Source organism: Vibrio sp. 811 (assembly GCF_033339195.1).
Map to the genome: position 1 here is coordinate 173,014 of NZ_JAWOUB010000007.1, position 56,731 is coordinate 229,744.

Below are 56,731 nucleotides of genomic sequence, written 5' to 3' on the forward strand. Positions count from 1 at the left end.
CGCCGCCTCATAGTGCAGTTTGATCCTGACGAGCCCAGCATGTCTGCGCCCACCTTCGCGGAACCTGACCAGGGTCCGCTAGCGGGCGGCCGGAAGGTGAATGCTAGGCATGATCTAACCCTCGGTCTCTGGCGTCGCGACTGCGAAATTTCGCGAGGGTTTCCGAGAAGGTGATTGCGCTTCGCAGATCTCCAGGCGCGTGGGTGCGGACGTAGTCAGCGCCATTGCCGATCGCGTGAAGTTCCGCCGCAAGGCTCGCTGGACCCAGATCCTTTACAGGAAGGCCAACGGTGGCGCCCAAGAAGGATTTCCGCGACACCGAGACCAATAGCGGAAGCCCCAACGCCGACTTCAGCTTTTGAAGGTTCGACAGCACGTGCAGCGATGTTTCCGGTGCGGGGCTCAAGAAAAATCCCATCCCCGGATCGAGGATGAGCCGGTCGGCAGCGACCCCGCTCCGTCGCAAGGCGGAAACCCGCGCCTCGAAGAACCGCACAATCTCGTCGAGCGCGTCTTCGGGTCGAAGGTGACCGGTGCGGGTGGCGATGCCATCCCGCTGCGCTGAGTGCATAACCACCAGCCTGCAGTCCGCCTCAGCAATATCGGGATAGAGCGCAGGGTCAGGAAATCCTTGGATATCGTTCAGGTAGCTCACGCCGCGCTTGAGCGCATAGCGCTGGGTTTCCGGTTGGAAGCTGTCGATTGAAACACGGTGCATCTGATCGGACAGGGCGTCTAAGAGCGGCGCAATACGTCTGATCTCATCGGCCGGCGATACAGGCCTCGCGTCCGGATGGCTGGCGGCCGGTCCGACATCCACGACGTCTGATCCGACTCGCAGCATTTCGATCGCCGCGGTGACAGCGCCGGCGGGGTCTAGCCGCCGGCTCTCATCGAAGAAGGAGTCCTCGGTGAGATTCAGAATGCCGAACACCGTCACCATGGCGTCGGCCTCCGCAGCGACTTCCACGATGGGGATCGGGCGAGCAAAAAGGCAGCAATTATGAGCCCCATACCTACAAAGCCCCACGCATCAAGCTTTTGCCCATGAAGCAACCAGGCAATGGCTGTAATTATGACGACGCCGAGTCCCGACCAGACTGCATAAGCAACACCGACAGGGATGGATTTCAGAACCAGAGAAAGAAAATAAAATGCGATGCCATAACCGATTATGACAACGGCGGAAGGGGCAAGCTTAGTAAAGCCCTCGCTAGATTTTAATGCGGATGTTGCGATTACTTCGCCAACTATTGCGATAACAAGAAAAAGCCAGCCTTTCATGATATATCTCCCAATTTGTGTAGGGCTTATTATGCACGCTTAAAAATAATAAAAGCAGACTTGACCTGATAGTTTGGCTGTGAGCAATTATGTGCTTAGTGCATCTAACGCCTGAATTAAGCTGCGCCGCGAAGCGGCGTCGGCTTGAACGAATTGTTAGACATTATTTGCCGACTACCTTGGTGATCTCGCCTTTCACGTAGTGAACAAATTCTTCCAACTGATCTGCGCGGGAGGCCAAGCGATCTTCTTCTTGTCCAAGATAAGCCTGTCTAGCTTCAAGTATGACGGGCTGATACTGGGCCGGCAGGCGCTCCATTGCCCAGTCGGCAGCGACATCCTTCGGCGCGATTTTGCCGGTTACTGCGCTGTACCAAATGCGGGACAACGTAAGCACTACATTTCGCTCATCGCCAGCCCAGTCGGGCGGCGAGTTCCATAGCGTTAAGGTTTCATTTAGCGCCTCAAATAGATCCTGTTCAGGAACCGGATCAAAGAGTTCCTCCGCCGCTGGACCTACCAAGGCAACGCTATGTTCTCTTGCTTTTGTCAGCAAGATAGCCAGATCAATGTCGATCGTGGCTGGCTCGAAGATACCTGCAAGAATGTCATTGCGCTGCCATTCTCCAAATTGCAGTTCGCGCTTAGCTGGATAACGCCACGGAATGATGTCGTCGTGCACAACAATGGTGACTTCTACAGCGCGGAGAATCTCGCTCTCTCCAGGGGAAGCCGAAGTTTCCAAAAGGTCGTTGATCAAAGCTCGCCGCGTTGTTTCATCAAGCCTTACGGTCACCGTAACCAGCAAATCAATATCACTGTGTGGCTTCAGGCCGCCATCCACTGCGGAGCCGTACAAATGTACGGCCAGCAACGTCGGTTCGAGATGGCGCTCGATGACGCCAACTACCTCTGATAGTTGAGTCGATACTTCGGCGATCACCACTTCCCTCATGATGTTTAACTTTGTTTTAGCCACCAATGATGCCCTCACTTTCCATGATTTTGGTGGGAATGGATTTTCTTAGCGGCAACTTACTTTCGTTGTCTATATCCATGTTAAAGGCGAAAAAGTAAACCTCTGTCTCCTTCTCAACCCACCCAACCCACCATGCGACACCAGGATTTGACTCAGTTCCCACACCAGAAAAACCAGTTTTTGAATGCACTAGATATTCAGGTGCCGCCTCCGTTACCAAAGCCTCTTTTACTATTAGCTGGTTTTCTTTAGATGCTGACAATTTATTTAAATATAGAGACTCTAGAAACTCCACTTGATTAACTGCGGAAATTCTAAGCTGGCCTTCCAACCAGAATTTGTCAATGCCACCACTGATATTCTGGTTGCCATAGGAAAATTTTTTAAGGTATTTCTGCATTCTTACTTCGCCAACTTCTCTGGCGATTTGTTGAAATACGGGAACAGCTGAAACTTGTATTGCCCCTCTTAAGGTCAAGTCTCTTTCCCATTGCTTCATGGCTCTTGGCTTTCCGTCCCATTTGAAAACCTGATGCTCATTCTTTATGACACCAGTTTCTAGGCCGATAATTGCGTTGGGGATCTTAAATGTTGATGCTGGAAGATATTCCTTTGATGCACGAGCTAAGTCATTGGTAGCGCAGGATTTACTGCTACTTTTACAAAGCACGAAGACACCATTGACGGCTTCGGCAGAGAACTCTTTGTTCCAAGACGTATTTTCTGTAATTGAACCAGCTAATGCCGTACTCGAAAGACACGCGATAATTACATATGCGGCAAATGTTTTCATGGCACCTTCTTGGTGGCTAACGTTAATTCGACCTCAGAGGCGTTTAAGTCAAAATACCTCTGACGTCTAACATGATTAATCAAAGTCTGATTTTTTAACAAAATCAGAAAGATAGACGCGAAACTTTAAAACAAAGGCGTCAACACTTCAAGTAGCGATCTTTCGCTTCGGCGAGGCCTAACGCCTGAGCTCAGCCGACCGAAACCGCGTAGCGGTTTTGGGTCGGCTGCAGCGATTTGTTGGGCGATAGCTTGCCACATTCTCTCAACGATTGGGATTTGATGTACTTTCCGCACTTTGTAGCGCGACCACATCATGCTCCCCCTGGCCGCGAGAGCCCTTCACTCGGGAAACACAAGACAGACCGAGCACGACTGTTGCAAGGGTCAAACAGTACACGACAACCGGCCAAGCCGTGTTGCGCGGCAACAGCGAAATGATCAACGTTCCGATGCTTCCTAGCAGTACACCGCCCAAGCAGAAGTAGACTGCCGTGACCGTTCCAGCAACATGGTCGAATCCTCGAAGAGCGCCATTGGGCGACACAGATACCGCTGTGGCGACACCAATACCCACTAGCCACATTGGAGCAATAAAGCCTAACACGGACTGCGAAGCCCATATTTCGGTGATGGCAAGCAATACTGCTCCAGCTATCAGGCATCCCATTCCCATTCGCAAGACACTTGGGCTGCCCCACTTGGGTATCACACGCCCCATAAAACGAGCCGTAAACACCATGGCAATTGCCACTGTGGCGAACAGCAGGCTGAAGCCAAGCTGAGACACACCTTGCCTGCCCATCATTAGTCCGGGCGCAATGGAGAAAAAGACGAAGAAGCTACCCATTCCAGCGGCGTAACACAACGTGTACAACCAGAAGTTCAGGCACTTAACGGGGAGTAGCAGCTGCGACCATTGCAAGCCCGCAACTCGTTGCACCCGGGTTTCAGGCCAGAATCGCCACGCTGCTGCAGATGCAGCGATCATGCCCAAACCTAGAAACGCAAAGATAGCCCGCCACCCAAGCCACATGTCGACGAGCGCTCCGAGCAATGGGCCTACCGCCGGGACCATGGCCAGCATGGATCCGAGTATGCCGTAAATGACATTACTTTCCTCGCGACCTGCGTAAATGTCACGTACTGTTGCAAATGTGGAAACAAGGCACGCCGAGGCACCACAAGCCTGAAGAATCCGAAGCCCCAGAAAGACTTCAGCCGATGACGTAAGAGCGAGGCCCATTGACGCCACAACGTAGGCGAGGCCACCTCCCAGTAGAACGGGGCGGCGCCCCAGTCGGTCCGATAGCGGTCCAAACAAGAGCTGACCGGCACCAATCATGACCAAGTACGTTGTCAGCGTAAGCTGAATTGTGCTCGCTGTCGTACCAAGCGCGTTTGGCATAAACGGCACTGCTGGCAAGTACATGTCCATGCCGAGTGATGCCAATAAATCGAACGGTGATAACAACAACACCGTGGCGGCAAGGGAGTACCGCCAACTAAAGTTTTTTGAGCGCACGAAACCATCTCCTTGAACAAAGGATTTGGCGGCGCTCCCGTAGAGCAAAAGGATTCATGAGAACGCCGCAACAACCGAAAAATGAAGGTTGCTGCGGCTTACTTGTCTGCGTTCTTGGAAGTGCTCATCTGCTGACTATCTCATGATTGAATTTGAATCGTAACAACTTTCAAGCAACTCTGCGAGGAGCCTTATTGTGCGGGCGACAGGGTGGCGCGCCTATTGCGCATAAAATGGCGAAGCCATGCGCAACAGGCGCGGAATCTCTGGCGTCCGGTTTGATGGCTTTGTTATGCAAAGGACTAGTCTTCAATGACGTGTAAACCACGGCGCTTTAAGTCCTCTAACGAATCCAACATTCCCCTTATTAATTCAACAGGATGCCCCTCCCAGTCTTCAACAACGCCAACAATTCTCAAGGGTTCGCAGGTTCTATAGGACTGTGTTGGATTACCGGGAAATTTTTTGTTCGTAAGATTCGGATCGTCTTCGAACGGTCCTGTTGGCTCAACTATGTATATGTAGCCGCGACCCTCGAGGCCAGACAGTGACATAGCAAGTTCAGCTCCCCAAACTGCTGGCTCCATCAAGGCTGAAAAGTAGATGTGCTTAAGAATACGACCGTCCTCGAAATGAGAGATGAACCCTGTGGTTAGCAAGTCACCAATCGCCAAATTGGCTTTGGTTCCATGATAGAACGGTCCTTGCACCTGCTTGTAATTATCATGAGAGATGGGAATCCAATCTTTTACCATTTTAAGACCCTTAATTGTTGGGATTTGGCTGCATAACACCTGAGTTAAGCCGCGCCGCGAAGCGGCGTCGGCTTGGACGAATTGTTAGGCCGCATATCGCGACCTGAAAGCGGCACGCAAGACCTCAACCTTTTCCGCCCCGAGTGAGGTGCATGCGAGCCTGTAGGACTCTATGTGCTTTGTAGGCCAGTCCACTGGTGGTACTTCATCGGCATAGTAAAAGTAATCCCAGATGATCGCCTCCCAGCTGTTACAACGGACTGGCCGCCCGGCGATGACGCCCTCAGCCGCCTCTGGGCACGAGCCCTGCGGAGCCTCCGCGATTTCATACGCTTCGTCTGCCCACCAAGCAGGTTCGCAGTCAAGTAACTCATCCCCGATCTCCGCTAAGAATCCATAGTCCAACTCCTCCATGACGCGCCCGCCGAGCATTTCAACTATTGCCTCGAGCTCGCCGCGCCTCTCGCCGGGAAACGTCAGATCAATATCATCGTGCTTGCGTGTTACACGCCCTAGCCGTGCATCGATCGCCCAGCCCCCACCGATCCAGAGCGGCAGATTTCGCTCATCTGCCGCAGCTAGAATTTTGTGTATCAATGTGACCTGCGTTGTGTCCATGCGGCCTAACGGTTTGGGCTATGGGCAGTGGCGGTTTGCGTGAGCCTTTCCTGTCAAACCGAGAAAACGCTCGGGCGGGCTACCGACTTTGCAAATTGCACTTCAACCCGCCATTGCCTATGAGCCAGTGTTAGCGGTAGTTTTTTATTTATTCAAATAGTAATTCCACGTTATTTTTGCAATGTCTGAAATAATCTTTTCATTAATTTCCGAAGTTTCTTTGGACTCTGCAACAAATACGCTTATAAAAATTAATTGTCCATTCGGTAAAGTAATTACCCCAACATCATTAGTGGCTGCTGCAATTCCATTATTTATTCCGGAAGTCCCTGTTTTATGAGCAACAATTGTATTCTTTGGTAATTGTCCTTTTAATCGGTTACTTCCTGTTGTTGTTTCTCTCATAATTTTCCAAATAAAATCATAACTTTTTTTAGAAAGTAATTGGTTCTTATTATTATAAGTATCTATTAACAGTTTGTTCATCGCTGTTGGGGTTGCCCAATTTTGATATTGGGTATTCCAATCCTTGTGCATTTGTTCTTCGTTTGCTTTGATTGAAATATCAGTGAAATGATTAGCATTCAAGAATTTTTGAACAGAATCAGTTCCTCCGATTAATTTTAGCAAAATATCACAACCAATATTGTCGCTCTCTGATACTGTATAATTTAGTATTTGTTCAATCGTCAAAGTTGTTCCATTAGGGAATTCCTCTTTAATCGGACTCCACGTTTTAGGCAAAAGGTCTTGAGGGGTAATCTCTATTTTTTGTTCAAAAGAAAGATTCCCTTTATCTATCTCAGACAAAACGGCTAAAGCAATCGGAAATTTCATAACGCTTTGCATCGGGAAATGGAAGTCGTTATTAATCTTCAAAGTATCCTTCTCATTGCTGTTGAATATTGCTACTCCTATTCTGGCATTTTTTGCCTTTAAAACATTCTCAATTTTCAAAGTTAAGTTGTCAGTTTGAGCATTTGAATACACAATTGTAAAAAATAAACTTAACAATACTAATAATATCCTTTTTACGATTTTCATATGTCTGTACTCCTATCTGGTTAAATTACCGCTAACACCTGAATTAAGCCGCGCCGCGAAGCGGCGTCGGCTTGAATGAGTTGTTAGGCAACACCGCGCTTTCTCTCGAAGGCTTGTCGTGTTTGAACCATGTAAACCGCCGGCCCGTCAGGCGTGGTGATGATCTTCTCCCGCACGAATCCTGCCTTCTCATAGCAGCGTATGGCTCGATGGTTGTTCGGAGTCGGGTCGGTCTGAATCTTCGTCACGGTGGGGTCCGAGAACAGTAGTTCAACGAGAGCGCGGACAAGCCTTGTTCCTAGGCCTTTGTTCAACTGTGTCGGGTCAGCCAGAGACTGGTCTATTCCTCGCACTCCTGGATCAGTTTCATCTTCCCACCAGCCATCACCGCTTCCGAGCGCGACGTACGACTGAGCATAGCCGATCGGTTCCTCGCCCAGCATTGCGATGTACGGTGTTACGGACTCTTCCGCCATCGCTCTGGGCAGGTAGTGTTCCAGCACTTCATCAAGAGTCGGTCGCTCTTCGTCACCACCCCACCACTCAACGATGTGCGGCCGGTTGAGCCAATCATGGAGCATCGGCAGGTCGCGCTCGGTCATGAGGCGAAGAGTTATGGGGGGGGTGCTCGCGGCCTTGCGGCCCATGGCTCGCTGCTGTTCGGCAAAGCGGGCCTGTCGTATAGCGTTAGGGGTGGCCAGCAGGTTGCCGGTACGCTTGTCGTGTTGGTCTTTCATCTCAAACCCTCCATTAGAGCTAACAGTATACCACCAGTTAGCGCTAACGCAAGCATTACATACTTAAATCTGGCCCCCGACTGCGCTGCTTCTGGGTCTGCTTCGCCAGCTCGGCGCGGGCCTCCTGCACCTGCGGCAGCTCCATCACTTTCTGTACCGTGCGCTTGATGTAATCGGCCTCATGGCCTGCCTTGCGCTCCATGATCGCGGGGCTGGCCTCGGCCATGGCCTTGGCGATCTCGTCCGGCTCCCGGCCCTTGCTGGCCAGCTTCATAGCCGCAATGAAGTCGCACTTGCTGAGGTCGTCACCGAAGCGTTTGACCAACCCGGCCATTTCGCTGCGGTAGTCGTCCACGGCGCTGCGGCGATACCGGCGCACACTCCGCGGGGCGGTGATCTCGGCCAGTCGTGCCGTCCGTTCCTGTTGGCGCTTAATGCTGTCCAGCACCTGCCCGGCCTGCTGCATCAGCTCCGGCCCTGCGGTGGCGGTCTTGCCCTTGGATTCACGCAGCAGCACCCACGGCTGATAACCGGTGCGGGTGGTGTGCTTGTCCTTGCGGTTGGTGAAGCCCGCCAAGCGACCATAGTGGCGGCTGTCGGCGCTGGCCGGGTCGGCGTCGTACTCGCGGGCCAGCTTCCGGGCGATTACGCCCCTGTGACCTGCTGGGGCGTCCTGAGCCACTTTTACCCATGCCTGATAGTTCTTGGGGCTGGTCTCCACGATCAGCGCCGGCTCCCGGCCCTCGGCTTTCATGTCATCCAAGTCGAACTCACTGAGATCGTCCACCAGCACCAAACCATGCCGCTCCTGCTCGGCGGGCCTGATATACACGTCATTGCCCTGGGCATTCATCCGCTTGAGCCATGGCGTGTTCTGGAGCACTTCGGCGGCTGACCATTCCCGGTTCATCATCTTGCCGCTGGCGGCATCCCGTATGCCGATGTCGTACCGGTCGCAGCCCATGGCCTTGAGCTGCCGGGCGATGGCTTGCGCGGTGCGGTCACCCTTTACTTGAGCTTGAAAACCAGCCATATACCCCCCTGTTGTTCGATGATTTGCGGCTCCAGCCAAAGCCATGATGCGATCAGCAGCGCCAGAATAGGCGTCACGGAAGCGATCAAGACCCCGGCCCACAACTTCCATGTCCAGCCACGGGCGGCGCTCCGGGCGCTCTGCGCGGCGCTGCTCACCTCGGCGGCTACCTCCCGCAACTCCTTGGCCAGCTCCACCCATGCCGCCCCTGTCTGGCGTTGGGCTTTCAGCCACTCCGCTGCCTGCGCCTCGCTGGCCTGCTGAGTCTGGCTCATGACCTGCCGGGCCTCGTCGGCCAGTGTCGCCATGCTCTGGGCCAGCGGTTCGATCTGCTCCGCTAACTCGTTGATGCCTCTGGACTTCTTCACTCTGTCTATCGCGCTCATGCTCGATAACCTCCCGGTATTCTTGTAAGTCGATGATCTGGCCGTTGGCCGTGTCGATGGCTAGGGCGGTGTCGGCCCGCTCGGTGCGGATGCCCCGGCCCTCCATCTCCACCACGTTGGGGCCAAGATGGATGCCCGGCAGGCGCTCGATGCCCTGCGCCTCAAGTGTTCTATGGTCAATGCGGGCGTCGTGACCAGCCCGCTCTAATGCCCGGTTGGCATGGTCGGCCCATGCCTCGCGGGTCTGCTCAAGCCATGCCTTGGGCTTCAGGCTCTCGGACTTCTGCGCCCCGCCCCGCTCTGGCTGTTTGGCGTTGTACCGCTTGAACCACTGGTCAGCCGGGCGCTCGATACCGTCGTTCTTCCGCTCAGAGATCATCAAGTGGCAATGGGGGTTCTCACCTTTACCGGCATGAATGGCCAGCGTATACGGCAGGCGCTCGCCCTCGGTCAGATGCCGGGCGAATTCGTCCACCAGCTCCCGCTGCTGATCTAGGGTCAGTTCGACCGGCAGGGCAAACTCAACCTCTTTGAACAGCCGCCCATTGGCGCGTTCATACAGGTCGGCAGCATCCCAGTAGTCGGCGGGGCGCTCGGCCCACTCGGGCAGGTGGCCGGACTGAGTGTGCAGCACCTCGTCACGGTCGCGGGAGTAACGGCCCTCCCGCTGGATGTAATCGGCTTTCGCCTTGGCCGACTGGCCGCCGTTCCGGCTGCCGGTCTTGGCCGTAAGGTGATAGATGGCCATAGGGGTTTAGCTCCATGCAATGGCCCTCGGAGAGCGCACAGCCCCAAAGGGGTGCCCGCAGGGCAGTTTCTCGAAGAGAAACCGGTAAGTGCGCCCTCCCGTTAGAATGACGGTCGGGGTTTGCGGTGTCTGTGCTCCGATGATAGCATGATGGCAAGCACATAACCAAGGGGAATGTCAACATGGCAAAAGCAGCGGAACGGCTCGCCAAGCTGGAAGAGCAACGGGCACGGATCAACGCCAAGATCCAGCGGGTCAGGGCACGGGAGCAGCAGCAAAAGCGCAAGGAGGACACCCGGCGCAAGGTGCTGGTAGGCGCGTGGATACTCGGCAAAGTCGAAAGCGGCGAGTGGCCAGAACAGCGCTTGCTCGATGGGCTGGACAGCTACCTAGAGCGCGACCATGACCGGGCGCTGTTCGGACTGCCACCCAAGCAGGAATAGCAGCCACAGGAGCATGGCCAGCCGGAGCCGCAAGAGGGGCAAGGGTGAGCTTCTACCGGCTGACACCTGCCGAGATCGAAGCCCTGCAGCAAGAGATGCGAGAGGCGGGCGCGACCATCAAGGCGGAGATAGCCAAGCGCAAGGTGGCCAGCATGGCCCCTGCGGGGCTTCACACGCGCCCCCGCCCTGCGGGCAGGGGTAAAGGCCGCTAAAGCGGCTAAAGGCGTCTGCGGCTTCCTGTGGCGTCTGTGCATGGGGTTTGGGTTTGCGGGCCTTGGCCCGCCTTTTCCCTACCGCGGAGCGGTGGGGGCGGTGTGTAGCCTAGCGCAGCGGATAGATCAGTTATCCGGCCTCTGGCCGGGCATTTTGGGCAAGGGCAAACAGCGCCCCACTAGGGCGCTGTTAACCGCGCCTAGTGGATTATTCTTAGATAATCATGGATGGATTTTTTCAGCACCCCGCCAGCCCCCGCCCCTGCTGGGTTTGCAGGTTTGGGGGCGTGACAGTTAACGGGGGGGTTCGTGACAGTTAACGGGGGGGGGCGTGACAGTTAACGGGGGGGGCGTGACAGTTATTGCAGGGGTCAGCCTGCCGCCTTGGGCCGTGCGATGTCGTACTTACCCGCCGCATACTCGTTCACCGTCCAGCCCAGCGCGATCAGCTCCGGCAGCGCCTCGCGCACCCGCTGGCGTCTCTTGCGCATGGCGGCCCCACTGGCCTCTGACGGCCAGACGTAGCCGCACAGGGTATCTATGGCCGCCTTGCCGGTCTTGCCGGGGTCGATCCAGCCACACAGCCGCTGGTGCAGCAGGCGGGCGGTTTCGCTGTCCAGCGCCCGCACCTCGTCCATGCTGATGCGCACATGCTGGCCGCCACCCATGACGGCCTGCGCGATCAAGGGGTTCAGGGCCACATACAGGCGCCCGTCTGCCTCGTCGCTGGCGTACTCGGCAAGCAGCCGGAAGCCCTGCCGCTTGCGGCCATTCTGGGCGATGATGGACACCTTCCAAAGCCGTTCAATGCAGTCCCTGATGGGCTTTGAGTCCTCGATATTGGCATAGCCTATTTCACGAGCCAGCGCCCGATAGCTACCCTTGACCACCATGGCGTCAGCGGTAACGGCTTCCCATTTGGGTTCCAGGAACAGCCGGAGCTGCTGCCCGCCGGGGGTCTCCGGTTCTGGCTCTAGCACCAGACCACTAGGCCCGGCCATGGCCACCAGCCCCTGCAGGATGCGCAAATCATCAGCGCCCAGCGGCTCCGGGCCGCTGAACTCGATCCGCTTGCCGTCGCCGTAGTCATACGTCACGTCCAGCTTGCCGCGCTTGCGCTCGCCCCGCTTGAGGGCACGGAACAGGCCGGGGGCCAGACAGTGCGCCGGGTCGTGCCGGACGTGGCTGAGGCTGTGTTTGTTCTTAGGCTTTGCCACGAGGCACCCCCTTGCTCTTGTGCTGCTTTTCCAGCACGGCGGGCTTGAGTACCCCGCCGTCATGCCGCCTGAACCAGCGGTCTTTGAACGGTGCCCCATAGTTGGCCTTGCTGACTCCAAAGCGGACGAAATAGGGCCGCTGCGTGTCGTCTACGCCCCATTCCTCGGCCTCACCGGTGGTCATGCCGGACAGGTACGATTGCCAGCGGATGTTATCCACCAGCACGGACGATCCCCGGCTGGCCTGCTGCTGGTCGCCTGCGCCCATCATGGCCGCGCCCTTGCTGGCATGGTGCAGGAACACGATAGAGCACCCGGTATCGGCGGCGATGGCCTCCATGCGGCCAATCACTTGCGCCATGGGGCCGCTGGCGTTCTCTTCCTCGATGTGGAACCGGCGCAAGGTATCCAGCACCATCAAGCGGCGTCCCTCAGCGGCTCGCTTGAGGCCGTCGAACCACTCCGGGGCCATGATGTTGGGTAGGCTGCCGATCAGCGGCTGGATTAGCAGACCGTCAGCCACGGCTTGCCGTTGCTCGTCGGTCAGGCGTTCCCCCAATGCGTGCAGGCGGTGATGTATGGCGGTGGGCGGGTCTTCGGCGGGCAGGTAGATCACCGGGCCGGTGCGCAACTCGCCCACGTCCAGCAGGTCGGGGCCGCCTGCGATCTGTGCGGCCAGTTGCAGGGCCAGCATGGACTTGCCGGCCCCACCGGGGGACACCAGCGCCCCCACGGTGCCGGCCACCATGTTGGGCAGTACGTAGTCAATCGGTGGCGGTAGCTCTGTGAAGCTCGCCAGAATGTCGATAGGCTTATGGGTAGCCATTGATTTGCCTCCTGTGTAGGCGGTTGGTGGTTAGGCGCTGGCGGGGTCACTACCCCCGCCCTGCGCCGCCCTGAGTTCTTCCAGATACAGCCGCAGCGCCTCGGCCTCTGCGTCTGTGGCCCATATCTTCCGGGCCTTGCGGCCCATGGCTCGCTGCTGCTCGGCAAAGCGGGCCTGTCGTATAGCGTTGGGGGTGGCCAGCAGGTTGCCGGTACGCTTGTCGTGTTGGTCTTTCATATTTCCTCCGCATTAGAGCTAACACCATAACAGGCATTAGCTCTAATGCAAGTGTTTTATCCTAATGTCGGCCCTCGGTACTGCTGTTTCTCGGCCTGCTTCGCCAGCTCGGCGCGGGCCTCCTGCACCTGCGGCAGCTCCATCACCTTCTGCACCGTACGCTTGATGTAATCGGCCTCATGGCCCGTCTTGCGCTCCATGATGGCGGGGCTGGCCTCGGCCATGGCCTTGCCGATCTCGTCCGGCTCCCGGCCCTTGCTGGCCAGCTTCATGGCCGCGATAAAGTCGCACTTGCTGAGGTCGTCACCGTACCGCTTGACCAGCCCGGCCATTTCGCTGCGGTAACACCTGAGTTAAGCCGCGCCGCGAAGCGGCGTCGGCTTGGACGAATTGTTAGGCCGCATATCGCGACCTGAAAGCGGCACGCAAGACCTCAACCTTTTCCGCCCCGAGTGAGGTGCATGCGAGCCTGTAGGACTCTATGTGCTTTGTAGGCCAGTCCACTGGTGGTACTTCATCGGCATAGTAAAAGTAATCCCAGATGATCGCCTCCCAGCTGTTACAACGGACTGGCCGCCCGGCGATGACGCCCTCAGCCGCCTCTGGGCACGAGCCCTGCGGAGCCTCCGCGATTTCATACGCTTCGTCTGCCCACCAAGCAGGTTCGCAGTCAAGTAACTCATCCCCGATCTCCGCTAAGAATCCATAGTCCAACTCCTCCATGACGCGCCCGCCGAGCATTTCAACTATTGCCTCGAGCTCGCCGCGCCTCTCGCCGGGAAACGTCAGATCAATATCATCGTGCTTGCGTGTTACACGCCCTAGCCGTGCATCGATCGCCCAGCCCCCACCGATCCAGAGCGGCAGATTTCGCTCATCTGCCGCAGCTAGAATTTTGTGTATCAATGTGACCTGCGTTGTGTCCATGCGGCCTAACGGTTTGGGCTATGGGCAGTGGCGGTTTGCGTGAGCCTTTCCTGTCAAACCGAGAAAACGCTCGGGCGGGCTACCGACTTTGCAAATTGCACTTCAACCCGCCATTGCCTATGAGCCAGTGTTAGCGGTAGTTTTTTATTTATTCAAATAGTAATTCCACGTTATTTTTGCAATGTCTGAAATAATCTTTTCATTAATTTCCGAAGTTTCTTTGGACTCTGCAACAAATACGCTTATAAAAATTAATTGTCCATTCGGTAAAGTAATTACCCCAACATCATTAGTGGCTGCTGCAATTCCATTATTTATTCCGGAAGTCCCTGTTTTATGAGCAACAATTGTATTCTTTGGTAATTGTCCTTTTAATCGGTTACTTCCTGTTGTTGTTTCTCTCATAATTTTCCAAATAAAATCATAACTTTTTTTAGAAAGTAATTGGTTCTTATTATTATAAGTATCTATTAACAGTTTGTTCATCGCTGTTGGGGTTGCCCAATTTTGATATTGGGTATTCCAATCCTTGTGCATTTGTTCTTCGTTTGCTTTGATTGAAATATCAGTGAAATGATTAGCATTCAAGAATTTTTGAACAGAATCAGTTCCTCCGATTAATTTTAGCAAAATATCACAACCAATATTGTCGCTCTCTGATACTGTATAATTTAGTATTTGTTCAATCGTCAAAGTTGTTCCATTAGGGAATTCCTCTTTAATCGGACTCCACGTTTTAGGCAAAAGGTCTTGAGGGGTAATCTCTATTTTTTGTTCAAAAGAAAGATTCCCTTTATCTATCTCAGACAAAACGGCTAAAGCAATCGGAAATTTCATAACGCTTTGCATCGGGAAATGGAAGTCGTTATTAATCTTCAAAGTATCCTTCTCATTGCTGTTGAATATTGCTACTCCTATTCTGGCATTTTTTGCCTTTAAAACATTCTCAATTTTCAAAGTTAAGTTGTCAGTTTGAGCATTTGAATACACAATTGTAAAAAATAAACTTAACAATACTAATAATATCCTTTTTACGATTTTCATATGTCTGTACTCCTATCTGGTTAAATTACCGCTAACTTTGTTTTAGGGCGACTGCCCTGCTGCGTAACATCGTTGCTGCTCCATAACATCAAACATCGACCCACGGCGTAACGCGCTTGCTGCTTGGATGCCCGAGGCATAGACTGTACAAAAAAACAGTCATAACAAGCCATGAAAACCGCCACTGCGCCGTTACCACCGCTGCGTTCGGTCAAGGTTCTGGACCAGTTGCGTGAGCGCATACGCTACTTGCATTACAGTTTACGAACCGAACAGGCTTATGTCCACTGGGTTCGTGCCTTCATCCGTTTCCACGGTGTGCGTCACCCGGCAACCTTGGGCAGCAGCGAAGTCGAGGCATTTCTGTCCTGGCTGGCGAACGAGCGCAAGGTTTCGGTCTCCACGCATCGTCAGGCATTGGCGGCCTTGCTGTTCTTCTACGGCAAGGTGCTGTGCACGGATCTGCCCTGGCTTCAGGAGATCGGAAGACCTCGGCCGTCGCGGCGCTTGCCGGTGGTGCTGACCCCGGATGAAGTGGTTCGCATCCTCGGTTTTCTGGAAGGCGAGCATCGTTTGTTCGCCCAGCTTCTGTATGGAACGGGCATGCGGATCAGTGAGGGTTTGCAACTGCGGGTCAAGGATCTGGATTTCGATCACGGCACGATCATCGTGCGGGAGGGCAAGGGCTCCAAGGATCGGGCCTTGATGTTACCCGAGAGCTTGGCACCCAGCCTGCGCGAGCAGCTGTCGCGTGCACGGGCATGGTGGCTGAAGGACCAGGCCGAGGGCCGCAGCGGCGTTGCGCTTCCCGACGCCCTTGAGCGGAAGTATCCGCGCGCCGGGCATTCCTGGCCGTGGTTCTGGGTTTTTGCGCAGCACACGCATTCGACCGATCCACGGAGCGGTGTCGTGCGTCGCCATCACATGTATGACCAGACCTTTCAGCGCGCCTTCAAACGTGCCGTAGAACAAGCAGGCATCACGAAGCCCGCCACACCGCACACCCTCCGCCACTCGTTCGCGACGGCCTTGCTCCGCAGCGGTTACGACATTCGAACCGTGCAGGATCTGCTCGGCCATTCCGACGTCTCTACGACGATGATTTACACGCATGTGCTGAAAGTTGGCGGTGCCGGAGTGCGCTCACCGCTTGATGCGCTGCCGCCCCTCACTAGTGAGAGGTAGGGCAGCGCAAGTCAATCCTGGCGGATTCACTACCCCTGCGCGAAGGCCATCGGTGCCGCATCGAACGGCCGGTTGCGGAAAGTCCTCCCTGCGTCCGCTGATGGCCGGCAGCAGCCCGTCGTTGCCTGATGGATCCAACCCCTCCGCTGCTATAGGGGTCGTTTGCGGGAGGGGGCGAAATCCTACGCTAAGGCTTTGGCCAACGATATTCTCCGGTAAGATTGATGTGTTCCCAGGGGATAGGAGAAGTCGCTTGATATCTAGTATGACGTCTGTCGCACGTGCTTGATTGCGGCCGCGATAGCTAGATCGCGTTGCTCCTCTTCTCCATCCGCGTTCCAAGCCGCGGAAAGACACCCGTAAGCGTACGCCTGGTCGAGCAGCCGACGCGGATCGACGTCCAGCGCACGAGAGAATGCGTCCGCCATCTGTGCAATGCGTCTAGGATCGAGACAAAGGTCGTCTCTGTCAGCCGGATCGTAGAACATATTGGCGGCGCCAAAGCCCACTTCACCGACCAGACCGACTGGATCTATCACCAGCCAGCCGCGACTGGAGAACATGATATTTTCATGATGCAGATCGCCATGTAGCCCACGCAGTTCCGAGGCATTGCTCATCATTTGATCGGCTATAATCGCCGCGTGGACGTAGTCAGTTTGACGACCTGCGTTTTGATCGTCACGCGCCCGCTGAAACAAAGCTGCAAAGCGCTCCCGGATCGGGAGAAGAGCAGAAGGCAGGGGTTCCTCAGATGCGGCATACAGCTTCGCCATCAGTTCCGCTGCAATTTCGGTCGCCTGGTAGTCGCCGTGCTCGGCAACGATGTGAGAGAGCATTCGCTCCCCGGCATATTCGAGCAACATCAGATTGTTCTCACGACCGAGCAACCGGACTGCTCCCCTCCCACTGCGCCATACCAGATAGTCGGCCCCGCGCAGTTCATCAGCAATGTCTTCTATAGGTTTCAATCCTTTGACGATTGCAGGAGTCCCGTCTGGCAAAAAAACTTTCCAAACGAGGCTGGAAAAGGTGTCCGCAATGAGAACAGGTTGGGAAACGTGCCAATGAGCAGGAAAAACAGGCGGCATGAACATCAACCCCAAGTAAGAGGGTCCAATCGCAGATAGAAGGCAAGGCGTTCGCGGTCGGGGGCTTCGATCCCCAATACATTGAATAGGACAGCGAAGGCGCGCTCTGCTTCATCTGGCGCTGCCCAGTTCTCTTCGGCGTTAGCAATCATGAGTGCCAAATCGGCATAGCGATCTGCTGTTCCGAGCCGCCCAAGGTCGATCAGACCCGTACATTGAAGAGTTCTAGGGTCTACCATGAAGTTCGGCATGCAGGGATCACCATGGCAAACAACCATATCGGTGCGCTCTTGGTCGAGCCGCACCGGTAGCTCTCGTTCGACACGAGCCAAAAGATCGAGCTGCGGCGTACTCTTGTCCTCGTCAGGTAAGAAGTCGGGATTGACGGCATTGCGGGACACCACATCAACGGCGCGTCCGATCATTCGCGACAGCCTGCGCTCAAACGGACATTGATCAACCGATAGGCTGTGAACAGCCCCAAGTTGCTGCCCCATTGACGGCCACGCTTTGAGCAAATCTGCTCCAGACAGATCCGCCGCCGGTACTCCCGGAATTGCCGTTATCACTAGGCATGCGCCCTCCTGTTCCTCCTGCCAGTTGATTACCTCGGGGCAAGCCACACCTCGACCTTTGAGCCAAATGAGGCGGTCACGCTCTCCAGCGAGCTCACCGCGACGGGAAGCAGGTGCGATTTTCGCGAAGGCATGCCCGTCACCACGTCGAAAAACAAAATCACCGGATTCTCCGCCTCTGACAGGCAACCAGTCAGAATGCGATTCACCCAAAAAAATATAAGTCCGATTCAATGGAGGTTCCTTCAGTTTGCTGATGAGGCGCGGAGGTGGCTCAACCTGCGAAAAGAAAAGAGTTGCTATGCAAGGCCAAGAACATGCTTTCCATGGTCTCTGAGCTCGCCTTTGGGGCCGACGTACCGGTAGAGAGTGACGCGCTCGATGCCAAGTTCCTTGCAGAGATCGGAAACTGAAGTATCGCGCTGGGCCATGGCGGCTTGCGCGAGACGCACCTGAGCTTTGGTGAGCGCGAATTTTCGTCCGCCCTTGCGACCGCGCGCTCTCGCGGAGGCGAGACCCGCCATGGTGCGCTCTCGGATCAGATCCCGCTCGAACTCAGCCAAGGTGGCGAAGATTCCGAACACCATGCGACCGGACGCAGTCGTGGTGTCGATCTGAGCGCCCTTTTCAGTCAGAACCCGCAGGCCGATCTTGCGGTCTGACAGCTCCTTCACCGTGTTGACCAGATGGGCAAGCGATCGTCCGAGGCGATCGAGCTTCCAGACCACCAGCACATCGCCGTCACGCAATGACTTGAGGCAAGCGGTCAAACCAGGGCGATCATCACGACCGCCGGAAGCAAGATCATCATAGATATTGTCCCGTTCGACACCTGCGGCGCGCAAGGCGTCGTGCTGCAGGTCGAGAGACTGCGAGCCATCGGCTTTGGAGACGCGGGCATATCCGATCAGCATGTATCACAAACGTTCGATTATGTGACAGTGTGAGCCAGAACGTGCCGGTCGTCAAAAATTGTCACTTAACCCGTAATTCTGTCTAAGGCATACAAAGGGTGTTTATGGTTAGTAAAGTGACGGCGCAAGACAGCATCGTGCAGGGGACTTGTCGTTTTCAGAAGACGGCTGCACTGAACGTCAGAAGCCGACTGCACTATAGCAGCGGAGGGGTTGGATCCATCAGGCAACGACGGGCTGCTGCCGGCCATCAGCGGACGCAGGGAGGACTTTCCGCAACCGGCCGTTCGATGCGGCACCGATGGCCTTCGCGCAGGGGTAGTGAATCCGCCAGGATTGACTTGCGCTGCCCTACCTCTCACTAGTGAGGGGCGGCAGCGCATCAAGCGGTGAGCGCACTCCGGCACCGCCAACTTTCAGCACATGCGTGTAAATCATCGTCGTAGAGACGTCGGAATGGCCGAGCAGATCCTGCACGGTTCGAATGTCGTAACCGCTGCGGAGCAAGGCCGTCGCGAACGAGTGGCGGACCAGCGCCGCGAGCATCATATCGAACAGGGCGACGCCGCCCGAGCGCGGGACGGCCGCATCTTCTATCGGCGTAGTCTTCTCGCCACGTTGCGCGAACGCGAGGTTGCCCGCGTCGGCGCCGAGATGGCCGAGAGCAAAGGTCTGCCGTTCCGCGCAGCAGCGGATGGCGAGAGCGTCAGCGGCAAGTTCACCGGCACCGTGCAGCTATCGAGCGGCAAGTTCGCCGTGGTCGAGAAATCCCATGAGTTCACCCTTGTCCCATGGCGGCCGATCATCGACCGTCAGCTCGGCCGCGAGGTCATGGGCGTCGTGCAGGGCGGATCGGTGTCTTGGCAGTTGGGCCGGCAGAGAGGGATTGGACTCTAGGTGGTCCAACCCCGGATTGGCAGCTCGACGCATTGCGATGGAAGGGATGATCGGATAGAATCGCCATCCATCTTTTCAATGTGAGGTCAACGGCATGGGAGCCAGTATTACAGCAGACAAGTAAGCCGCAACAACAAGCATTGTTGTTGCGGCGTTCTGTAAGACCAATCCTGTTTGATTGCTGACGAGCAGACGCCGCCCGGAATCCTTATTCGAGAGGTTGATTCGTCATGACCACCACACGCCCCGCGTGGGCTTATACGTTGCCGGCAGCTCTGCTGCTGATGGCTCCCTTCGACATCCTCGCGTCACTGGCGATGGATATTTACCTTCCCGTCGTTCCGGCGATGCCCGGCATCCTGAATACGACGCCATCTACTATCCAACTCACGTTGAGCCTCTACATGGTGATGCTCGGCGTGGGCCAAGTGATCTTCGGGCCGCTTTCGGATCGCATCGGGCGACGGCCAGTCCTGCTTGCTGGCGGGGTGATTTTCGTCGTTGCGTCTCTCGGAGCAGCATGGTCGTCAACGGCCGCAGCCTTGGTCGCCTTCCGCCTGCTTCAAGCGGTCGGCGCATCGGCTGCGCTGGTGGCGACGTTCGCGACGGTTCGCGACGTGTATGCCAGCCAGCCCGAGGGCGTCGTCATCTACGGCCTTTTCAGTTCGATGCTGGCCTTCGTACCTGCTCTTGGCCCAATCGCTGGAGCACTCATCGGCGAGTTTTTCGGATGGCGGGCGATATTCGTCACGCTGGCTGCGCTTGCGTTACCCGCACTCTTGAATGCCGGTTTCAGATGGCACGAAACCCGCCCGTTGGACGGAGCAGGAACGCGCCGATCCGTTTTGCCGATCTTCGCGAGTCCGGCCTTTTGGGTTTACACGGTCGGCTTTAGCGCCGGCATGGGCACTTTCTTTGTCTTCTTCTCGACGGCCCCCCGCGTGCTCATAGGCCAAGCGGACTATTCGGAGATCGGATTCAGCTTAGCCTTCGCCACTGTCGCATTCGTCATGATCGTGACAACCCGCTTCGCGAAGTCCTTTGTCGCCAGATGGGGCATCGCGGGATGCGTGGCGCGTGGGATGGCGCTGCTCGTTTGCGGAGCGGTCCTGTTGGGGATAGGCGAACTCTACGGCTCGCCGTCATTCCTCACCTTCGTCCTACCAATGTGGGTTATGGCGGTCGGCATTGTCGTCACGGTGTCTGTTACCGCCAACGGCGCGCTTGCACAGTTCGATGACATCGCAGGATCGGCAGTCGCGTTCTACTTCTGCATTCAAAGTCTGATCGTCAGCATCGTCGGGACATTGGCGGTGACGCTGTTAAATGGCGACACCGCATGGCCCGTGATCGTCTACGCGACGACGATGGCGGTGCTGGTATCGGTGGGTCTGGCGCTACTTCGATCCCGCGACGTTCCTTCCGAGAGGTCGCCAGTCGTCTAACCGGCGATTGGTAGGACGGCTGGCACCCATGCGGCGCACCCGCCATCGCAGCCTCGTGAATGGCGGTATCCTGTCCGGCAGGATACCGCTCATTTCCCTTGTTCAGTTCGTTGCCGTCGCTGAGCATCTGAACTTTCGGCACGCGGCCAACGCGCTCGGCGTCAGTCAGTCGAGCGTCAGCGCGCGCGTTAAGGCGCTGGAAGAAAATCTTGGTGTCCTGCTGTTCGAGCGCCATGCGCGAGGCGTCCGGCTGACGGATGCAGGCAGACACTTCATGGAGCGGGTCGTGGCAGGCGTCGATCAACTCGATCACGCCGTCAAGACCGCCGGCATGACAGCGCAAGGCGAATGCGGCCGGCTACGCATCGGTGTCTATGCCCTGATTCCGGGCAGCTTCCTTGCAGAGCTGATTGGTCAGTATCGAAAGGACCATCCCAATCTCGACATCGAAATCACGGAGGGCACAGCACGCGATACTCTCACGCAGCTTCGAGCCGACCGGCTGGATATTGCGTTCGTTGCCGGCACGTCCAAACCGCCCGACTGTCATTCCCGGCGAATATGGACCGAACCCCTTTTAGCCGCTGTGTCGGCGCGGCACGCTCTTGTTGGACGCTCGGCCGCCACATGGGCTGATCTGGCAGCGGACACGTTCATCGTCAGACATGGTGGCACCGGCCCACAAGTGCATGACCATATCGTTTTACGCCTTGCCGGAACCTGGCCCGCGCCTTCGATCCTTAGATTTGATGTTGGGCGCGGCACCTTGCTGTCGATGGTGGGACAGGATTTCGGTATCACTGTCATAGGTGCGGCTTCGTCCCTCTTGCCAACATCCGGGGTGGTCTTCCTGCCGATCACCGACGAACCCGAGCCGGTCGCTTTCTCGGCGGTCTGGTCGCCTCACAATCGCAGTGTTGCGCTCCGAAATTTGCTTGGACTCGCCGACAAGATGAGCCGATCTAATTGATTCATTTGGATGTGCTCGAAATTGCGAGCACCCATCCTATTTGCCGCCGATAGTATCCGGCAGCCCTCCTGCATCATCTTTGCTATTGCCTCCCGCGCAAACGCTTATTCTCTAATCGGCTCAATCTCTCTTGCCAACTGGAGCCTGCATTGCGCGGAGGCCGAATCCTTTGGGGTCAGATCGCTGTCGTTTTCACCATCGTTCTGGTGATGACGTGGGCGGCGACGCAATGGATAGCATTCCGCCTCGGCTTCCAGCCGCAGCTTGGCAATCCGTGGTTCGAGCTGGTGGGCCTGCCGGTCTATTATCCACCGGCCTTCTTCTGGTGGTGGTTTTCGTTCGACGCCTATGCGCCCGCGATCTTCGTCGAGGGCGGCATCATCGCCGTATCGGGCGGCTTCCTCGCCATCGCTGCCGCCATCTTCATGTCGATCATCCGCGCGCGCGAAGCCCGGAACGTCGCCACCTACGGTTCGGCGCGATGGGCCGAGGACAGAGAAATCCGCGCGGCCGGATTGCTCGGCCCCGATGGCGTCCTGCTCGGCCGATACGACCGGGACTATCTGCGCCATGATGGTCCCGAGCATGTTCTATGCTTCGCCCCGACGCGCAGCGGCAAAGGCGTCGGGCTGGTGGTGCCGACGCTGCTGACATGGCCGGCATCCGCCATCGTTCACGACATAAAAGGCGAGAACTGGACGCTGACAGCGGGCTTCCGCGCGAAGCATGGCCGCGTGCTGCTGTTCGATCCGACCAACGCCAGATCGTCGGCCTACAACCCGCTGCTGGAGGTGCGGCAGGGCGAATGGGAAGTCCGCGACGTGCAGAATATCGCGGATATTCTGGTCGATCCCGAAGGCAGTCTCGACAAGCGCAATCATTGGGAAAAGACCAGCCATAGCTTGCTGGTCGGCGCGATCCTGCATGTTCTCTACGCGGAGAAGGATAAGACCTTGGCGGGCGTCGCCAACTTCCTGTCCGATCCCCGCCGCCCGGTCGAGGCGACCTTGCGCGCCATGATGGACACGCCGCATCTCGGCGAGGCGGGCCTTCATCCCGTCATCGCGTCGTCCGCCCGCGAACTGTTGAACAAATCCGAGAACGAGCGGTCGGGCGTGCTCTCCACCGCCATGTCGTTTCTCGGCCTCTACCGCGATCCCGTGGTGGCGCGGGTGACGGCGCATTGCGACTGGCGCATTGCCGATCTGGTCGGCAGCCGCCAGCCCGTCACGCTCTATCTGGTCGTGCCGCCATCCGACATTAACCGCACAAAGCCGCTAATCCGCCTGATCCTCAACCAGATTGGGAGGCGGTTGACCGAGGAATTGACCACCTCCGGCAAGCGCCATCGCCTGCTGTTGATGCTCGACGAGTTTCCGGCATTGGGCAGGTTGGATTTTTTCGAGTCCGCCTTGGCCTTCATGGCAGGCTACGGAATCAAAGGCTTCCTGATCGCGCAGAGCCTCAACCAGATCGAGCGGGCCTATGGGCCGAACAACGCGATCCTCGACAACTGCCATGTGCGCGTCAGCTTTGCCACGAATGACGAAAGGACCGCCAAAAGGGTGAGCGACGCGCTCGGCACCGCGACCGAGATGCGCGATTCCACCAACTATGCCGGCCACAGGCTCGCGCCGTGGCTCGGGCATCTCATGGTTTCACGGCAGGAGACAGCCCGGCCGCTGCTCACGCCGGGCGAAATCATGCAGCTTCCGCCTACCGATGAAATCGTCATGGTCGCGGGCACGCCGCCGATCCGCGCGACCAAGGCCCGCTATTTCGAGGACGCGCGGTTGCAGGAACGCATCCTGACCCCGCCCGATCTGGTCGCCGCTCCGCTGGCGCCCAGCCCATCCGCCGATGATTGGTCCGGCCGCGTGGTCGCGGCGGAAAGCCGTTCCGCGACGAGGGGAAACGAGGCCGAGGGCGACCCGGCCAATGCCGGCATCCGCCGCGAGCCGGAATTGCCCGAGCATGAGGAAATCGTCACGCCGACGCCATCGCCCGAACAGGAGTTCGAGTTTCTGGACGACGAGCCGGACGTTGACGCCGCCAAGGCCCGCGCCATGCGCCAGCGGGCTCTGTTGCAAAAATCGTGAAGCTTGAGCATGCTTGGCGGAGATTGGACGGACGGAACGATGACGGATTTCAAGTGGCGCCATTTCCAGGGTGATGTGATCCTGTGGGCGGTGCGCTGGTATTGTCGCTATCCGATCAGCTATCGCGACCTTGAGGAAATGCTGGCGGAACGCGGCATTTCGGTCGACCATACGACGATCTATCGCTGGGTCCAGTGCTACGCCCCGGAGATGGAGAAGCGGCTGCGCTGGTTCTGGCGGCGTGGCTTTGATCCGAGCTGGCGCCTGGATGAAACCTACGTCAAGGTGCGGGGCAAGTGGACCTACCTGTACCGGGCAGTCGACAAGCGGGGCGACACGATCGATTTCTACCTGTCGCCGACCCGCAGCGCCAAGGCAGCGAAGCGGTTCCTGGGCAAGGCCCTGCGAGGCCTGAAGCACTGGGAAAAGCCTGCCACGCTCAATACCGACAAAGCGCCGAGCTATGGTGCAGCGATCACCGAATTGAAGCGCGAAGGAAAGCTGGACCGGGAGACGGCCCACCGGCAGGTGAAGTATCTCAATAACGTGATCGAGGCCGATCACGGAAAGCTCAAGATACTGATCAAGCCGGTGCGCGGTTTCAAATCGATCCCCACGGCCTATGCCACGATCAAGGGATTCGAAGTCATGCGAGCCCTGCGCAAAGGACAGGCTCGCCCCTGGTGCCTGCAGCCCGGCATCAGGGGCGAGGTGCGCCTTGTGGAGAGAGCTTTTGGCATTGGGCCCTCGGCGCTGACGGAGGCCATGGGCATGCTCAACCACCATTTCGCAGCAGCCGCCTGATCGGCGCAGAGCGACAGCCTACCTCTGACTGCCGCCAATCTTTGCAACAGAGCCCGCCGTGCTAGTCTGCTCGGTGATGGTGGAGTGAAGCCAACCCGCAATCGGGTTATGAATCTGCATCGCGATTCGCAATCAGCTGTCTCTTGAGCATGTCGAACTCCTGCGATGTTATCTCGCCGTGCTCGTGCTGCTACACCAACTTGTCCAACTCATCCGCCACACCGCTCCCCACCACCTGCGATGGCCAGGTTGTTTGCTGGGCGCATTGGCGGAGTATCGTCTCGACCCGGGACACCCACACCGGCACAACCTTACGGGAGTGATTCACTGTCAAAGAATCGGCCCGGTGCTCTGACGCAAGTATCGGGATGGTCACCATTTGTAAGCCGTAGACCTGAGTGGTGATCAAGACTTCGATACCACCGACCGTACCGGTACTAATCGACGACGGTCGTGTTCGTCGCCTGCCGCAGGGACTCTGCACACCTCCGTTTACGCATGTGCCTGGAGGAGTTGGAAATCGTCGTGTTCGGGAAACATTAAACACAGGATGGCAGCGATCTGAGCCAGCACATGATCAGCTAGCTCACCATCCGGATCGACGGCCCACTGCATCGTCGCGCCAGCGATGACCGAGTGCAGGAGCAACTCAGCTGCCGCAGGAGCACCTGGGGGCAGTCGCTTGCGGATCCCCTCCACCACCGCGCGGTTCCGCTGGATCGCAAGCGTGCGTAGCTCCGGCACCTGGAGCTCGTACCAGGAGATGAGATAGTTCACCGAGAAGTCGTTGCGAGTGTTCATGCTCCGAACGAGCACCTGCAAAAATTCCCAGAGCCCTTGCGGCCCTGCGCCTATCGGTATCGCATTCAGGTAATGCCGCACCTGCTCGACGCCGCGCTCCATCATCCTCACCAGCAGCGTATCGCGGTTGGTGAAGCGCTGGATTAACGCTGCGCGGGAGAGCCCCACCTCCTTTGCTACTCCGCTGAGCGTGAACTCTATGGGACCGCAACGCTTCAGCACTACGGTGGCGGCCTCGAGTACCTCGTCATCGGACTTGAGCTTGGGGCGGGGCATCAGTGTTCACCTTCTGTATGGGTTGGGGCGGAGGCTGTGGCTGCCGCCGCCATTGTAGCAAATTGAAGACGGAGCGAGAGTAGAGCCACGAGCCCCGCAAACACGGCCGATACAACGAGGCCAGGGAGCGGACCAGCAAGGTCGACAAACGCGCCGGCCGCAAGCATAACCATGGGCGAGGCTGACAGCATCACCGCCGAGACCGTGCCGAGTACCCGGCCGAGAAGTTCTGGCGGCGTGCGGTTGTAGATGGCAGCGTTGAGAATGGGAGAGACTGAGCCGGTCAGCAGTCCCACGAGCGCGCCCAACAACATCAGCACCGGCACGCCTGGCAACTGTGAAAGCAGAAGCGAGCCCACCGCAGAGCCACAAAATGCCACCGCCAGCCAGTTCTGCGCTGATATCCGGGCGCCGACCGACGCATGAATGGCAATGCCAAGGAGACCACCAGCCCCCATCATTGAGGAGAACAGCCCGAGCTCTGCTACTTGGCGTCCTGCATCTACAAACAGCGCAGGCATGATGACGCTGCCGTTGGCGCCAACGATGCCCACGAAGATCATCACTATACCAAAGAGAGGGCGCAGCAGGGGTTCGCTCCAGAGAAAAGCGACGCCGGCGCGCATGGAGAGAGTCGCCGTCGTGGTCATCGTCCGAGCGGCACGCGCGGGAAGCACCCACGCGCCGAGCAGACCTGCAAGGACGGAGCAGAACGCCGTCAGCCCGAGCGTTGGCGCAGCGCCAAGCAGGCCGATTGCGGCCCCCCCAAGGGCCGGGCCACCTAGAATCGCGACGTTCCCGATCACCGCTTTCAGTGACGAGACGCGCTCAACGGAGAGCCCGGCGACGTGGCCGAGTTTGGGCAGCTCACTGTCCTGCGCGGCCATACCGGGTGCGTCGAACGCGGCACCGAGCACCACGCAAGCGATCAGCCCAGTGTTCGAGAGGGCGCCAACGGCATCGAGCAGTGGGATGCTCGCCATGGCCACGCCGCCCACCACACCCGAGATCAATGCGACGGGCGCGCGCCCGAACCGATCGACGAGGCCACCACCAACCCACGCGCCGATGATGGTCGCGATGACGCTGCTAGCGGCCGTGGCGCCCGCCCAGGCCGCGCTCTTTGTATGAGACAGGACGAACCATGGAAGCGCGAGGGCCGCCACCGCGTTGCCGATCCGGAAGAGAAAGGTCGCCGCGAACAGCGTCGCGAGCGGGCTATATCGACGTTCGCTCATTCCGCTGCGGCGAGCTGCGCCTTCGCCGCAGCGAGGTACTCTTCGTTACCCGAGTCGAGGGCGAAGAGTGCGTAGGTGACCGCCCCGAACGCAAGGCGCTCCGCGATGTGGTGGGCGAGCCGCGGCCACACCCGGCCACCGGCCGCTTCATACGTGAGGAGGAGCTTCGCGAGCCCCTCTTCACCAAAGACCATAAGGTGCGCGGCCATGTCGATGGCAGGGTCATCAACGCGGGCCTCGCTCCAGTCGATCATCCCGCTGACGCGCTCCGTGTTGTCGATGAGCACATGGCCCACGTAGAGATCGCCATGCACCACCACGGAGAAATCTGGCCACGACGAATCGTCGTCGAGCCAGCGCTGCCACCGGTGGAGGCGCTTGTCGTTCACCACGAACTCGCGTCGGACGCGGTCAACGTCGTCGGCCACCTTCTGACGGGCCTGCGTCGGTGTACGGATGAGCATCCCCGCATCCACGGCGGCGGAAATGGGGACGGCATGCAGGGCGGCGAGCGCGGTCGCGAAGCTCTCCGCGAAGACCTCCGAGTCCTGCGGCACGACCCAGTCGGGCGTGGACGAACCAGGCTGGATGACCATCGCAGTCGAGTCTTCGAGCATGGGATAGGCAACGAGCTCGGCGTTGGCCACGCGCCAGTCCGGCACCGCGAACGGCAGGCGATTCTTGAGCATTGCCAGCACCCGCGCCTCTGGTTCGACCTTCGCGCTTACCTCGGCTCGGCGCGGGATGCGCAGCACCCACCGACGTCCATCGTCGACGGTGGCGATCACGATCCTATAGTCGAGCCCAAGCTCATTGACAGTCAGCGGGCCATGGAGCTTGAGCCCATGTCGGGCTGCAAGTGCGTACAGTTGGAAGGTATCGGCGGTCGTGACTACGGTCATGATTCACTCCTGAGGGCTTGACGGGTTTAGCCACCTAAATATAACAGTCACGTCGGTTATATTCAATCCTCATGCGAATCGGGGTACGACCCACAGCCCCCTCAGTACAGGTCCATCGTCACACCCGAGATCGTTGGGGTCCAGCTCCCAGTGGTTCGGAGCAACGGGCGGCAGGGCAATGATCCGAAAATTACCCCTTCCTTTGCGTCACCACAGCTTGCACCAACTGACCCTGAATTAAAAAATTGAAAAACTAACTTTTGGGTGTTGACTTAAAGCAAACCAAGCATATGCTAACCAATAGTTAGCAAATTGGGGTTCTAGGGATTTTCCGTCCAAATGCGACATTCAGACTGCTAAGTGATTGATTTATTGTGACTGGCTATGTGAAGCGCCAAAAAAGTAATACCCCTCTGGAGGCCGCGGACGGCGTGGCCTCCAGAGCACTTTGTCGTTTTTGGACGGAAAATCCCTAGAACCCCGTATTGGGGCCGATGGCGTCATCTCAATCCTGTAACCACAAGCTGAGCAATACCGCCATAGCCAGAACTGCGAATCGCTTGCAGTACAAGGGCTTGGCATACTAAGGGGCATGACTCAGCGCCCCGACATCAACCAACTCTCTGCCGGTCAGCTCCGTGCTCTCGCTACGGAACTGTTTGATCGTGTTGATAACAAAGAGCGGGCTCTGGTGCACCGTGATGCGGTCATCGAGAAGCTGACCCACGAAGTGGCCATTCTCAAGCGCCATAAGTACGCCCGGCGTAGCGAGCAGCTGGACGCGGTTCAGGGAAAACTGCTGGACGAACTGATCGACAGCGACCTGGCCTCCATCGAGGTCGAACTGGAACAGGCGATGACCGAGGAGCAGAAAGCCGCTCGGCCAAAGCAGCAACCCAAACGCACACCGCTGCCACCGGAACTGCCCCGCACCCTGATCCACCACGAGCCAGAAAATACTCAATGCCAGTGTGGCTGCCAGCTCAAGCGCATTGGCGAAGACGTCAGCGAGAAGCTGGATTATGTCCCGGGTGAGTTCACCGTTGAACGTCACATCCGGGGCAAATGGGCCTGCGACAGCTGCGAGACGTTGATCCAGGCACCGGTGCCACCGCAGGTGATCGACAAAGGCATCCCCACCGCTGGCCTGCTGGCCCAGGTGCTGGTGGCCAAGTATGCCGACCATCTGCCGCTGTACCGTCAGGAACGCATGTTCGGCCGTGCCGGCCTGGAAATCCCGCGCTCCACCCTGGCCGAATGGGTGGGTGCCTGTGGTGTGCAGTTGCAGCCGCTGGTGGATGCGTTGAGAAATACTCTGCTGGAACACAGTGTTCTGCATGCCGATGAAACCCCGGTCAGCATGCTGGCCCCGGGCAAGAAGAAAACCCACAAGGCCTACGTCTGGGCCTACTGCACCACACCGTTTGCCGACCTGAAGGCAGCTATTTACGACTTCGCACCCAGCCGTGCAGGCGAACACGCCCGAACCTTCCTGGGTGACTGGCGGGGCAAGCTGGTCTGTGATGATTACGCTGGCTACAAGGCCGGGTTCGGCAACGGCATTACCGAAATCGGCTGTATGGCCCACGCCCGGCGCAAGTTCTATGACCTGCACGAGGCCAACAAGAGCGAATTGGCGGCCAAGGCCTTGGAATACATCGGTGGACTCTACGAGATCGAGCGGGAAACCAAAGATCTGCCACCGGATATGCGGCGGGAAATCCGGCAAACCAAAGCCAAACCCCTTGCCGATGCGCTGCATCAGTGGATGCTGGCCCATCGCCAGAAAGTGCCGGATGGCTCCGGCACGGCCAAAGCCCTGGATTACAGCCTCAAACGTTGGGAAGCGCTGACGCGCTACCTGGACGATGGCGCTGTGCCCATCGACAACAACTGGGTGGAAAACCAGATCCGACCCTGGGCGCTGGGGCGCAGCAATTGGCTGTTTGCGGGTTCACTGCGCAGTGGTCAACGTGCGGCTGCGGTCATGACCCTAATACAGTCAGCGAAGCTGAATCGGCATGATCCCTATGCCTACCTGAAGGATGTGCTGACTCGCCTGCCGACACAGAAGAACAACGCCATCGACGAGCTATTGCCCCACAACTGGAAACCGGCCATACCTAACAAGGTGTAGGCCGGACGTGTATGGAGAGCCTTCTTCGAAAGCTGGACAAGGTGCCAACTCTAGACGGCAGGATATGCCCTGGGAGATCGATGAGAGAAAGAGGAGGCCATAAGTAGAAAATTTCCCAAGCGACTGGTGGCTCGCTAGGCATACGTGTCGTGTTACTCCTAAGTTATTAGACACACTAGATTTTCCGGGCTTTGCTGGGCTGCGGGTGTCGCAGGTGTATGCCGCACGGAGATCGCAGTTAAACCTGATACTAGGCCGGCTCATGCACTAGCCGGATGTCGATTTCTCTGTCGACATACTTCCACTCCACCGAGGCCCGGAGTTCGGCCAAAAGCCTGTTAAAGCCCGGCTCATCAGACGGGGAATATTCGAACCACGTCAAGAAGTCGAAGGGTTCGCTCTCGCCCAGGTCCCGACAATGGTGGAGACGACGGGCCACAGCAGGGAGATATTGGAGCCCAATGTGAATGTGACGGGACTGCTCCTCAAAAATCTTCCGGCGTTCGTCTTGAGCCAGTCCCCACCATGAGGGGTTTTTCCGGATAGGGATCAGGGCGGCACAGGTGGCCTCTGCTCGACCCAAACTTGGCTGCTTCGCCACGAGACGATCCTTCTCTTCACGCACGACATAACGCTCGTTACTCGTTATCCCGCGAAGAAGCCATTTGGTGCCCAAAGGCTGCGGCGAAACAGAGCCAGCGGCTACGTCGAGCCGGGGGATTCCAGGGAGAGGGGCTCCCGCCACGGCATCCATCCGAACAACGCGCCAAACACCCGTTTCTCCACCAGCGAACGTAAATAATCGTGTATTCATCAGTTTCCTCTCAGGCCTTTCGCCTATTTCTCAGCCAACGCAAAACCGGCATTGCCCGGCGCAACCACTGAAACAAATATAAAAGGTTCGGGGCCAGAGTTCATTGCACCATGTACCTGCCCAGGTTTTGCGATCGCAATATCTCCAGCTTTAAGATGAGTGACTATGCCGTTACCTTGATGATATTCGGCTTCACCTGAGATAACCGTCCAAGTATCTTGGCCGTGAGGATGTACATGGGAAGCTATTTCCTGCCCAGGGTGGGCGTGCCAAACAACGACGACAGAGTCATTGGTTTCCAGAACAACCGAACGAATCGGTTCGCCGTTAGACGGACGAACATATTCATCCACCGAAAAAATCCGCGATTCAGTTTCTGCTCTCATGTTCACACCCATTTAAAACTGATTGGACACGTACTCTAAACGCAACTGCGCCTGGACAGCACATGAAGATATGTACCTAAGCGCCCTTCGGGAAAACTATGCTCTGGCGCACAGAGACCGTCAATACTCCGTCGTGGGTAGGCATGACATAACGGGAGGAGACGGGCGACGCTTTGGTCATATGTACATGAGAAGGTGGCTCGCCCGCTCGGCAGGGTTGTTGTCGATGGGCAGGTGTCCCCCTTTCGATGTAGCGGATCAGCTTTAACCAGTTGCTCGCAAGGCAATTGATTGCTTGCCCAAGGCACTTTGACGACGTGACCTGGGGAGGGGTTTTGTCCAGCCTAGCTTTCAGTTGCTCCAGGAAAGCCTGGCTTTGCGACTGGCGCGTCTGGTATCGCTGGGCATCGCCCGCCTCTTCCATGTCGCGCTCGATGCCGTAGAGCTTGTTGATAAGAGTCAGTGCCATCTCCGCTCGGCCGATCTTGCCCTTGGATTGAGTTTTCTGATGAACTTGCGCCGCGCATGCCCAGCAACCTATACGCTCGACGCCTTTCTGCCTCCAGGAGGCGCTGCGGCACCTCCTGGGTACGGCTAGCGGTGTAATTGAACAGGATGACCGGAAGATTTGGTGGGCCACCGCGATCTCCTCAGTAGCTATAGCCAAACAGGTTGGGTATGAGAAGTTCAAGGGGGGGCGAGCAAAGCCCCCGTTCCAATTGATTCTCTATTCCACACAAATGGCGATATAAGCCGGCGGGTGATGACGACCCTGGAAGCTCTGGCATCGAGAGTGGATGTCTACTCCATCGACGAGGCGTTTCTGGATCTGACCGGAATCGACCGGGTGGTAAGCTTCGAGCCTTTTGGTCGGCAGGCGATTTGGCTCAAGGTGGAATCACCGGACGGTTACGCTACTATCGTTCTTTGTTGGCTTTATCGGTAACCGAACGTCGATGTGTTCAGTGATGGCTGTTGAAGAGCTGATCATTCAGAAGCGTTATGAGATCTTTAAGAGCTTCGTGAAAATCGTTATTTGGGTGTTTGGCGTAACGGTTTTATTTGAGTTGTTCGGTTTTATCTCACCTGCCCGTAACGAGAACTATGCCTTCCGACCAGAAGCAATGATAGGTGGAATCATTTTTGGTATGGGGGCGGTAATCAATGGAGGCTGCTCCATGAACACGCTGATCCAATTTTGCCGTGGTCGTTTTGCTTTGATCTTTTCGTTTTTAGGTTTTTCCCTAGGCGTCGTTGCTGCTGGCTATGCCTCTTCATTTCAGCCCAATCTTCAAGCTGTGAAAATAAAACCCTTTGATGGTTTTTCAATACTTCAACTATGGATCTTTGCCGTGTTATTCGTGGCTTGGGGAATCTATGAATTTTATTCCTTGTGTAAAGGAGCTTCCGCCAGCACATGGAAGAGGCGTTTTAAGAGTGAGCATTATGACAAGAGTTTATCAGCCGCAATTCTAGGCATTTGCAACGGCATATTGGTTGTGCTCGTTGGTATATGGGTCTATTCCAACCTTATTATCATGGGCCTACTCTACCTAATGTTCGATCAAGAAGGCATGAGCCTTGGTATCTACTACAAACTAAGTGTGTTTTTATTCGTCGCCATGCTCTTGGGCATCCTTATTTCTGCGAAAACAAGTCATACCTTTAACTTAGATTTTGAAGTAAAAGCTAATTACCTATTCGGTGGTTTTCTGATGGGCGTTGGCGCGGTGTTTGTTCCCGGAGGCAATGACGTAGTATTGCTAAATAGTATTCCCACTTTGTCCCTTCAAGCGGTGCCCAGTTACGTTTCAATGCTCTTAGGTATGGCTTTGCTTATTATTCTCAAACGCAATTTTCAGAAGACCTAAATCTCAATTAAACCGAACCGATTGGAAATGAGGATTATCGACTTTCGCTTCCATTATCTTGACTTCATCCAGTACCACTAAACGCTCGGCATCACCTACCTCGACTTTTATGCACTCTTCCCTCTCGTTATTCAGTGAGGTATCTTTCGCGCTGCAATGAATTATCTCACCAGATTTGAGTGTCAATATAATCGGATATTGATAGGTACAGGCTATTTCAATATAGTCATAGTCGTTACATGAAATCATCAGTTTTTCCTCACTAGAAACGGCTATTGCTTACGGTACTGTTTCGGCGTCATACCGACGTATTTTCCAAACGTTTTAGTAAATGCTCGCTCTGATTCATACCCGATACTTAGCGCGATATCATCGACCATCAGGCTCGTATTCTTGAGCATTTCCTTCGCTCGTTGAATTCTCAACTGCGATAAATAAGTAAAAACCGTTTGGCCGACCAGATCTCTGAATTGTTTTGCAAAGGCGGCTCTAGACATACCAATCTGGCTTGCTAGATCCTCGATAGTCCAAGGCTCACTCGGTGATTCATGCATGAGTTTTAGTGCTTTGGATATACGCTTGTCATTCAGTGCCATTAGGAAAGAGTTTTGTTCTTGGCGACCAAAATTAATTCTTATCAGCTCAACCAGTACAACTTCAGTTAGTTTGTTGACGATAATCTCCGTGCCCGGATTCTGTGCCATATATTCTGCACTAAGTTGGTCAAAGGTGCTTTTTAACCAAGGGTGTTGATGCAGCTCCTCCTCTCTAACAATGGTCGTTTGAGGGAAGATTGTTTTGAGTGGCGTTAATGTCTCGTCCTCAAAACTGCAATATCCACATAGCAAAAGAGTATTCTCACCTGCAGTAGATATGTCACCGTAGGGCGACTCGCTCGTTAATATATGATCGAGTCCAGGCCCTAAAAATATCAAGTCACCAGGACCAAGCTGCTCTACTTTGTCACCAATAATCGCCCAGCAATACCCACGTCGAACCATATGAAAGCCAGCCGTCTCGGTCTCTTTAAATTCCTTAGTCCAAGGTGCCTCCACTTGGCTACAAAAGTAGACACTACCGCTGACGCGTAATGATTTAAGAATATCACTGAGAATTTCCATTCATACCTTCCTATCACCATTAACCTATACCTGAATCCGTGACTTCAACGAGCTGAACTCACGCCCAAAGCCTGCAATAACAAGGCTTAGAGCGATATAATAGCATCTGACACCCATTCACCCAGTTAGTGCTTTCGGCTCATGCGTACCTTCACTCTCCAGCAATCCCGAACCGAAGTCTATACACCCAATGGCGGGCTGGCCTTGGTCGGTCATTGCCTGAACCGGCATACATCGCTCACCAAAACCGCCCGCACCGTCGTCAAGCGGCACGGTATTCCGAACATTGAACTGATCCGGACCTATCTTGGCCTGATCACGCTGGGCAAGAGTGACTTCGAGGCGGCCGAGCCGGTTCGAACGGACCCATTTTTCAAGTCTGCCCTGGGCATCAAGCAATCGCCATCGTCGGCCCGGTTGCGCCAGCGATTTGATGAAGACGCTCAAGGCCTGACACCCCTGCTGGACGATGCCAGCGTCGAGTTTCTTCAGTCCGTCGAAGCTCCGGTGTCACCTCTGGCGATGGGCCACGTTGCGCTGGATATGGATGTCTTTCCCATGGACAACAGCCAGACCCGCAAAGAGGGTGTCAGCTACACCTACAAGGGTTATGACGGCTATGCGCCGATGGCCGCCTACCTGGGGCAGGAAGGCTGGTGCCTGGGTTGCGAGCTGCGCCCTGGCAGCCAGCACGCCAACAAGGGATTTCTCGACACCCTCAAACGAGTGTTACCCCGGGCTCGATCACTGACGGATAAGCCCATTTTGTTGCGCCTGGACAGCGCACACGATGCCCGTGCCAATAGCGATTTCCTGCGCGAGCAGGACCAGGTCGACTTCCTGATCAAGTGGAACCCTCGTAAAGAGGATCCGCTCGTCTGGGCGGACAAGGCCCAGGCCCGGAAAGCCTGGTCACTGGAGCGCGACGGCAAAATGGAAGCGGTTCTGTCGGAAGCGATTCCGGACGAGCCCGGTCTGCGTCGCATCGTGAAGGTCACCGTTCGTACCAGCGATGCCGAAGGCCAGCTGTATCTCGAACCGGAAGTCAGCCTCGAAGGCTGGGTGACCTCGTTGCCGGCCGAAGTAGCCGACGAGCAACACATCATGGCGCTGTACAGCGATCACGCCACCAGTGAGCAGTTCCACAGCGAGTTCAAGACCGACCTGGACCTGGAACGACTTCCGTCCGGGAAATTCGACACCAACAACCTGGTCATGGCCTTCGCGACGATGGGTTACAACGTGTTGCGCTGGATGGGTCTGCGACTGACCGGCCCGGATGCACCGGTTCGCCACCCGGCCAAGCGTCGCCGCCTGAGAACCGTGATGCAGGAAATCATGACCATGGCCTGCCGCCTGGTGCACAGTGGCCGGCAGTGGATCCTGCGATTTGGCCGGCACTGCCCAGGCTTTGCGGTTTACCTCGATCTTTATCGGGGCCTTGCTTCCGCCGGATAGGCCAACTCAACCACTGGCAAAAAGCAATCCTCCCGGAATCCTCTGCCGGGACAGCCCGCTATTGCCTAAACACTGCATGCTGGTTATTTATCAACCAATCTCGGGCCATCGGTTGCTCCCGCTCTTTGCTTCCAGACCTCAAAGTCAGAATCTCACCCAGTTATCGCCTCTTGTTGGCGCAGAGGTGGGCTTGACGAGTATATTGGCGAGCGAAGTCACTGATTCAGGCTATACACTAAAATAATAATAGACGATCAGTGCAATATTTAAAGACTTTTGCACATTGTTAGTTTTTATTGAAAGCCCATAATGATCACATCAACGCAAGACAAACGAAACACAAAAAGTGAAACAGAAGGAGCATAGCGATGGCGACAAAACAGACTGCGAAAGTAACCGTATACAGCAAAGGCTACTGCCCTTACTGCAAGATGACTAAGGCAACGCTTAAAAAACTGGGGCTGAAGTTTGAAGAAATCGACATTACCTTCAGCAGAAAGCATGGCAAGGAAATGCGCGAACGTAGTAACCGTCATACGGTTCCACAGATCTTTATCGACGATCACCACATTGGTGGCAACGATGATCTACAGGCAGCGCTTCGAAACGGAGAGCTGGAAAAGATTCTTGAGGTAAATGCAGCGGTAGTATAGCGCTACCCAAAATGACACGAACTCAAAACAAAATTTAAATCAAAGTAGAAGGAAAAACATCATGACAACTTCAACAGCAAGACAACTCACAGACACCGCTTTGACTCAAAACACTCGTCCCTTGGACGTCACAATTACACGTATAGGCGACCAAGCCTTACGTTACTCAGTGGTCGTAGTACTGGCCTGGATTGGAGCAATGAAATTCTCGGCCTATGAAGCGGGTGCAATTCAAGGCCTTGTTGCTTCAAGTCCTCTAACATCATGGCTTTATAATGTATTTAGCCTACAAGGGGCTTCAAATCTTATCGGCACTGTTGAAATAGCGACTGCGGCAGCGATTCTACTAGCACCTTTGCATCGACACATTGCTGTCGTGGGTAGCCTAGCAGCCATTGCGACCTTTGCTGTGACATCAAGTTTCTTGCTGACAGCACCCGTTTGGGAAGCAAGCTTGGGTGGTTTTCCAGCATTGAATGTTGTACCTGGCCAGTTCCTTTTGAAAGATATTGTACTACTCGCAGCAGCAATATCTTTATTAGGAAAAGCTCTTAGCTCAAGCAAATAGGTCAACAAGTTTTAAGCTAAAAGGCACTAACGACAGTGCCTTTTTTTACTAACCTTAAGACTATTACTATTTAACCAATTAACAGAACAGGTACTGCGAGAACACTATGACTGAGCAATATGATTATGATTTGTTTGTAATAGGAGCTGGCTCCGGTGGCGTACGTGCAGCAAGAATGTCTGCCGCAACTGGCGCGAGAGTCGCTATTGCAGAAGAAAAATACCTAGGGGGCACATGCGTCAACGTAGGTTGTGTTCCTAAAAAGCTATTTGTTTACGCTTCACATTGCTCAGAGGAGTTTGAAGGTGCTTCGGGATTTGGCTGGGAAGTCGGTGAAAGCCGTTTCAACTGGCCGGCGCTGCTAGAAAACAAGAACAAAGAGATTGAGCGCCTTAACGGCATTTACAAAAAACTCTTAGAAAATGCAGGCGTCAATATCGTTTGGGGACGCGCTCGACTGACTTCCCCCAATAGCGTTGAAGTTGATGGTAAGACCATCACAGCTGAGAAGATTCTTGTAACAGTTGGCGCAACACCAAGCGTACCAGCGTTTCCAGGTTCGGAACATGTGATTAGCTCGGATCAGGTTTTCTATTTACCAGAGCTTCCTGAAAAAATTGTGATTGTCGGTGGTGGTTATATTGCGGTTGAATTTGCCGGCATTATGAATGGATTGGGTGTCGAGACTCATTTGGTTTATCGCGGCGATAAACTACTTAAGAACTTCGACCAGCCTACTGCACAATTTGCAGCCAATGAAATGCAGAAAAAAGGCGTGAATATCCATTATTCGACCAACATTACCCAGATTGAAAAACAATCGGATAACACCCTTGTTTGCCAACTGGATAATGGCGAGATTTTAAGTGCTGGCCAGGTGATGTATGCAACAGGCAGAAAGTCTTTGACGAGCGATTTAGGCATAGAACAAGTCGGTCTAACGACTCGTAATAATGCAACGATTGAAGTCAATGACCAATTCCAAACATCCGTCCCATCGATTTATGCCTTGGGTGATGTGATTGGCACGCCGGAATTGACGCCCGTCGCAACAGCTCAGGCGATGGTGTTCGTAAGCCAGCAATATGGTGATGGCAGCAAAAGCATCAGTTATGACAATATTCCCACCGCAATCTTTTGCCAACCGAATATTGGAACAGTGGGGCTATCTGAAGACGCGCTTAAGGCCAAAGGTGTGCCGGTAGAGGTATACCAGTCAGAATTCAAACACCTTAAGCACACCTTATCAGGAAGTGAAGAGCGAGTATTGATGCGTATGCTGGTTGAGAAGGGCACTCAAAAAGTCGTCGGTATGCACATGGTTGGCCCTGACGCTGGTGAAGCGATTCAAGGCTTTGCCGTAGCAGTCAAAGCAGGGCTCACTAAAGATCAATTCGACGGCACGATTGGTATTCACCCGACAATGGCCGAAGAATTTGTCACCTTAAGAGACCTTAGTTACTCGGTTTAAGTCAACGCTGTTCAAACCCATCAAGAAGCAGAGGCTTAAGGTATAAGCTACGAGGTATAAGCTATGAAGAATAAAGTCGAATTTGTCAGCAATGGCATTACCCTTAGAGGAATGTTGGAATCGCCCGACCAGAGAGTTTCCAGCTACGCCTTATTTGCACACTGCTTTACCTGTGGGAAAGATATTGCAGCTGCTTCTAGAATTGCTAGAGCCTTGACCGCAAAAGGTATCGCGGTATTAAGGTTCGACTTTACGGGCTTAGGAAATAGCGATGGGGACTTCTCTAACACCAATTACTCCTCCAATGTGGATGACTTAAAAGCAGCCGCAGATTTTCTAAGAGAGAATTATCAGGCACCGAGTTTATTGATCGGCCATAGTTTGGGAGGGGCTGCCGTACTGTCAGTAGCTCACCGCTTACCCGAAGTGAAAGCCGTTGCAACCATTGGAGCACCTCACGAGGCGCAGCATGTTGTACATAACTTTGCGGCCAATCTAGACACGATCAATCAAGAAGGCAAAGCTGAAGTCACATTGGGTTTTCGAAAGTTTGTTATTAAGAAACAGTTTGTTGAAGACCTTAAACAAATCGAATCCGAGATTGGAAACTTACGAAAAGCATTATTGGTCATGCACTCGCCGATGGACAGCACAGTAAAAATCGCCGAGGCCGAAAAAATTTATAAAGATGCCAAGCATCCAAAGAGCTTTGTAAGCCTGGATAATGCTGACCACCTTGTTTCCAACAAGGATGATGCCGAATACATTGCTACAACGATTGCAGCTTGGGCAAGCCGATATATCGAACCCTCAATCGTAGAGAAATCCGGGCAAACGGTAGCCAAAGGCCATGTCTACGTCGAAGAAAAGGACCATAAATTCGCGCAGAACGTTTATAGCAATAGTCATCACTGGCTAGCCGATGAGCCTGTCGCGGTGGGTGGAATAAATGCAGGCCCCGATCCATACGAACACTTGCTCGCCGCATTAGGCACTTGTACCTCCATGACGATCCGTATGTACGCTGATAGAAAGAAATGGCCGCTAAGCAATATCGGCATTAACTTGCATCATGAGCGTAGTTACAGCAAGGATTGTGAACACTGTGATGAAGCCCCTCAGCAAATTGATCACCTCAATCGTGAAATCACATTGGAAGGTGAGTTAAATGATGAGCAGCGGGAAAGTCTGCTTGAGATTGCAGATAAATGCCCAGTCCATAAAACCTTACACAGTCACCTAGTAGTAAACACAAAACTAAACGCGAATTAGAAAAAGCACTTTAAACTCTTCAGGAGATAAACAAATATGGCCATCCCTATTCCTCATCGCCCAAGTGGTTTTCTACTAGGCGACCCAGCTGCTCTTGTCACACTTGATGCCTTTATCGACATACAGTGCCCACACTCTCGTGCTGCTTGGCCAACACTAATGGCCGTAATGAAATACTATCAGGATGATCCGGTCAGCTTAAAGGTACACATGATTACCTTGAGTAATCATCGACAAGCCTGGGATATCAGTTTAGGTTTATTCGCCCTTGCTGAAGGTGATGCTAGCAGGTTTTACGATTTCGCCACGTTTGTATACGAGCGCCAGGATCAGTTTTATAACGCGCCGTTTCTACACAAAACGCATGAAGACTTGCGTCAATTTGTAGCTGACTTAGCGCAAGCGCATTCAAATATAGATCGGGAAGCCTTTCTGAAGAGAATGGGCGACAATGATATCTACGTTAATGCTAGAACCCCAATTCGCTATGCCGCTACAAAAAGTGTCTGGGCTACACCAACATTCTTCGTTAACAATGGGAACAATGTACCTGTTGATCACAAATCTAGCTTGGATGATTGGATAAAGCTGATTGATTCTTTGTTAGCAAGCTAATTTTTACTTTCACTTATTTATGGCTTCTGCTTAGAAGTATGAAGTAGCCTATTTTCTTGAGTTGCTAAGGATTTGCTTTATGAAGTTCGCAGAAGAGATCCTCTCCTCTGTTTTTTATCGGTTATGTCTATTAAGTGAATAACGACAAATGTCCGCTTTCCTCTTTTTCCTGACTTGATTACCTACAAGCAACAATCTTTGAAAACACCGTTGACTCAGATTCCTGATACTTCAGCATCATAAATATACGGCCAGGCAAAATCAAAGACTCAAACATCTAGGCTGCAATCAGCTCGTGAGATCCTGAGAATGGTTCAATATCACTCAGTAAGCCGTCTAGATCGATTTCGGTTCTACCTTGGTCAAAGGAATATTCACCATTCAAATTAATGTGTTGCCAGGCAACGGGTGATAAATTGACAATGTAATCTGCTATATCATCTCTTCCCCGATCTTCATTTATTTTAAGGTAGGCAGATAGTAGCGCGGAGTTATAGTAAATAATGCAGTTTGAGATTAACCGGGAGCAATCATTCCACTGTGAAACCTGGTAATCGTTTCCGCCTCTAAATCGATTCCCATTAACGGAGGCAATGGCTCTTTTCAACTGGTGGTAGGCTTCGCCACGATTCAATGCTTGCTGGACATATCGCCGTAGTGTTGCATTATCAACATAATCCAGGAGGTAAAGGCATTTTATCAGCCGATCATATTCTTGGAGAGCTCGGAGTGTTTTACTTTGACCGTTACTGAGCTTACGAATTACAGTGCTTTGCGTCGTTGTTTTACGGCTCAGTGAGCAGATTATGTGCTGTATCTCATCCCACTCCTCTTGGATCAGCTTGCAATTTATGTCTTTCTTCAAGCGAATCGAGCAACCATCTTCCTCTGTAACTTCAAACAATTTGAAGAAGGTGTTTTTGACTTTTGCATACCGGGGTGCAAAGCGGTAACCAAATAGATCCAATATCGCAAAGTTGACGTTATTCGTGCCGTGATTATCCGTGGATAAAGTAAATGGCTGTATGTCTGACGTATTATTGTAGAGAAGGTCAAAGGCAAAATGCCCTTCGTATTCGTTCGCGCCAATAATTTTGGTATTGACCGGAACGTGGTTGGAGACGAGCGTCAGCGATGATACGCCTTTTCCTTTAAAGAAGTCTTTGGACGAGTAACGCGCTTTAAAGGTATTGATTCGACACTCAAACTTTTGGCCGTCGATACTGGAGTACAACTTGTTATCGTCAAAGTGATAATGAACAAAAATAGGCAGTGCTGCAATCGCATTGGATACCAGGTCATTCGACTCATTTAGCGTATCCATTCTGACGTAGCTTTCTTCTACACTTCGAAGTTTGCCTACCGAACGGTCAGAAATATTAGCCATCTTGTACAGGCCATAGTTGGTGCCATTCGCCAGAACACAAGCAATCAGATCATCATGATTGATCGACAAAACATCATGGTTCGCCGATATGTGAGAGAAAGCATCCAGAAAGCCGGTCTTCTGCTGTACAAATTTAAGCAAATCAACAATGCCCATGTGCTTTATTTGGCTATAGATAGGATTATCGACTGACTCTTTCCAGCGTCGATTTGGTATTGACCACTTTAATTCATGACGATCTTGGCTAAATTCGACATATTGGTTGTCACCGCTAAAGATATGGTCGCTGACGGACGCTAGCTTCTCTTCTAAGTCACTTAGCTTTTTAGCAAGCATCGTATCGACATGTTTTAGAGGGTGGGTAAGGCCAGATTTCTCGATGATCTGCTCCTTCTTCTCATTCCATTCTTCTGTGGCAATGAGATCACTCTCGAGACTACGATTCCGCTCGCTTTCTACAATATAAATTTGGTTAGATTCGAATAACTGGGCGGCCTTTCGATAAAGGTAAAACTCAAAACGGAGAGTTCTTTTCGTTTCATCAACGTCATAGACGTGTTGGCGCTCAGATTTCCGGATCAGTTTTTTATTAATGGTTGAAATAGATCCATTTTCGGCTATCTCCGAGATCGAAGATGCGAACTGTTCAATCAATTCGGGTTTGATTGCTCCGAATTCGACATCAACGGCTTGGAAAATCGACCGCAGCAACCTTTTAATTTTATTTGTTTGCCGACTTATATACTCCCATTCATATTGGGCCGTATCAAAATCAGTATCATCTAAATGGGCGCTGAGAAGTTTCAGATTCTTCTTCGGCAAGAGTTTGAACGCACGCTTCCGAACATCTCCGAACGTTCTGCTGTCACTGATATCTGGATCTACAAAAAAGCTCAGGATATTTCCGGCAACTTTGAGGCTGTCTTTTACAACATCGACATCTTCAGCGACTTTTTGTTTCGCGAATATTTTGCCAGATTCGGTGATTTTCCGGACTAGATACAAAAATGCCGATACTAGGTTGTCATTCGTTTCACGATACCTGAAATACAGATAACAGCACAGATAAAGCAGTGACTGGTCATCAGAGTGGCGTCGAAGCTTATAAACCGATTTATGCTTTACAAGCGAGGCATAGTATTCAAGGTTTTTCGGGGAAAGTGATAATTCGGCAATAATCTGTTTGAGCTCTGGATAAAGCTCTTTTATTGCCTGATGAGTAGTAAGTTCTCTATTGATTTGGCTCGACGAGAAATCCTTCGCCATTTGTTTTAGCCTGGATAGGTCGGTGAACGTCTCATCCGAACCCAAAAGCTTTAGTAGTGATTTTCTTGTTTTAGGTGTCATGCTTTTTTCAAGAACTTTTTTGATTCGAGCTCTTTCAGAAATGAGCACTTCAGATACATGATCCTGGAGTGTCGTATACCCGGCAAGTGCAATTTGGTTTTGATTAAAGAATGCGATGCATTCATCAAATACATACCGTGGATCGACGCTGATCGTAACGACATCCCGGAGTCGTTCTAGTATTTCAAGTTTGTGCGTTTTACGGCGATAGTACTGGTAACCTGTGTAGTTAAGCAAACGACTGACTAGTTTTGTCTTGGTTGAGGCAGAAAGATCCTTAGCTTTAATACTTTTACCCTTAAAGTATTTCGATATGATGAAATCTAGATCTGCCTTAACAGCGTTAAAATCAAAGTTTGGAATAATCGGCTTGCTTCTGAAGTAACCCAGCAGCAATATGAAATAGCACTTGGTGTCGATACGGCGGCATTCGTCGACAAGTTTCTGAGTCTCATCATCAAGCGAGAAATACTCCTCTCGCTCAGCATGACTAAACGTCGGTAGGGAATACAGCTCTGCGATTTCGGACTTATTGAGTATTTTGATGCGCTTATTGTTTGACTGCTTCATGATTGACCCCAGTGATTCTTATTTTTCGGTCATCATATCGGAATTTGGTTATATTTTGACCCTAAGGTCATTTTCGGGGGGATGGGCGCAAAACCCCAACAAGGTGGCTAGCTCAAGATCTACATTTATAGGTCCCAATTGCACAACATCTCTACAAAGATGTATTCATTTAGCAACTAATTGACGTAAATTATTCTTCAACTGTCTAACTGTATCTGATTGAGACACTTCCCATTCTTTAGAAAGATACTGAATTACGGTATCAACATCTGAGGGGAACAGTATTTTTCCCGAAACTTTCGCAAAAGGTCCATCTGTTTCTAGAAGAATTTTATCTTTAGGTAACCAAGATATAAGTCGCTTTCCACGTGCTGAGAAAAGCATTGCTGGTCCAACTGAAAAATAACAACCTATATCGACAGCTTCTAATAACTGTTTTTTTGTCCCCAAAAACCAGTGGAGAACAGGGATGCCTGCTTTCGGGTGTTTTTTCAGACACATTAAGGTTTCGTCTACTGCATTCAGGCTATGTATTGTTAGAACTTTATCATTGAATGACTCACATTTTTTCAGAATGTGATTAAAAACCAATAATTGGTCATCAAAATGCTCTCTCCAGCCTTTTGATCCATCTAGTCCAATCTCACCTATATATTTAGTTTTCTCTATAAGTCGATCGAAAATTGGTAGTTCATTTTTCCTTAAATGAGCTAGCTGAGGGTGCAATCCCAAAGCGGTTTTGCAATGCTTAAGCCCTTTTGTGAGATTAACAGTGCCTTCGAAGGCTGAAGGCACTGTTGTTACAGATAATACGTAATAGTTTGAGCGTTCAATGTCATCCAATACCTTCTGATGTTCGGGGTATAGATCAACATGGCAATGCATATCCATCATGATGTTTTGTTAGCCTGTATAAACACTTCAACTTCCATCAAACCACGCTTAAGCGTTGATTCCAAGGCATTACGTATAGACTTATCTAGTGGGATTGGACCAGATTTACGTAGCCAAGATTTGTAATTATTGGTTTGCTTCAACCGGATAATGGCTGTTTGAACTGCTTGCAGGTCGTCTCTTGTATCCTTCTCTTTAATTAGCGTTTTCAATCGCTTTGTTTTATATGGTGCGTCATCATCAAAGCCAGCATGATGAACAGATGCTCTTCTAATTAGACAGGGCAAGCAGTGCCCACATTGTATGTGTTCTCTGTGCCAGTGGCTGCATGAAACGCTTAGCGGTACGGCTTTTTTAATAGCGTTTTGGTCAACGCACTCAGCCAACATCTCCCCCTTTGTTTTAAACTGATAAGGGTTTACGAATTTGACGTCAAAACCTATGCGTGTCAGCAATTCTTCCAACCTCTGCAAGAAGTTGGGGTGTGTGGTTCTCGTACTGTGACTACCTATTCGCCTTCTAGTTAGTGGTGGATTGATTGAGATATAGCCATTCTCAGGAACGATAATGGTTTTAATACTGGCATCACAGTTAGCACTTCTCAGTGCGGAAATGCCCAATACGGCCATCGCCAAGAAGTTAAAGCTTCTCCCACGCATACTTATGTCCGTTCTGCCTTCATATGTTTTAATTATATGAGGAGAAATTGAATAGGAGAGCTCAGCAAATGGAGAAGACAACAAAGTCTTAATTTCTTCCTGTTTTGCACCATCTCCACGATAGGCGTGACTTACTAAGAGAGGCTTATATTCTGACTCTCCATTAAGGATATCAATAGCACCCACTGCACTATCAAGACCGCCAGAAAATAGGCAAACAGCATTTTTTCCTAGAAGAGTTTTGGCTTTATATTTAGCCTGCTTACTTATCTTAGGTTTAGGCAGTTCCATTGATGTCTGCTCAAAAGTGAACATCCATTGATCGCCAGTAAGAAAGTTCAAAATTGAACTCAACTCAGCGCTTTCTGCATTCCATATATTCGGTTCACTTACAGGGATGTGAAGGTGCATTTGCCTTGACCAAGCATTCTCAGCCTTCTCTCTTAACTCAAAAGTATCTGCTGCGGTAACAGCGGAAGCAATTGTAATTAAATCGATTGCCTTAGGCTCAACAGCAACTCCCAAGTCTCTTACTGTTTGCAGTAGCCCTCTGGAAGCTAAGCTGTGTTTTTTTTGATCATATTCGTGAGTGTGGAATAGTTGTACAGGGTGGCATGACTCTGAATATTCAGGTAGTTGGTTTGGATTATCATTGAAGTAAAACTTAGTCATCGAAACTCTCCCATTCTTCAACGGTCATTGCGATGGTATCAGCTTGAATCTTGGTAATGTTATTTCTGGTGATATTGCTAGGGTTGCCATTAGTGACCTTGTCTAGCTGCTCCTGAGCTATTACCTTGATAAGCTCCCTTAGCTCAACTTCCATGCTATGGTGCTTGCTAGCAGGTTCTACGTGGAACCAAGCCCTGCCCATGCCTTCAACCACATCTTGGAAAATCAAGTCAGTTAAATAGCAGCCGATGGCTTGTTGGATTACTTCTTCAGTAAAACTATTTGGATCGAAATCTTCTGTATCTGGTAGCGCTTCTTCCAGCGCGTAATCTAAGGCAATTCTCACAGAGTCTGAGTCAGCATTATCAGGAGCCAAATGTGAAGCAATTCTATCAATAGCTTGGTCAGTGGATAGGCCTTTCAAGTCATTTAAGGAAAGGCTTTGGTTGTTGACAGTAACAGTGTCTCCACGCATTACTCCAAGTAAACCAGTACCAGCCGTTATCCCACTAGCCAACCTTCGGCTTGTGGTTTTTCCACCACCAGAGCCTTTTTTAGAATAACTCTTTAGTGCTCGCCTTAGATCAGAGCTTGAACCTCCGGCCTTGGCATAATTCCCGAATTCTCTTCTAGCTCCTGCAAAACGGTTTGCAGGATTGGCAGTACCAGATGGTTTGCCGATTTCCTGCTGAACTTTTTCATTGTCGATTTCCTTGTCACCTTGATTTTCCCCGTCCGGGCCACCAGTATCTTGAGCTGGCTCAATTGTTACAGGCGGACTTTGTTCAGCCCATGACGGAATGAGTGGGCTCTGGTTATTAGGGCCAGTTGATGATGCTGAAGTACCCATTAATACCTACTTTTCTAATTCCTTGATAATTACATTCAACCACCTTTGCTTTGGCAGTCCCTTCACGTAAGTTAGTAGCGCCTTTTTACATTTAGGCTCTTCAACTGCTAGTAGTCTCGCGCCATATATGCCTGGGGGAGCTTTTGACCAATCACTTACAGTCCTGAAGTTTTCAATTAGTCCATCCATCACAGCTAAATAGTCTTCTCTTGGGGTCGCTGCTATGGCATTTTGGTTTGTATGGCTTAGTCTTTCCGTTTGTTTCATTAAATCCTTCACAAGCTTTTGAGCAGCGCCGGACATAACTGCATTCACTAGGCCCATGGGGATACTCTCTCTACTTAAGTATGCCGCTGGGGTCAGGTTCACATTTGCAAACATCGGTGGTAGCTTCGACCACTTGTCAAGAAAGGCTAAATCTAGCTTCCACTCTTCTGGTAAATCCATATCATCGAATTCAGCTTCTGGATCTTCCAATTGAGCCAGAATCTTTGGAGAACCACTCTCTGTATCAATCAACTGATACAGTTTGTTTGTTGCTTGAGTCCCCAAACAACGCTCAAATATCACCAATTTGGTAATGGTTTTCTCATCCAGCTGCATACCACGACGGAGTGCTGTTTTTCTTCTCATTTTCACCTGATTTAAGAGGCGTTTAACAATTCGAGGGTTCCCATTTATATTGGAGGACTCTGCGAGCAATGGAGCAAGTTGTTCGGCCACGATGAACTTACTTCTGAGTTCGTCCTTACCCTGAACATCTTGAACTTTATCAACGTCCAAAAGCTCATCGACTGATATGGGTGACTGCTTCCAAGATAGCTGAAGAGACTGCTCTAGGCTTTCCCTAAGCCCCTCAAGCTGGTCACTCGTAACGCCATGATCTTGAGCTGTCAACATCATCAGGTAAGCTCTGATTTCTAGAGTACCAGGTCTTGGAACGTGTACTGGGATTTGAATTAATTTATCTAGGTAGTCTGTTTGGTGGCGCTGCGAAGCTCCCTTGTGATATTCCGGCACAGCTAAGCGGATCATATCTTCGTCTGCCGCAATCACGAATGCTGTATTTGGTAAAAACAAAAATAGTCGTATCGCTTCCAGCGTCGAAATTGCATTAAATGGCGAGCAACGGTCCAAGTTATCGACATAGACTATGAGTGGTTTATCAAATTCACTCAACAAGTCTGAGTACGCATTGCGGAACTCTTTAATTTCTTTTGGGGGTGAAAAAGCCTTTTTAGGCTTTAAAATTTCTTTGTTATCTTTAGCTATCTGCTTCGCACCATCTACTGCATCCTTGGCATCACCAAAGTCTAGTTCGCGATCCTCTCCACCACTGAATAGCCCCATCAACTTCTGAAAACCACCCATGGTGGGAACGCCAGCTAAAGCTGCACCACCATCCATCAATAATCCCAAAGATCTAATGATGTCAACACGTCCTGCAAACTCTTTAGCCTTCTTGCTCAAGCTGGCGTTGTCTTTCGCTTGGTTTACCAAGGTAGATGCAATTGTCTCTAATAGAGCCGCTTTAGCATCGTCATAGCCTTGATACATCCATGCATCGAAATGGACTTGAATGTAGTCTTGCTTCTCTTCAGATATTGATTTTTTGGTTAGCTCTAAGATTGTTGATTTTCCTGCCCCCCAATCCCCAAAAACGCCAACAGATATTGGCATCAATTCCTTTTCGGTGATTAGATCCTTAATCGATTCGGCAGTTTCACTAAAATTTAAAAAGTCTAGTGAGGACTCTTTATCAGACCACATTTAAACCCCATTTTGTCTACAAAATAGCTGTTTTCAACACGCACTATTTTCTGACTTTTAAGTCAAGCCCCAAAACTAGAGCGTTGGAACCATCTTTATTTGTTAAGACTTCTATTTTATTTGCCCGTACACTGACTTCTTCAGGTAACTCATCTTTAGAACAATGGATTACAAACTGAGTTTTGGTATTCTTGTAGCGGCTAATTAGCCCTTCATCTATGTACTTTTCAACATCTAATGGCGTTGAAAAAATATCCATATTCCTTTGAAGCTCTTCGATTTCCTTAGTGTTCATATCTTCCTCATTTCTGCCAAAGCTATAACAGTCTATATCAAACTAAATATTCTGTTATTAGGAAAAATAGGTCAAATGATGACAAAAGAAGTGTGTCCCAAATCAGAGTCTGGCAAACTTCGGGGCATTTTCGATTTAGGAATGGCAGCGTATCGATTGCGATCGCGGCTATTTTAGCATGAGACTTTATTACTCTCTCACAGTAGAGTTAAAATAAAGCTAATCTGGTAAATAAAACGTCGGAACTGATTGCCAGGACTTTAAGTGACTATTAGACAGGAATCGAACTACCTGCCAGTTGCATTTGATACTTATTATCCCTGCTGGCAAGCGAGGTGACGAGCTGGTAGCTATTGCAATAGCTCAGAACAAGTGCTAGCCACTGGACGATAAACCTAACTTTGAAAGACTCTCTTCTCCTGTCAACACTGGGTGATAATGAAAGTGCGGTTTTAGACTTTCAGCAAACTGACTGACAACTTTTGGAAAGCCACTGTCTCCAGCTTGACTCTCGTAAGCTGAAATAAACGTAAAATCTAGTATCTCCATAGAAGGCAACGTCAACCATGCGTGAATATTGGCCATATTGGTAGGTGAACAGTCTAAAATTGATGACTTGATATCATCCTCAGTTAACTCAAAATATTTATTTCCATCAAATGTAATAGATCCAATAGTGAATATTGGTGGCGCTCCGTAAAAATGTTCTACCGCTTTCATTAGTTGAGAATGAATGTTTAGACACTGTCCTACGAGATCGGTGCCTTTTAGTGGGTTATATAGATAATTTAGAAAATCCAAGCAATTTTGAAGGTTTTCATCACTACAAAATTTCGCATCTAAAGCCTTAAAGCGTGTATCAGACAATTTAAGGTACCTTGAGCGCTCAATCGCCAATTCGAACTCTTCCAAATATCTCAACTTCTGCTCCTAAGCATAAACGCCCTATTAAGGTTTGAGCAACGCAATACTGATGCCGCCGCATACCACCTTCATCACCTAAACCAACGCATAGTCAAAATGCCACACGTGCCGAATCACTCTTGAACAATTTGTTATGTTCATAGCTACTCTAAATCAACACTAAGGTTACTATCATTTTGGCCAACGATTGTAGATCCAATACAGACATCTTGAAACACCACCAGCAATTCCTCCAAGTAGGATCAATGCCAGACCTTTAAACCCGGAAGATAGAGCATAGCCTAACTGTATTGATGTACTTCCCCAGCCGTTGGATAAGCCAGTTGATATAGCTAGTCCGAAGAGAATGATCAAGATAAAGCTAGTAATACTAATTTTCCACATTTTCATTATCAGAGAGAAAGCGAATGCAATGTAGATTAAGATCCTCAGCAATTCGATGAAGCCATAGTTAGCCATCCCAGCAAGAACATAGTTAATCGATTCGGTTAAGCTTAAAACCGCACTAAACAGAGCAAATATGGCCGCCCCCATGAAGATTACTTGTGGTAAATTGCTAACTGAAAGGTATACAAACAATCGGTTAAACAGCTTAGTAAAGAGTTTCGTCAATTTGTGTAATGAACTGCGTACAGGGAATCCTATTTTGATCATTACTTATTTTCCATTGCTCTTAGCGCCTCACCCAGTAGCTCTTCTGTACTTAGATTTTTGTTATTAGCTAGGCTCTTATCAACTGTTCTCAGTGCCTTATATTCTGTACTTGTACTTTCGCCATCGATGTCTTCTTGTCGACGTCCATATGCAATGTAAATGTTATGAAAGACTCGATTGCGCTCCTCTCCAGTACAATCTAAATTTGCCAATTGCTTTTCAGCACCTTCAAACATGATGTCTAAGCTATCATCTGTTTTGGCTTTACAGAAATGCCGATAGGCTGTATCAATGCTTGTCTCTGTAGAAACGACAAATTTTTTCGTATTCATTTTAATAATTTTCTCATTCACTTAGCTAGAGTAATACTAAATCTATCCATGTAAGATAATATTTCAATTTCATTTTTATAAACTTCGGTAAGTTTACGTTTAGCTTTATTATACGCCCCTAACTTTCCATACTTCTCCACGGACACAACTGTAGTCTTTGTCGATAATGATCCGTCATCACCATATACATACCACTTGGCCAAATAATGGAGTTTTTTTCTTCGAGGGTCTGATTTGATAGGTGCGTTCTTTTCTATTAGTTTCGGCTCTAGACTATGGGGTAATCGGGTAAACAGTTCAGGCTCATTCAAGACTCTTTTCCAAAGCTTTTTCCCCCACAACTTTATGCCGATTTCGTTCCTTAACCTAATAGCTTTCTTTAAACCTTTCTTCTCTCCAATACGGATATAACCAACCGATCTATGAAGAATTTTATCTTCGGGTGTATGGATGTGAATCTTAAATGCAGTCTCAGCTTTTGAGATAAACCTAAGACCAGTGTTTGTCTCGAAATTGGATTTCATGTTCTAAGCTAATTATCCGTATAATTAATTGATATTTAATCTTCGTATTTACTGAGTTTGGTCTCCAAACTAGTGATCAATTCCGGTAGTTTAGATACATACTCTTTAAGCATAGTTATTTGATGTTTAGCTAGGCTTCGCGCTTGTTCAAGCTCCCTAGTTGTCACTAACTTTGAAGCATCTCCTCCAATATTTTTCCAAAGTCCTGCATCAAGTCTCTGGTTTTTATACTGTAGATCACCACCTTGAGTGCGAAAGCCGGTATCGGTTTCTTTGATTGCGATACGCTCTTTGATTTCCCCAGCTCCAACGGTGTAAATTTTAAAGGGAGCTTCGACCTCGGGTTTTCTTCTCGAAGACATGGGAATTCCTGCAATCTTACGACAGGTCTTGCAAATAGGTTTTCCGCTTAGTTTTGCATTTTCTATACTTTTGTGGGGGTCATTACTAAACCAAAGGTGTTTACCACATAGTGAGACCCATTGGCTTTCTTTGTTCTTACTCACATCGTGGTTAATATCAATAATACAAGGCATGTATATTCCTCAAACCTATCATGGCATTACTCAATATCAGAAAGTGTGAAGGGACTTCTTTGAAGTATCGCGTTTAAGGGGTAATTCAATCATCAAATTTACTCGGATAATTTAGCACATCACACACGTGCTGTCGATTAATTTCTATCCAATCACGATTTACTGCACCCCAATCTATTATCTTAAACTCACCACCTTTAGTGTGTTCAATTTTAATCTCCAATTCATGAATAGCTTTGATAGTATCCTGTGCGGTTCTACGAGGCATATTCGTTGCTTCCACTATTGCTGGGACAGTGTTAAAACCTCTATCAATTAGATATGCAACTAACAAACGTCTCAGAAATGAGGTTTGAGTTTTACTCGGCTTATTATCGTTCATGCTATCCTTCTTCGTTAAACAAGTTTTTTTTGAACAGTATTCATCATCTTCGGTAGGAAGTAATTCCCATTACACTGTAATATCTTACGTCATGACCTAGTTAACAAATGGTTTTCATTTAACCTAGCCTAGGCTTAGTAAACCATCTATACAACTAGACCACGACACAAGTGACAACGTCACGCAAAACTCAACCAAATTACTTTATGTTCCCGAACATATGCTTTAAGCAATGTGAAGTTCCAATATGCTGGTACAGTCTGTGTGAACGTAGTTTGTTTAATAGATTCGGACTCTTTAAATGCTTTATGCACTCTTCGACTTCTCCCCGAGTAAAGAAACTACTTGGCATATTAAAATTAGTCGGGTGTACTGCCAAGCACCTCTCATTATTTGAGTCGGTATAAGTCATTTCAAACTCTAATTCCGGGTATATTTTCTGTAGCATGTTGATCTCATATACATAGCCCATATACTCATGATCAATGAACCTTTCGTGAATGTTTACGTTAGAAAGAGGGGAGGTATTTCTAAAAACTTCCTGGTTGTGGTGATAGAGGAACCGCGCAGTTATGGTCCTATGTTTTCCCTCTTCAATGAAGTAAGCATCCTCAACTTTTGTAAAAGAAATACCTGGTTTTACATGATGATCTAAATAGTAATTTGGATTTTCTTTGAGTTCCATTAGGGCTCGCTCAATACGTTTTAAGTGACGCCCACCTAAACAGTCCCCCCACTTCATCGCATCATAGCCTTGGCTATGACCAACAACGCGCTCTAAAGGAATACTGCCAAATCTCTTCTCAATATGTGGAAATAGATAAATTCCTCTACCCGTCAGATAATCGTCGAGAGGGAGTAATTCCGTATTGGTGAAATAAGCCGGATTTAGTCCATTTAGCTCCAGTATATTTGTTTTGATTGCCATACTCAGTTCCTCGTTAGTTTTTAAAGGTTTTAGCCACCGATTCGCTGGTGGGCTAATGAGCATATCAAGCAAAATGTCATCTCTACTACCTGAAGTCCCGCTTTTTGGAAGTCCACCTATCGTATTGATAGAGTCGATTTATTCACATACAACCCCATCACCATCTCTATCGTTCATATAAGAGTATGCAGGATGTGATCTTCTTACTGGTGCAATACCATTGCTGATAGCTTCCTTGCATGTAATCCTACCGTTATTATCTTCGTCATACATAAGTAACGGTGCGGACTTTGAAACGTTTCTCGTGGTTTTTATACTTTCCTCAGCAGGTTCATATACGATCATATCAGTGCTTGTGCAGTTTCTTAGTACCGAATCTAACGTTTCCACTTCTCTGCGGTCTACACTTAGAGCGTATTTCAACTTTACCTCGACCACTCTATTAGCAAACCAGCATCTGTTTTTTTGGGGTAACCACTCTCCAGCGTCCTTTCCACACTTACCGTTGTCACCACAACGGTTTACAGTAGGTGAAGCTAATGTAAGATTCAGGAGATCACTGGCAAATTGAATGCGCATTTCACTGGATTGTGAGCACATTCCGCTATCATGTGCTTCACTTGTTGACACTATATGCTCAATGTCTGTGTATCGGTCAGATTCAAAGTAACTGCCAGTGTAAGGGCCATATATCAATCCCCCCATACTACTTACTATGTGATCTTCTACTCGTTGAGAATAGTTGTATTGTTGAGATTTATCGTATGGAGAACATCTATTCTCAGGTTTGACTATTAAACCCCGCCATATCTCTGTTGAATAAGCATCAAAAGAAACCAATAAGATGCTTGTAAGAACAGCTTTAGAAATTGTTTTCATAAACTTCCATTGATTATTATGGTACAGCAATATACTTGAATGCACTAAGCCCAAGCCTTTTGGCATTCGCTCTTGCTGCGGCCTTATTCTTGAATGGATAGATCCCATAACTAGCCAATGTATCTAGTGCCACATCTACCGAATCAATTAACCAAATATCACGAACACACGGAGGACTTCCAGATACTTTAACGTGAAATAAATCTCCATTTTCATCTAATGAAGAAATAGTTTTGGAATCCACATAATTTAGATCAATGTGAACTATCTCACCGTCACTTTTGTAAAACCTGGGATAATTATGAACTGTAACTAGAAGATATCTCATACTATATATTTGCCTTTTGTAGTTAATTTGTCATCGTTTAATGATTTACAGGCGGTATTGCCTCATAGCTAATGTGGTATATTTTTGCATTCTATTAATAGGTGTTCGCATGCACATAACTGTATCTAGTTCTGATAAAAATTTGGACTCTGAACATCACACTTTTGAACAACCTTCCTTGCTGCTTAAAAATCGTATTAAAAGCCCAGAAGCCCAATCCAAATTAAAAATTCTCCGTCTTTCTGATTCAGTACTCAATTGCCACTGTGTATCACCACCAGCCACAATGTATCTACGTAAAAGGGGGGATTACATATTCATGGTGAATCATTATGAGCATGGCCAACATCTGCAAAATTGTCCCTTGTACTCAGACATAAAAGGTTGCAGAGAAGCGGTAAATAGAGATATTTCGCCTGAGTCCGAAGAATCAGATTTTAATACCTTTATTTATCACAGAGCGCTCCCTTCTACTGGAACTGATTCAACTAATCCAAAGTCAACTTCAACACGAACGCCCAGTGTACGGCATGGAGAGAGTAAGTTAGAAAGGCTGTATTATCATTTATTAACCGACACACTATCAAATTGGCATTTCTCCGGAAAATCTATGTCGGCTGAACAGCACTTATTCAAACTTAAGAGGTCTGCCAATAAAATCCTCTTTGGAAGTAGTACTCTTGATAAATACATATTTATCGGACCAACAGGTTTGAGATACGCTTTTTCAAAACTCTATCGTAAAACCGGGGCTGGGTGGAAAGGCCCTGGACGCCCACAAGCATTTTGCATGTTCATCACCAATACTATTGAGTTAAAAGAACATTCTTTAGTAATTGATGACACGTGTCTGTCGTTTACCCGTTTGGTGAGCCCTTTAGCCAAATCGGCACTTAAAGAAGTGGAAGGACCTTATTTCGTCTTAGCAACCTTATGCCAAATGCACTCAGAAAGAATTAAGCTACACACCGTTTACATCCAACCAATCGTTTCATTGACAAATCAGGTACCTATTACTTCATCATTTGAACGCAAGGTTTTTACCGCACTAATATCTAAAATCGATAATGGCTCAAAACGTTACAGTATTCAGAAAATACTAACCACTCAGATGCAAAGAAACACTTCGGACTACTCCACGCCGAGCTTTATCTTGCAACTGAAGAATAATCATGGAAAAGTGATTTACCGGAGTATGGTTCAAATTGACGATTCGATTTATAACTTAGATAGATTTAGTCGCTCACCCATTTCTCTATGGCGTGTTAACCACTCAATGACAATATCCCCTGATGAGCCAATAGATATTGCCACAGAAAAGATTCTTTAAACTATACGAGTTTTGACGTTACTCGAGCTCATCCGGTCAGACAGAGATCGACGTTTAGGGAAAACAACTATCAAGAACAAAATCGGCACCGTTAAGCAAATTAGAGTACCGAACAAACGATACACATAAGTAGAAACCTCAACGTTCTCACCTTCTTTTCCTTGCACCTGAAGTTTGAATATTTTTTCCCCTAACGTCCTCTTCAAAAGTATGTATTGGCCCATCATCGTAAAGAAAAAGAACACATAGAAATAACCTATGCTTTGGATAGTCAACGCATTTAGTTCAAAGACGTAAAACTCTAAAATACCGAATAATAAGCTAATCAAACAATAGTCGGTTACAAATGCCAAAAATCTCTTTATCACGTACCAACTCCGTTTAATAAAATATGTTCTTTAACCCTATTGATACAATCAATGTAAACATCTTTGTCAGTCATATCATCGACTTCACCCTTCTTCTTGATGAGTGCTTTCATATCTGGGAACGACAAAACCTGTCCTAATGCAATATTCAATTCATCATAAGGTACTGAGTCACCTAATGCCTCTTTTACTTTTCTTCTGACATGAACATCTTCGGCATCACTTGCTAATGACCATACTAAGCCAGGAGGTAACACCGATACGATAGGTTGAATAATTGGCGCTTGTATTTTCTTCAGCTTACCTATGTACAAGATTCCGCGCCCCATGCCATTTAAAATTCCAGCTTTACCGACATACGATTCTATAGATTCAAACTCATCATCTGTTAGCTTAAACTGTTCCTTAATCACCCGTTCTGTACCTACACCTGGGATGTTGCAAATGAAGGTATTAGTAGCCAAGTCGCGAATAGATGGAGGGAAAGCTTCGTACATCTGTGTCAATAAAGTGATGATCTCACGATACTTACGCGCTGTTTTTACTTCTTTATCAAAGTTTTCATCTAACTCAGGACATTGAGCCTGTTCGTATTCGTCTTGGAAGTAATACTTGGGTAAAGGCTTTTTCGCTCGAGCAATTCGAAGTGCACGCTTATAAAACACAGGATCTGCATCATTTTTTACATCATCTTCATGTACCCAGAAATGCCTTTGAGCTAGACCTTTTGCA

The 56,731-nt window shown here is 50.9% G+C and carries 58 protein-coding genes and 6 pseudogenes (1 of these 64 cut by a window edge); 18 read left to right on the plus strand and 46 right to left on the minus strand.

What is annotated here, in order from left to right; all coding sequences use genetic code 11:
- Positions 1-103: 103 nt before the first annotated feature.
- The 12 genes and pseudogenes from sul1 to R7Q46_RS13580 form a co-directional block, all read right to left on the minus strand.
- Positions 104-943: a sulfonamide-resistant dihydropteroate synthase Sul1 gene (sul1, locus tag R7Q46_RS13525; protein WP_276441666.1), complete on the minus strand. Its 840-nt coding sequence runs from the start codon at positions 941-943 to the stop codon at positions 104-106.
- On the minus strand, positions 937-1,284 hold the full coding sequence (locus tag R7Q46_RS13530; RefSeq protein WP_000679427.1) for a quaternary ammonium compound efflux SMR transporter QacE delta 1: 348 nt from the start codon (positions 1,282-1,284) through the stop codon (positions 937-939). Before R7Q46_RS13530 ends, sul1 begins: the two co-directional genes overlap by 7 nt.
- A 116-nt stretch (positions 1,285-1,400) precedes the next feature.
- A pseudogene (aadA1, locus tag R7Q46_RS13535) lies at positions 1,401-2,239 on the minus strand (ANT(3'')-Ia family aminoglycoside nucleotidyltransferase AadA1).
- Positions 2,240-2,255: 16 nt separating this feature from the next.
- Positions 2,256-3,056: an oxacillin-hydrolyzing class D beta-lactamase OXA-10 gene (locus R7Q46_RS13540; protein WP_000846390.1), complete on the minus strand. Its 801-nt coding sequence runs from the start codon at positions 3,054-3,056 to the stop codon at positions 2,256-2,258.
- A gap of 264 nt (positions 3,057-3,320) precedes the next feature.
- Positions 3,321-4,580: a chloramphenicol efflux MFS transporter CmlA5 gene (locus R7Q46_RS13545; protein ID WP_012300772.1), complete on the minus strand. Its 1,260-nt coding sequence runs from the start codon at positions 4,578-4,580 to the stop codon at positions 3,321-3,323.
- 302 nt (positions 4,581-4,882) lie between these two features.
- Positions 4,883-5,335, minus strand: a complete 453-nt coding sequence (locus tag R7Q46_RS13550; protein ID WP_000237816.1) for an NAD(+)--rifampin ADP-ribosyltransferase Arr-2 — start codon at positions 5,333-5,335, stop codon at positions 4,883-4,885.
- Positions 5,336-5,419: 84 nt separating this feature from the next.
- On the minus strand, positions 5,420-5,953 hold the full coding sequence (gene aadB / locus R7Q46_RS13555; RefSeq protein ID WP_000381802.1) for an aminoglycoside nucleotidyltransferase ANT(2'')-Ia: 534 nt from the start codon (positions 5,951-5,953) through the stop codon (positions 5,420-5,422).
- 144 nt (positions 5,954-6,097) lie between these two features.
- Positions 6,098-6,997 (minus strand): inhibitor-resistant extended-spectrum class A beta-lactamase VEB-1, encoded by a 900-nt coding sequence (locus R7Q46_RS13560; RefSeq protein WP_000706731.1) that lies wholly within the window; start codon positions 6,995-6,997, stop codon positions 6,098-6,100.
- Between the two features lie 83 nt (positions 6,998-7,080).
- Positions 7,081-7,644, minus strand: a complete 564-nt coding sequence (locus R7Q46_RS13565) for an AacA4 family aminoglycoside N(6')-acetyltransferase (protein WP_112928758.1) — start codon at positions 7,642-7,644, stop codon at positions 7,081-7,083.
- Positions 7,645-7,789: 145 nt separating this feature from the next.
- Positions 7,790-8,812 carry a DNA-primase RepB domain-containing protein gene (locus tag R7Q46_RS13570; RefSeq protein ID WP_318057402.1) on the minus strand — a complete coding sequence of 341 codons (1,023 nt, stop codon included), beginning with the start codon at positions 8,810-8,812 and terminating at the stop codon, positions 7,790-7,792.
- Positions 8,743-9,153, minus strand: coding sequence for an IncQ-type mobilization protein MobB (locus R7Q46_RS13575; protein WP_011117300.1), 411 nt, complete (start codon positions 9,151-9,153; stop codon positions 8,743-8,745). The genes R7Q46_RS13570 and R7Q46_RS13575 overlap by 70 nt, the downstream gene beginning before the upstream one ends.
- 106 nt (positions 9,154-9,259) lie before the next feature.
- Positions 9,260-9,901, minus strand: a pseudogene (locus R7Q46_RS13580) (MobA/MobL family protein); the annotation flags it as partial.
- Between the two features lie 182 nt (positions 9,902-10,083).
- On the opposite strand from R7Q46_RS13580, the gene R7Q46_RS13585 reads away from it, so the two are divergent.
- On the plus strand, positions 10,084-10,344 hold the full coding sequence (locus R7Q46_RS13585; RefSeq protein ID WP_169573164.1) for a mobilization protein: 261 nt from the start codon (positions 10,084-10,086) through the stop codon (positions 10,342-10,344).
- Between the two features lie 583 nt (positions 10,345-10,927).
- Here the strand turns inward: R7Q46_RS13585 and repC are convergent.
- The 6 genes from repC to R7Q46_RS13615 form a co-directional block, all read right to left on the minus strand.
- Positions 10,928-11,773 (minus strand): replication protein C, IncQ-type, encoded by an 846-nt coding sequence (gene repC, locus R7Q46_RS13590; protein WP_112928757.1) that lies wholly within the window; start codon positions 11,771-11,773, stop codon positions 10,928-10,930.
- Entirely contained in the window at positions 11,760-12,599 is an 840-nt protein-coding gene (locus R7Q46_RS13595; RefSeq protein ID WP_169573183.1) for a helicase RepA family protein, read from the minus strand. The genes repC and R7Q46_RS13595 overlap by 14 nt, the downstream gene beginning before the upstream one ends.
- Before the next feature lie 30 nt (positions 12,600-12,629).
- Positions 12,630-12,836, minus strand: coding sequence for a plasmid repression protein F (urfF, locus tag R7Q46_RS13600; protein ID WP_112928753.1), 207 nt, complete (start codon positions 12,834-12,836; stop codon positions 12,630-12,632).
- A 56-nt stretch (positions 12,837-12,892) separates the two neighbouring features.
- On the minus strand, positions 12,893-13,168 hold the full coding sequence (locus R7Q46_RS13605; RefSeq protein WP_223847821.1) for a hypothetical protein: 276 nt from the start codon (positions 13,166-13,168) through the stop codon (positions 12,893-12,895).
- A gap of 61 nt (positions 13,169-13,229) precedes the next feature.
- On the minus strand, positions 13,230-13,763 hold the full coding sequence (gene aadB / locus R7Q46_RS13610) for an aminoglycoside nucleotidyltransferase ANT(2'')-Ia (protein WP_000381802.1): 534 nt from the start codon (positions 13,761-13,763) through the stop codon (positions 13,230-13,232).
- Positions 13,764-13,907: 144 nt separating this feature from the next.
- A complete protein-coding gene (locus R7Q46_RS13615) occupies positions 13,908-14,807 on the minus strand; it encodes an inhibitor-resistant extended-spectrum class A beta-lactamase VEB-1 (protein ID WP_000706731.1) in 900 nt (299 codons plus the stop codon).
- 171 nt (positions 14,808-14,978) lie between these two features.
- Between R7Q46_RS13615 and intI1 the strand changes: the two genes are divergently transcribed.
- Positions 14,979-15,992 (plus strand): class 1 integron integrase IntI1, encoded by a 1,014-nt coding sequence (gene intI1 / locus R7Q46_RS13620; protein ID WP_000845048.1) that lies wholly within the window; start codon positions 14,979-14,981, stop codon positions 15,990-15,992.
- A 260-nt stretch (positions 15,993-16,252) separates the two neighbouring features.
- Here intI1 and R7Q46_RS13625 read toward each other — a convergent pair whose 3' ends face one another.
- From R7Q46_RS13625 to R7Q46_RS13640, 4 genes and pseudogenes are all read right to left on the minus strand, one after another.
- Positions 16,253-17,089 carry an APH(6)-I family aminoglycoside O-phosphotransferase gene (locus R7Q46_RS13625; RefSeq protein WP_000480959.1) on the minus strand — a complete coding sequence of 279 codons (837 nt, stop codon included), beginning with the start codon at positions 17,087-17,089 and terminating at the stop codon, positions 16,253-16,255.
- The gene (aph(3'')-Ib, locus tag R7Q46_RS13630) at positions 17,089-17,892 is read right to left on the minus strand and encodes an aminoglycoside O-phosphotransferase APH(3'')-Ib (RefSeq protein ID WP_025464697.1); all 804 of its coding nucleotides are present in this window, start codon (positions 17,890-17,892) and stop codon (positions 17,089-17,091) included. The genes R7Q46_RS13625 and aph(3'')-Ib overlap by 1 nt, the downstream gene beginning before the upstream one ends.
- Positions 17,893-17,957: 65 nt before the next feature.
- Positions 17,958-18,572, minus strand: a complete 615-nt coding sequence (locus R7Q46_RS13635) for a recombinase family protein (RefSeq protein ID WP_099593669.1) — start codon at positions 18,570-18,572, stop codon at positions 17,958-17,960.
- Between the two features lie 351 nt (positions 18,573-18,923).
- Positions 18,924-19,103: pseudogene (locus R7Q46_RS13640) on the minus strand (tyrosine-type recombinase/integrase); the annotation flags it as partial.
- On the opposite strand from R7Q46_RS13640, the pseudogene R7Q46_RS13645 reads away from it, so the two are divergent.
- The 6 genes and pseudogenes from R7Q46_RS13645 to R7Q46_RS13670 form a co-directional block, all read left to right on the plus strand.
- Positions 19,020-19,469: pseudogene (locus R7Q46_RS13645) on the plus strand (DUF3363 domain-containing protein); the annotation flags it as partial. The pseudogenes R7Q46_RS13640 and R7Q46_RS13645 overlap by 84 nt on opposite strands.
- A gap of 230 nt (positions 19,470-19,699) precedes the next feature.
- Positions 19,700-20,914, plus strand: coding sequence for a chloramphenicol/florfenicol efflux MFS transporter FloR (gene floR, locus R7Q46_RS13650; RefSeq protein WP_106761485.1), 1,215 nt, complete (start codon positions 19,700-19,702; stop codon positions 20,912-20,914).
- A gap of 28 nt (positions 20,915-20,942) precedes the next feature.
- Positions 20,943-21,242: pseudogene (locus tag R7Q46_RS13655) on the plus strand (LysR family transcriptional regulator); the annotation flags it as partial.
- Between the two features lie 3 nt (positions 21,243-21,245).
- Entirely contained in the window at positions 21,246-21,884 is a 639-nt protein-coding gene (locus tag R7Q46_RS13660) for a LysR family substrate-binding domain-containing protein (protein WP_258236883.1), read from the plus strand.
- A gap of 149 nt (positions 21,885-22,033) precedes the next feature.
- A complete protein-coding gene (locus R7Q46_RS13665; RefSeq protein WP_106761483.1) occupies positions 22,034-23,983 on the plus strand; it encodes a conjugal transfer protein TraG in 1,950 nt (649 codons plus the stop codon).
- Positions 23,984-24,022: 39 nt separating this feature from the next.
- On the plus strand, positions 24,023-24,787 hold the full coding sequence (locus R7Q46_RS13670; RefSeq protein ID WP_001389365.1) for an IS6-like element IS6100 family transposase: 765 nt from the start codon (positions 24,023-24,025) through the stop codon (positions 24,785-24,787).
- A 492-nt stretch (positions 24,788-25,279) separates the two neighbouring features.
- Here R7Q46_RS13670 and mphR(A) read toward each other — a convergent pair whose 3' ends face one another.
- The 3 genes from mphR(A) to R7Q46_RS13685 are packed head-to-tail and all read right to left on the minus strand — an operon-like array spanning position 25,280 to position 28,004.
- Complete coding sequence (gene mphR(A), locus R7Q46_RS13675) at positions 25,280-25,864, minus strand: macrolide-binding transcriptional repressor MphR(A) (protein WP_001137892.1); 585 nt, start codon at positions 25,862-25,864, stop codon at positions 25,280-25,282.
- Entirely contained in the window at positions 25,864-27,102 is a 1,239-nt protein-coding gene (mrx(A), locus tag R7Q46_RS13680; protein ID WP_000004159.1) for a macrolide resistance MFS transporter Mrx(A), read from the minus strand. Before mrx(A) ends, mphR(A) begins: the two co-directional genes overlap by 1 nt.
- The gene (locus R7Q46_RS13685) at positions 27,099-28,004 is read right to left on the minus strand and encodes an Mph(A) family macrolide 2'-phosphotransferase (RefSeq protein ID WP_000219387.1); all 906 of its coding nucleotides are present in this window, start codon (positions 28,002-28,004) and stop codon (positions 27,099-27,101) included. Before R7Q46_RS13685 ends, mrx(A) begins: the two co-directional genes overlap by 4 nt.
- A 592-nt stretch (positions 28,005-28,596) precedes the next feature.
- Between R7Q46_RS13685 and tnpC the strand changes: the two genes are divergently transcribed.
- Positions 28,597-30,141 carry an IS66 family transposase gene (tnpC, locus tag R7Q46_RS13690; protein WP_008175578.1) on the plus strand — a complete coding sequence of 515 codons (1,545 nt, stop codon included), beginning with the start codon at positions 28,597-28,599 and terminating at the stop codon, positions 30,139-30,141.
- A 250-nt stretch (positions 30,142-30,391) separates the two neighbouring features.
- Here tnpC and R7Q46_RS13695 read toward each other — a convergent pair whose 3' ends face one another.
- The 3 genes and pseudogenes from R7Q46_RS13695 to R7Q46_RS13705 all read right to left on the minus strand — a co-directional run.
- The gene (locus R7Q46_RS13695; protein WP_001097412.1) at positions 30,392-30,955 is read right to left on the minus strand and encodes a chlorite dismutase family protein; all 564 of its coding nucleotides are present in this window, start codon (positions 30,953-30,955) and stop codon (positions 30,392-30,394) included.
- 23 nt (positions 30,956-30,978) lie between these two features.
- Complete coding sequence (locus R7Q46_RS13700) at positions 30,979-31,341, minus strand: cupin domain-containing protein (protein WP_001201003.1); 363 nt, start codon at positions 31,339-31,341, stop codon at positions 30,979-30,981.
- Between the two features lie 201 nt (positions 31,342-31,542).
- Positions 31,543-31,979 (minus strand): annotated as a pseudogene (locus tag R7Q46_RS13705) (IS66 family transposase); the annotation flags it as partial.
- A gap of 110 nt (positions 31,980-32,089) precedes the next feature.
- On the opposite strand from R7Q46_RS13705, the gene R7Q46_RS13710 reads away from it, so the two are divergent.
- Together R7Q46_RS13710 and R7Q46_RS13715 are read left to right on the plus strand one after the other, a co-directional pair.
- Entirely contained in the window at positions 32,090-32,287 is a 198-nt protein-coding gene (locus R7Q46_RS13710; protein WP_347880237.1) for a hypothetical protein, read from the plus strand.
- A gap of 10 nt (positions 32,288-32,297) precedes the next feature.
- The gene (locus R7Q46_RS13715) at positions 32,298-33,212 is read left to right on the plus strand and encodes a YeeE/YedE thiosulfate transporter family protein (protein ID WP_284143226.1); all 915 of its coding nucleotides are present in this window, start codon (positions 32,298-32,300) and stop codon (positions 33,210-33,212) included.
- A gap of 3 nt (positions 33,213-33,215) precedes the next feature.
- On the opposite strand, the gene R7Q46_RS13720 is transcribed toward R7Q46_RS13715, so the two are convergent.
- Entirely contained in the window at positions 33,216-33,461 is a 246-nt protein-coding gene (locus R7Q46_RS13720; protein WP_213899616.1) for a Rho-binding antiterminator, read from the minus strand.
- Positions 33,462-33,484: 23 nt separating this feature from the next.
- Positions 33,485-34,333, minus strand: a complete 849-nt coding sequence (locus R7Q46_RS13725) for an AraC family transcriptional regulator (protein ID WP_213899617.1) — start codon at positions 34,331-34,333, stop codon at positions 33,485-33,487.
- Between the two features lie 141 nt (positions 34,334-34,474).
- Here R7Q46_RS13725 and R7Q46_RS13730 point away from each other — a divergent pair, with 141 nt between their 5' ends.
- From R7Q46_RS13730 to R7Q46_RS13755, 6 genes are all read left to right on the plus strand, one after another.
- Positions 34,475-35,791 carry an IS1380 family transposase gene (locus R7Q46_RS13730; protein WP_213899618.1) on the plus strand — a complete coding sequence of 439 codons (1,317 nt, stop codon included), beginning with the start codon at positions 34,475-34,477 and terminating at the stop codon, positions 35,789-35,791.
- A 368-nt stretch (positions 35,792-36,159) separates the two neighbouring features.
- Positions 36,160-36,444, plus strand: a complete 285-nt coding sequence (grxC, locus tag R7Q46_RS13735; protein ID WP_213899619.1) for a glutaredoxin 3 — start codon at positions 36,160-36,162, stop codon at positions 36,442-36,444.
- 61 nt (positions 36,445-36,505) lie between these two features.
- On the plus strand, positions 36,506-37,012 hold the full coding sequence (locus R7Q46_RS13740) for a YkgB family protein (RefSeq protein WP_213899620.1): 507 nt from the start codon (positions 36,506-36,508) through the stop codon (positions 37,010-37,012).
- A gap of 106 nt (positions 37,013-37,118) precedes the next feature.
- Entirely contained in the window at positions 37,119-38,483 is a 1,365-nt protein-coding gene (gorA, locus tag R7Q46_RS13745; RefSeq protein ID WP_213899621.1) for a glutathione-disulfide reductase, read from the plus strand.
- A gap of 63 nt (positions 38,484-38,546) precedes the next feature.
- Positions 38,547-39,755 (plus strand): bifunctional alpha/beta hydrolase/OsmC family protein, encoded by a 1,209-nt coding sequence (locus R7Q46_RS13750; RefSeq protein WP_213899622.1) that lies wholly within the window; start codon positions 38,547-38,549, stop codon positions 39,753-39,755.
- 36 nt (positions 39,756-39,791) lie between these two features.
- On the plus strand, positions 39,792-40,370 hold the full coding sequence (locus tag R7Q46_RS13755) for a DsbA family protein (RefSeq protein WP_213899623.1): 579 nt from the start codon (positions 39,792-39,794) through the stop codon (positions 40,368-40,370).
- 277 nt (positions 40,371-40,647) lie between these two features.
- Here the strand turns inward: R7Q46_RS13755 and R7Q46_RS13760 are convergent, their stop codons facing one another.
- The 14 genes from R7Q46_RS13760 to R7Q46_RS13825 form a co-directional block, all read right to left on the minus strand.
- Complete coding sequence (locus R7Q46_RS13760; RefSeq protein ID WP_213899624.1) at positions 40,648-43,674, minus strand: Tn3 family transposase; 3,027 nt, start codon at positions 43,672-43,674, stop codon at positions 40,648-40,650.
- Between the two features lie 165 nt (positions 43,675-43,839).
- On the minus strand, positions 43,840-44,568 hold the full coding sequence (gene qatD / locus R7Q46_RS13765) for a Qat anti-phage system TatD family nuclease QatD (protein WP_025634089.1): 729 nt from the start codon (positions 44,566-44,568) through the stop codon (positions 43,840-43,842).
- Positions 44,565-45,899 carry a Qat anti-phage system QueC-like protein QatC gene (gene qatC / locus R7Q46_RS13770; RefSeq protein WP_025634087.1) on the minus strand — a complete coding sequence of 445 codons (1,335 nt, stop codon included), beginning with the start codon at positions 45,897-45,899 and terminating at the stop codon, positions 44,565-44,567. Before qatC ends, qatD begins: the two co-directional genes overlap by 4 nt.
- Positions 45,892-46,749 carry a hypothetical protein gene (locus tag R7Q46_RS13775; protein WP_054574966.1) on the minus strand — a complete coding sequence of 286 codons (858 nt, stop codon included), beginning with the start codon at positions 46,747-46,749 and terminating at the stop codon, positions 45,892-45,894. The genes qatC and R7Q46_RS13775 overlap by 8 nt, the downstream gene beginning before the upstream one ends.
- A gap of 6 nt (positions 46,750-46,755) precedes the next feature.
- Positions 46,756-48,519: a P-loop NTPase fold protein gene (locus R7Q46_RS13780; RefSeq protein ID WP_025634902.1), complete on the minus strand. Its 1,764-nt coding sequence runs from the start codon at positions 48,517-48,519 to the stop codon at positions 46,756-46,758.
- Positions 48,520-48,562: 43 nt separating this feature from the next.
- Positions 48,563-48,814: a hypothetical protein gene (locus R7Q46_RS13785; RefSeq protein ID WP_206937404.1), complete on the minus strand. Its 252-nt coding sequence runs from the start codon at positions 48,812-48,814 to the stop codon at positions 48,563-48,565.
- A gap of 375 nt (positions 48,815-49,189) precedes the next feature.
- Positions 49,190-49,735 (minus strand): hypothetical protein, encoded by a 546-nt coding sequence (locus tag R7Q46_RS13790; RefSeq protein WP_213899625.1) that lies wholly within the window; start codon positions 49,733-49,735, stop codon positions 49,190-49,192.
- A 174-nt stretch (positions 49,736-49,909) separates the two neighbouring features.
- Complete coding sequence (locus tag R7Q46_RS13795; protein WP_206937402.1) at positions 49,910-50,392, minus strand: hypothetical protein; 483 nt, start codon at positions 50,390-50,392, stop codon at positions 49,910-49,912.
- Positions 50,392-50,724, minus strand: a complete 333-nt coding sequence (locus R7Q46_RS13800; protein ID WP_029811850.1) for a hypothetical protein — start codon at positions 50,722-50,724, stop codon at positions 50,392-50,394. Before R7Q46_RS13800 ends, R7Q46_RS13795 begins: the two co-directional genes overlap by 1 nt.
- A gap of 17 nt (positions 50,725-50,741) precedes the next feature.
- Positions 50,742-51,248, minus strand: coding sequence for a hypothetical protein (locus R7Q46_RS13805; protein ID WP_029811849.1), 507 nt, complete (start codon positions 51,246-51,248; stop codon positions 50,742-50,744).
- Positions 51,249-51,283: 35 nt separating this feature from the next.
- The gene (locus R7Q46_RS13810) at positions 51,284-51,784 is read right to left on the minus strand and encodes a hypothetical protein (protein WP_025634894.1); all 501 of its coding nucleotides are present in this window, start codon (positions 51,782-51,784) and stop codon (positions 51,284-51,286) included.
- An 85-nt stretch (positions 51,785-51,869) separates the two neighbouring features.
- Positions 51,870-52,166, minus strand: a complete 297-nt coding sequence (locus R7Q46_RS13815) for a helix-turn-helix domain-containing protein (RefSeq protein ID WP_025634893.1) — start codon at positions 52,164-52,166, stop codon at positions 51,870-51,872.
- A gap of 199 nt (positions 52,167-52,365) precedes the next feature.
- Positions 52,366-53,094 (minus strand): hypothetical protein, encoded by a 729-nt coding sequence (locus R7Q46_RS13820; RefSeq protein ID WP_206937400.1) that lies wholly within the window; start codon positions 53,092-53,094, stop codon positions 52,366-52,368.
- A gap of 138 nt (positions 53,095-53,232) precedes the next feature.
- Positions 53,233-53,973, minus strand: coding sequence for an excalibur calcium-binding domain-containing protein (locus R7Q46_RS13825; protein ID WP_025767055.1), 741 nt, complete (start codon positions 53,971-53,973; stop codon positions 53,233-53,235).
- A gap of 437 nt (positions 53,974-54,410) precedes the next feature.
- Here R7Q46_RS13825 and R7Q46_RS13830 point away from each other — a divergent pair, with 437 nt between their 5' ends.
- Positions 54,411-55,631 (plus strand): hypothetical protein, encoded by a 1,221-nt coding sequence (locus tag R7Q46_RS13830; protein WP_206937398.1) that lies wholly within the window; start codon positions 54,411-54,413, stop codon positions 55,629-55,631.
- Here the strand turns inward: R7Q46_RS13830 and R7Q46_RS30800 are convergent.
- Together R7Q46_RS30800 and R7Q46_RS13835 are read right to left on the minus strand one after the other, a co-directional pair.
- Entirely contained in the window at positions 55,628-55,999 is a 372-nt protein-coding gene (locus tag R7Q46_RS30800) for an RDD family protein (RefSeq protein ID WP_025767057.1), read from the minus strand. The two genes, R7Q46_RS13830 and R7Q46_RS30800, sit on opposite strands and share 4 nt — an antisense overlap.
- Positions 55,996-56,731: the 3' end of a hypothetical protein gene (locus R7Q46_RS13835; RefSeq protein WP_213899626.1), read on the minus strand. The gene runs 2,288 nt beyond the window's last position; the window shows 736 of its 3,024 coding nt (coding positions 2,289-3,024); its start codon lies off the right edge, out of view; the stop codon is at positions 55,996-55,998. The genes R7Q46_RS30800 and R7Q46_RS13835 overlap by 4 nt, the downstream gene beginning before the upstream one ends.

Coding starts and splice junctions, on each gene's coding strand:
- R7Q46_RS13805 (WP_029811849.1), bottom strand. CDS start 51,248: ATGAAATCCAATTTCGAGACAAACACTGGTCTTAGGTTTATCTCAAAA.
- aadB (WP_000381802.1), bottom strand. CDS start 5,953: ATGGACACAACGCAGGTCACATTGATACACAAAATTCTAGCTGCGGCA.
- R7Q46_RS13695 (WP_001097412.1), bottom strand. CDS start 30,955: ATGAATACACGATTATTTACGTTCGCTGGTGGAGAAACGGGTGTTTGG.
- R7Q46_RS13830 (WP_206937398.1), top strand. CDS start 54,411: ATGCACATAACTGTATCTAGTTCTGATAAAAATTTGGACTCTGAACAT.
- qatC (WP_025634087.1), bottom strand. CDS start 45,899: ATGACTAAGTTTTACTTCAATGATAATCCAAACCAACTACCTGAATAT.
- R7Q46_RS13810 (WP_025634894.1), bottom strand. CDS start 51,784: ATGCCTTGTATTATTGATATTAACCACGATGTGAGTAAGAACAAAGAA.
- R7Q46_RS13625 (WP_000480959.1), bottom strand. CDS start 17,089: ATGTTCATGCCGCCTGTTTTTCCTGCTCATTGGCACGTTTCCCAACCT.
- floR (WP_106761485.1), top strand. CDS start 19,700: ATGACCACCACACGCCCCGCGTGGGCTTATACGTTGCCGGCAGCTCTG.
- R7Q46_RS13730 (WP_213899618.1), top strand. CDS start 34,475: ATGCGTACCTTCACTCTCCAGCAATCCCGAACCGAAGTCTATACACCC.
- R7Q46_RS13700 (WP_001201003.1), bottom strand. CDS start 31,341: ATGAGAGCAGAAACTGAATCGCGGATTTTTTCGGTGGATGAATATGTT.
- R7Q46_RS13750 (WP_213899622.1), top strand. CDS start 38,547: ATGAAGAATAAAGTCGAATTTGTCAGCAATGGCATTACCCTTAGAGGA.
- R7Q46_RS13560 (WP_000706731.1), bottom strand. CDS start 6,997: ATGAAAATCGTAAAAAGGATATTATTAGTATTGTTAAGTTTATTTTTT.
- R7Q46_RS13775 (WP_054574966.1), bottom strand. CDS start 46,749: ATGGGTACTTCAGCATCATCAACTGGCCCTAATAACCAGAGCCCACTC.
- R7Q46_RS13530 (WP_000679427.1), bottom strand. CDS start 1,284: ATGAAAGGCTGGCTTTTTCTTGTTATCGCAATAGTTGGCGAAGTAATC.
- R7Q46_RS13755 (WP_213899623.1), top strand. CDS start 39,792: ATGGCCATCCCTATTCCTCATCGCCCAAGTGGTTTTCTACTAGGCGAC.
- R7Q46_RS13615 (WP_000706731.1), bottom strand. CDS start 14,807: ATGAAAATCGTAAAAAGGATATTATTAGTATTGTTAAGTTTATTTTTT.
- R7Q46_RS13820 (WP_206937400.1), bottom strand. CDS start 53,094: ATGGCAATCAAAACAAATATACTGGAGCTAAATGGACTAAATCCGGCT.
- R7Q46_RS13595 (WP_169573183.1), bottom strand. CDS start 12,599: ATGGCTACCCATAAGCCTATCGACATTCTGGCGAGCTTCACAGAGCTA.
- R7Q46_RS13670 (WP_001389365.1), top strand. CDS start 24,023: ATGACGGATTTCAAGTGGCGCCATTTCCAGGGTGATGTGATCCTGTGG.
- R7Q46_RS13795 (WP_206937402.1), bottom strand. CDS start 50,392: ATGATCAAAATAGGATTCCCTGTACGCAGTTCATTACACAAATTGACG.
- sul1 (WP_276441666.1), bottom strand. CDS start 943: ATGGTGACGGTGTTCGGCATTCTGAATCTCACCGAGGACTCCTTCTTC.
- R7Q46_RS13685 (WP_000219387.1), bottom strand. CDS start 28,004: ATGACCGTAGTCACGACCGCCGATACCTTCCAACTGTACGCACTTGCA.
- R7Q46_RS13785 (WP_206937404.1), bottom strand. CDS start 48,814: ATGAACACTAAGGAAATCGAAGAGCTTCAAAGGAATATGGATATTTTT.
- grxC (WP_213899619.1), top strand. CDS start 36,160: ATGGCGACAAAACAGACTGCGAAAGTAACCGTATACAGCAAAGGCTAC.
- R7Q46_RS13740 (WP_213899620.1), top strand. CDS start 36,506: ATGACAACTTCAACAGCAAGACAACTCACAGACACCGCTTTGACTCAA.
- R7Q46_RS13605 (WP_223847821.1), bottom strand. CDS start 13,168: ATGGCCGGGCTGGTCAAGCGGTACGGTGACGACCTCAGCAAGTGCGAC.
- R7Q46_RS13720 (WP_213899616.1), bottom strand. CDS start 33,461: ATGATTTCATGTAACGACTATGACTATATTGAAATAGCCTGTACCTAT.
- R7Q46_RS13825 (WP_025767055.1), bottom strand. CDS start 53,973: ATGAAAACAATTTCTAAAGCTGTTCTTACAAGCATCTTATTGGTTTCT.
- R7Q46_RS13780 (WP_025634902.1), bottom strand. CDS start 48,519: ATGTGGTCTGATAAAGAGTCCTCACTAGACTTTTTAAATTTTAGTGAA.
- R7Q46_RS13760 (WP_213899624.1), bottom strand. CDS start 43,674: ATGAAGCAGTCAAACAATAAGCGCATCAAAATACTCAATAAGTCCGAA.
- tnpC (WP_008175578.1), top strand. CDS start 28,597: ATGACTCAGCGCCCCGACATCAACCAACTCTCTGCCGGTCAGCTCCGT.
- R7Q46_RS13565 (WP_112928758.1), bottom strand. CDS start 7,644: ATGGGCCGCAAGGCCGCGAGCACCCCCCCCATAACTCTTCGCCTCATG.
- R7Q46_RS13635 (WP_099593669.1), bottom strand. CDS start 18,572: ATGCTGATCGGATATGCCCGCGTCTCCAAAGCCGATGGCTCGCAGTCT.
- gorA (WP_213899621.1), top strand. CDS start 37,119: ATGACTGAGCAATATGATTATGATTTGTTTGTAATAGGAGCTGGCTCC.
- R7Q46_RS13800 (WP_029811850.1), bottom strand. CDS start 50,724: ATGAATACGAAAAAATTTGTCGTTTCTACAGAGACAAGCATTGATACA.
- intI1 (WP_000845048.1), top strand. CDS start 14,979: ATGAAAACCGCCACTGCGCCGTTACCACCGCTGCGTTCGGTCAAGGTT.
- urfF (WP_112928753.1), bottom strand. CDS start 12,836: ATGAAAGACCAACACGACAAGCGTACCGGCAACCTGCTGGCCACCCCC.
- R7Q46_RS13585 (WP_169573164.1), top strand. CDS start 10,084: ATGGCAAAAGCAGCGGAACGGCTCGCCAAGCTGGAAGAGCAACGGGCA.
- R7Q46_RS13570 (WP_318057402.1), bottom strand. CDS start 8,812: ATGGCTTTGGCTGGAGCCGCAAATCATCGAACAACAGGGGGGTATATG.
- R7Q46_RS13550 (WP_000237816.1), bottom strand. CDS start 5,335: ATGGTAAAAGATTGGATTCCCATCTCTCATGATAATTACAAGCAGGTG.
- R7Q46_RS13540 (WP_000846390.1), bottom strand. CDS start 3,056: ATGAAAACATTTGCCGCATATGTAATTATCGCGTGTCTTTCGAGTACG.
- R7Q46_RS13725 (WP_213899617.1), bottom strand. CDS start 34,333: ATGGAAATTCTCAGTGATATTCTTAAATCATTACGCGTCAGCGGTAGT.
- aadB (WP_000381802.1), bottom strand. CDS start 13,763: ATGGACACAACGCAGGTCACATTGATACACAAAATTCTAGCTGCGGCA.
- R7Q46_RS13660 (WP_258236883.1), top strand. CDS start 21,246: ATGACAGCGCAAGGCGAATGCGGCCGGCTACGCATCGGTGTCTATGCC.
- R7Q46_RS13575 (WP_011117300.1), bottom strand. CDS start 9,153: ATGAGCGCGATAGACAGAGTGAAGAAGTCCAGAGGCATCAACGAGTTA.
- qatD (WP_025634089.1), bottom strand. CDS start 44,568: ATGATGGATATGCATTGCCATGTTGATCTATACCCCGAACATCAGAAG.
- R7Q46_RS13715 (WP_284143226.1), top strand. CDS start 32,298: ATGTGTTCAGTGATGGCTGTTGAAGAGCTGATCATTCAGAAGCGTTAT.
- R7Q46_RS13815 (WP_025634893.1), bottom strand. CDS start 52,166: ATGAACGATAATAAGCCGAGTAAAACTCAAACCTCATTTCTGAGACGT.